Origin of the sequence: Pseudomonas sp. HB05 (assembly GCF_016756915.1) — a bacterium.
Taxonomy (GTDB): Bacteria; Pseudomonadota; Gammaproteobacteria; order Pseudomonadales; family Pseudomonadaceae; genus Aquipseudomonas; species Aquipseudomonas alvandae.
Genome location: NZ_JAESPG010000042.1, coordinates 1 through 53,658, shown reverse-complemented (window position 1 = coordinate 53,658; position 53,658 = coordinate 1). Strand labels below are relative to the sequence as shown.

At 60.6% G+C, this 53,658-nt stretch carries 50 protein-coding genes; 32 read left to right on the top strand and 18 right to left on the bottom strand.

What is annotated here, in order from left to right; genetic code table 11:
- Positions 1–39 precede the first annotated feature (39 nt).
- Positions 40–828 (bottom strand): hypothetical protein, encoded by a 789-nt coding sequence (locus JMN22_RS25115; protein ID WP_198798318.1) that lies wholly within the window; start codon positions 826–828, stop codon positions 40–42.
- A 109-nt stretch (positions 829–937) separates the two neighbouring features.
- Complete coding sequence (locus JMN22_RS25110) at positions 938–1,903, bottom strand: alpha/beta hydrolase (RefSeq protein ID WP_198798317.1); 966 nt, start codon at positions 1,901–1,903, stop codon at positions 938–940.
- Between the two features lie 128 nt (positions 1,904–2,031).
- On the opposite strand from JMN22_RS25110, the gene aroC reads away from it, so the two are divergent.
- Genes aroC through mtnC form a run of 5 tightly spaced genes read left to right on the top strand, consistent with a single transcriptional unit; the run spans position 2,032 to position 6,177 of the window.
- A complete protein-coding gene (aroC, locus tag JMN22_RS25105) occupies positions 2,032–3,123 on the top strand; it encodes a chorismate synthase (protein WP_198798316.1) in 1,092 nt (363 codons plus the stop codon).
- A gap of 34 nt (positions 3,124–3,157) precedes the next feature.
- On the top strand, positions 3,158–4,303 hold the full coding sequence (locus JMN22_RS25100) for an MFS transporter (RefSeq protein WP_198798315.1): 1,146 nt from the start codon (positions 3,158–3,160) through the stop codon (positions 4,301–4,303).
- Complete coding sequence (locus JMN22_RS25095; protein WP_030142327.1) at positions 4,300–4,920, top strand: methylthioribulose 1-phosphate dehydratase; 621 nt, start codon at positions 4,300–4,302, stop codon at positions 4,918–4,920. The genes JMN22_RS25100 and JMN22_RS25095 overlap by 4 nt, the downstream gene beginning before the upstream one ends.
- Positions 4,921–4,937: 17 nt before the next feature.
- Positions 4,938–5,483 carry a 1,2-dihydroxy-3-keto-5-methylthiopentene dioxygenase gene (locus JMN22_RS25090; RefSeq protein ID WP_198798314.1) on the top strand — a complete coding sequence of 182 codons (546 nt, stop codon included), beginning with the start codon at positions 4,938–4,940 and terminating at the stop codon, positions 5,481–5,483.
- Positions 5,484–5,487: 4 nt separating this feature from the next.
- Positions 5,488–6,177: an acireductone synthase gene (gene mtnC / locus JMN22_RS25085; protein WP_030142325.1), complete on the top strand. Its 690-nt coding sequence runs from the start codon at positions 5,488–5,490 to the stop codon at positions 6,175–6,177.
- Positions 6,178–6,242: 65 nt separating this feature from the next.
- Here mtnC and JMN22_RS25080 read toward each other — a convergent pair whose 3' ends face one another.
- Positions 6,243–6,521 (bottom strand): DUF3509 domain-containing protein, encoded by a 279-nt coding sequence (locus JMN22_RS25080; protein WP_030142324.1) that lies wholly within the window; start codon positions 6,519–6,521, stop codon positions 6,243–6,245.
- 356 nt (positions 6,522–6,877) lie between these two features.
- On the opposite strand from JMN22_RS25080, the gene JMN22_RS25075 reads away from it, so the two are divergent.
- From JMN22_RS25075 to JMN22_RS25060, 4 genes are all read left to right on the top strand, one after another.
- Complete coding sequence (locus JMN22_RS25075) at positions 6,878–8,704, top strand: long-chain-acyl-CoA synthetase (protein ID WP_030142323.1); 1,827 nt, start codon at positions 6,878–6,880, stop codon at positions 8,702–8,704.
- A gap of 92 nt (positions 8,705–8,796) precedes the next feature.
- Positions 8,797–9,315: an ankyrin repeat domain-containing protein gene (locus tag JMN22_RS25070; RefSeq protein ID WP_030142322.1), complete on the top strand. Its 519-nt coding sequence runs from the start codon at positions 8,797–8,799 to the stop codon at positions 9,313–9,315.
- A 238-nt stretch (positions 9,316–9,553) separates the two neighbouring features.
- On the top strand, positions 9,554–10,084 hold the full coding sequence (locus JMN22_RS25065) for a hypothetical protein (RefSeq protein WP_030142321.1): 531 nt from the start codon (positions 9,554–9,556) through the stop codon (positions 10,082–10,084).
- Between the two features lie 71 nt (positions 10,085–10,155).
- Positions 10,156–10,347, top strand: coding sequence for a PLDc N-terminal domain-containing protein (locus tag JMN22_RS25060; RefSeq protein WP_030142320.1), 192 nt, complete (start codon positions 10,156–10,158; stop codon positions 10,345–10,347).
- A gap of 78 nt (positions 10,348–10,425) precedes the next feature.
- Here JMN22_RS25060 and JMN22_RS25055 read toward each other — a convergent pair whose 3' ends face one another.
- From JMN22_RS25055 to gcl, 9 genes are all read right to left on the bottom strand, one after another.
- Positions 10,426–11,628 (bottom strand): MFS transporter, encoded by a 1,203-nt coding sequence (locus JMN22_RS25055; protein WP_030142319.1) that lies wholly within the window; start codon positions 11,626–11,628, stop codon positions 10,426–10,428.
- A 289-nt stretch (positions 11,629–11,917) separates the two neighbouring features.
- Positions 11,918–12,916, bottom strand: coding sequence for a sulfate ABC transporter substrate-binding protein (locus JMN22_RS25050; protein ID WP_198798313.1), 999 nt, complete (start codon positions 12,914–12,916; stop codon positions 11,918–11,920).
- 92 nt (positions 12,917–13,008) lie between these two features.
- The gene (locus tag JMN22_RS25045) at positions 13,009–13,833 is read right to left on the bottom strand and encodes an ion transporter (protein WP_198798312.1); all 825 of its coding nucleotides are present in this window, start codon (positions 13,831–13,833) and stop codon (positions 13,009–13,011) included.
- Between the two features lie 21 nt (positions 13,834–13,854).
- A complete protein-coding gene (locus tag JMN22_RS25040; RefSeq protein WP_198798311.1) occupies positions 13,855–14,757 on the bottom strand; it encodes an urea transporter in 903 nt (300 codons plus the stop codon).
- A gap of 124 nt (positions 14,758–14,881) precedes the next feature.
- Positions 14,882–16,297, bottom strand: coding sequence for a pyruvate kinase (pyk, locus tag JMN22_RS25035; RefSeq protein WP_198798310.1), 1,416 nt, complete (start codon positions 16,295–16,297; stop codon positions 14,882–14,884).
- Positions 16,287–17,567 (bottom strand): glycerate kinase type-2 family protein, encoded by a 1,281-nt coding sequence (locus tag JMN22_RS25030; protein WP_030142314.1) that lies wholly within the window; start codon positions 17,565–17,567, stop codon positions 16,287–16,289. The genes pyk and JMN22_RS25030 overlap by 11 nt, the downstream gene beginning before the upstream one ends.
- Positions 17,568–17,716: 149 nt before the next feature.
- A complete protein-coding gene (locus JMN22_RS25025; RefSeq protein ID WP_198798359.1) occupies positions 17,717–18,607 on the bottom strand; it encodes a 2-hydroxy-3-oxopropionate reductase in 891 nt (296 codons plus the stop codon).
- Positions 18,608–18,649: 42 nt separating this feature from the next.
- On the bottom strand, positions 18,650–19,432 hold the full coding sequence (gene hyi / locus JMN22_RS25020; protein WP_198798358.1) for a hydroxypyruvate isomerase: 783 nt from the start codon (positions 19,430–19,432) through the stop codon (positions 18,650–18,652).
- A 138-nt stretch (positions 19,433–19,570) separates the two neighbouring features.
- A complete protein-coding gene (gene gcl / locus JMN22_RS25015) occupies positions 19,571–21,346 on the bottom strand; it encodes a glyoxylate carboligase (RefSeq protein ID WP_198798357.1) in 1,776 nt (591 codons plus the stop codon).
- A gap of 268 nt (positions 21,347–21,614) precedes the next feature.
- Between gcl and JMN22_RS25010 the strand changes: the two genes are divergently transcribed.
- The gene (locus tag JMN22_RS25010; protein WP_198798356.1) at positions 21,615–22,055 is read left to right on the top strand and encodes a GlcG/HbpS family heme-binding protein; all 441 of its coding nucleotides are present in this window, start codon (positions 21,615–21,617) and stop codon (positions 22,053–22,055) included.
- A gap of 235 nt (positions 22,056–22,290) precedes the next feature.
- On the top strand, positions 22,291–22,749 hold the full coding sequence (locus JMN22_RS25005) for an REP-associated tyrosine transposase (RefSeq protein ID WP_030142309.1): 459 nt from the start codon (positions 22,291–22,293) through the stop codon (positions 22,747–22,749).
- A 180-nt stretch (positions 22,750–22,929) separates the two neighbouring features.
- Here JMN22_RS25005 and JMN22_RS25000 read toward each other — a convergent pair whose 3' ends face one another.
- A complete protein-coding gene (locus tag JMN22_RS25000) occupies positions 22,930–23,538 on the bottom strand; it encodes a TetR/AcrR family transcriptional regulator (protein WP_198798355.1) in 609 nt (202 codons plus the stop codon).
- A gap of 131 nt (positions 23,539–23,669) precedes the next feature.
- Here JMN22_RS25000 and JMN22_RS24995 point away from each other — a divergent pair, with 131 nt between their 5' ends.
- A complete protein-coding gene (locus JMN22_RS24995) occupies positions 23,670–24,584 on the top strand; it encodes a DUF808 domain-containing protein (RefSeq protein ID WP_198798354.1) in 915 nt (304 codons plus the stop codon).
- Positions 24,585–24,723: 139 nt separating this feature from the next.
- Here the strand turns inward: JMN22_RS24995 and JMN22_RS24990 are convergent, their stop codons facing one another.
- Complete coding sequence (locus JMN22_RS24990) at positions 24,724–25,512, bottom strand: MlaA family lipoprotein (RefSeq protein WP_030142306.1); 789 nt, start codon at positions 25,510–25,512, stop codon at positions 24,724–24,726.
- Positions 25,505–26,803 (bottom strand): serine/threonine protein kinase, encoded by a 1,299-nt coding sequence (locus JMN22_RS24985; RefSeq protein ID WP_030142305.1) that lies wholly within the window; start codon positions 26,801–26,803, stop codon positions 25,505–25,507. The genes JMN22_RS24990 and JMN22_RS24985 overlap by 8 nt, the downstream gene beginning before the upstream one ends.
- 427 nt (positions 26,804–27,230) lie before the next feature.
- On the opposite strand from JMN22_RS24985, the gene JMN22_RS24980 reads away from it, so the two are divergent.
- The 3 genes from JMN22_RS24980 (at position 27,231) to JMN22_RS24970 (ending at position 30,368) form a co-directional block, all read left to right on the top strand.
- Positions 27,231–28,085, top strand: a complete 855-nt coding sequence (locus JMN22_RS24980; protein WP_030142304.1) for a glycine betaine ABC transporter substrate-binding protein — start codon at positions 27,231–27,233, stop codon at positions 28,083–28,085.
- Between the two features lie 316 nt (positions 28,086–28,401).
- Positions 28,402–28,713 carry a DUF485 domain-containing protein gene (locus JMN22_RS24975; RefSeq protein WP_030138324.1) on the top strand — a complete coding sequence of 104 codons (312 nt, stop codon included), beginning with the start codon at positions 28,402–28,404 and terminating at the stop codon, positions 28,711–28,713.
- Positions 28,710–30,368 carry a cation acetate symporter gene (locus tag JMN22_RS24970; RefSeq protein ID WP_030138325.1) on the top strand — a complete coding sequence of 553 codons (1,659 nt, stop codon included), beginning with the start codon at positions 28,710–28,712 and terminating at the stop codon, positions 30,366–30,368. Before JMN22_RS24975 ends, JMN22_RS24970 begins: the two co-directional genes overlap by 4 nt.
- Before the next feature lie 302 nt (positions 30,369–30,670).
- Here the strand turns inward: JMN22_RS24970 and gltA are convergent, their stop codons facing one another.
- Positions 30,671–31,960 carry a citrate synthase gene (gene gltA / locus JMN22_RS24965; protein ID WP_003172803.1) on the bottom strand — a complete coding sequence of 430 codons (1,290 nt, stop codon included), beginning with the start codon at positions 31,958–31,960 and terminating at the stop codon, positions 30,671–30,673.
- A 365-nt stretch (positions 31,961–32,325) separates the two neighbouring features.
- On the opposite strand from gltA, the gene sdhC reads away from it, so the two are divergent.
- The 11 genes from sdhC (at position 32,326) to JMN22_RS24910 (ending at position 46,575) form a co-directional block, all read left to right on the top strand.
- Positions 32,326–32,700 (top strand): succinate dehydrogenase, cytochrome b556 subunit, encoded by a 375-nt coding sequence (gene sdhC / locus JMN22_RS24960; protein ID WP_003179220.1) that lies wholly within the window; start codon positions 32,326–32,328, stop codon positions 32,698–32,700.
- Positions 32,694–33,062, top strand: coding sequence for a succinate dehydrogenase, hydrophobic membrane anchor protein (gene sdhD / locus JMN22_RS24955; RefSeq protein ID WP_030138327.1), 369 nt, complete (start codon positions 32,694–32,696; stop codon positions 33,060–33,062). The genes sdhC and sdhD overlap by 7 nt, the downstream gene beginning before the upstream one ends.
- 3 nt (positions 33,063–33,065) lie before the next feature.
- Positions 33,066–34,838 carry a succinate dehydrogenase flavoprotein subunit gene (sdhA, locus tag JMN22_RS24950; RefSeq protein WP_030138328.1) on the top strand — a complete coding sequence of 591 codons (1,773 nt, stop codon included), beginning with the start codon at positions 33,066–33,068 and terminating at the stop codon, positions 34,836–34,838.
- An 11-nt stretch (positions 34,839–34,849) separates the two neighbouring features.
- Positions 34,850–35,554 (top strand): succinate dehydrogenase iron-sulfur subunit, encoded by a 705-nt coding sequence (locus JMN22_RS24945; protein WP_039594133.1) that lies wholly within the window; start codon positions 34,850–34,852, stop codon positions 35,552–35,554.
- Positions 35,555–35,816: 262 nt separating this feature from the next.
- Positions 35,817–38,648 (top strand): 2-oxoglutarate dehydrogenase E1 component, encoded by a 2,832-nt coding sequence (locus JMN22_RS24940; RefSeq protein ID WP_198798353.1) that lies wholly within the window; start codon positions 35,817–35,819, stop codon positions 38,646–38,648.
- Positions 38,649–38,692: 44 nt separating this feature from the next.
- Positions 38,693–39,916 carry a 2-oxoglutarate dehydrogenase complex dihydrolipoyllysine-residue succinyltransferase gene (gene odhB, locus JMN22_RS24935; RefSeq protein ID WP_030138331.1) on the top strand — a complete coding sequence of 408 codons (1,224 nt, stop codon included), beginning with the start codon at positions 38,693–38,695 and terminating at the stop codon, positions 39,914–39,916.
- A gap of 111 nt (positions 39,917–40,027) precedes the next feature.
- Positions 40,028–41,464 carry a dihydrolipoyl dehydrogenase gene (lpdA, locus tag JMN22_RS24930; protein ID WP_030138332.1) on the top strand — a complete coding sequence of 479 codons (1,437 nt, stop codon included), beginning with the start codon at positions 40,028–40,030 and terminating at the stop codon, positions 41,462–41,464.
- 196 nt (positions 41,465–41,660) lie between these two features.
- Complete coding sequence (gene sucC / locus JMN22_RS24925; RefSeq protein WP_003179235.1) at positions 41,661–42,827, top strand: ADP-forming succinate--CoA ligase subunit beta; 1,167 nt, start codon at positions 41,661–41,663, stop codon at positions 42,825–42,827.
- Complete coding sequence (sucD, locus tag JMN22_RS24920) at positions 42,827–43,711, top strand: succinate--CoA ligase subunit alpha (RefSeq protein ID WP_003179236.1); 885 nt, start codon at positions 42,827–42,829, stop codon at positions 43,709–43,711. Before sucC ends, sucD begins: the two co-directional genes overlap by 1 nt.
- 536 nt (positions 43,712–44,247) lie before the next feature.
- Positions 44,248–45,561 carry a branched-chain amino acid transport system II carrier protein gene (brnQ, locus tag JMN22_RS24915; protein WP_030138333.1) on the top strand — a complete coding sequence of 438 codons (1,314 nt, stop codon included), beginning with the start codon at positions 44,248–44,250 and terminating at the stop codon, positions 45,559–45,561.
- A gap of 276 nt (positions 45,562–45,837) precedes the next feature.
- On the top strand, positions 45,838–46,575 hold the full coding sequence (locus tag JMN22_RS24910; protein ID WP_030138334.1) for a DUF599 domain-containing protein: 738 nt from the start codon (positions 45,838–45,840) through the stop codon (positions 46,573–46,575).
- A 77-nt stretch (positions 46,576–46,652) separates the two neighbouring features.
- Here the strand turns inward: JMN22_RS24910 and JMN22_RS24905 are convergent, their stop codons facing one another.
- Entirely contained in the window at positions 46,653–46,904 is a 252-nt protein-coding gene (locus JMN22_RS24905) for a hypothetical protein (RefSeq protein WP_030138335.1), read from the bottom strand.
- Positions 46,905–47,041: 137 nt separating this feature from the next.
- On the opposite strand from JMN22_RS24905, the gene JMN22_RS24900 reads away from it, so the two are divergent.
- The 4 genes from JMN22_RS24900 (at position 47,042) to JMN22_RS24885 (ending at position 50,767) form a co-directional block, all read left to right on the top strand.
- Positions 47,042–47,518 (top strand): PaaI family thioesterase, encoded by a 477-nt coding sequence (locus tag JMN22_RS24900; protein ID WP_198798352.1) that lies wholly within the window; start codon positions 47,042–47,044, stop codon positions 47,516–47,518.
- Positions 47,515–47,976, top strand: a complete 462-nt coding sequence (locus tag JMN22_RS24895) for a PaaI family thioesterase (protein WP_198798351.1) — start codon at positions 47,515–47,517, stop codon at positions 47,974–47,976. The genes JMN22_RS24900 and JMN22_RS24895 overlap by 4 nt, the downstream gene beginning before the upstream one ends.
- Positions 47,977–48,063: 87 nt before the next feature.
- Positions 48,064–49,968: a molecular chaperone HtpG gene (gene htpG / locus JMN22_RS24890; protein ID WP_030138338.1), complete on the top strand. Its 1,905-nt coding sequence runs from the start codon at positions 48,064–48,066 to the stop codon at positions 49,966–49,968.
- A 70-nt stretch (positions 49,969–50,038) separates the two neighbouring features.
- Positions 50,039–50,767 (top strand): dienelactone hydrolase family protein, encoded by a 729-nt coding sequence (locus JMN22_RS24885; RefSeq protein WP_198798350.1) that lies wholly within the window; start codon positions 50,039–50,041, stop codon positions 50,765–50,767.
- 126 nt (positions 50,768–50,893) lie between these two features.
- Here the strand turns inward: JMN22_RS24885 and JMN22_RS24880 are convergent, their stop codons facing one another.
- The gene (locus JMN22_RS24880) at positions 50,894–51,754 is read right to left on the bottom strand and encodes a pirin family protein (RefSeq protein WP_198798349.1); all 861 of its coding nucleotides are present in this window, start codon (positions 51,752–51,754) and stop codon (positions 50,894–50,896) included.
- A gap of 144 nt (positions 51,755–51,898) precedes the next feature.
- Between JMN22_RS24880 and JMN22_RS24875 the strand changes: the two genes are divergently transcribed.
- Positions 51,899–52,894: an amidohydrolase family protein gene (locus tag JMN22_RS24875; protein WP_198798360.1), complete on the top strand. Its 996-nt coding sequence runs from the start codon at positions 51,899–51,901 to the stop codon at positions 52,892–52,894.
- Positions 52,895–53,120: 226 nt separating this feature from the next.
- Positions 53,121–53,585, top strand: a complete 465-nt coding sequence (locus JMN22_RS24870; protein ID WP_030138342.1) for a DUF3859 domain-containing protein — start codon at positions 53,121–53,123, stop codon at positions 53,583–53,585.
- Positions 53,586–53,658: the final 73 nt, after the last annotated feature.

Here is a 53,658-nt window from a genome sequence, read left to right as displayed (position 1 = left end):
CCCCCCGCCACCGGGTGCATCAGACACTTCTGATAGCCGTCAATGCCGCGTCGCAATCCAGATCAACAGCCCTGCCTGGAACATCGCAAACGCTACCAGGCAAGTGATCGTGAAGCGCAACCCGGTGTCTTCGCGCTTGAACTTGTTGACCTTCTCTTCCTGCTGCTTGAGCTTGACCTCCTGTTCCGCCAGGTTCTGCTCGGCTTGCTGGAGCATCTGTGCGGCTTCGAGGATTTCAACGAATTGCAGTTTTTCGGTGTTCCAGTCGCCCGTTAGATCGCCGACCTGGGCTTGTTTCACGCTGCCCTTGAGGTGCTGCGCGTCGGCGTAGACCACTTCGAAACCGTGGGCCTTGAGGAAGTGATCACGGCGCAGGCGCGTGTCTTCGTTCAGTGCGTCCTTGTTGTTCAAATCGGTGCCGTCAACCCGATAGCTCGACCAACGCTTCTTGGCCCAGGTGATGCCCTGGGCGGCGAGGAAGCGGCCGATGCCCCGATTCAGGGGCTCGACTTGCAAACTGTCGGGCGAGAAGAACAGGCGTTTCTCGACGTGGTCGGCCCAGACGTCGAGGTGGTTCTGTTCCTTGCGCACCCGCTGGCCCGGCAACTTGATGCTCATGCGCAGCAAGCTGCGTTCCTTGCTATGGCGTTCGGCATAGCTGAACTCGACAAACCGCAGGGGTCGCACGCCAGTGGAGCGATCGGTCTTGAGCGGGGCCAGCCGGAGCATTTTGTGATGCTCGGCCTGCACGTCCGCCCAAGGCAGTTCCGCTGCGGCTGGGGTGGCCGTTTCGGCAGCGGTGTCGGGTGAAGTTTCAGTCTCAGTCATAACGGCAAAATCCTGTCCAGGCCGGCTTGTCGGCAGCCGTTGCGCTGTCCGACACCGGTTTATCGGCCGGATTTGCCAAGACTGGAGGGCTATAGGCCACTAAATCCGCTTAACGGGCGGCCAACGTGCCAATAAAACCCAGGATGCGAGTACTGAGTTCGGCTGCCAACGGCAGGTTGGGATCCTTATACGAAGCCAATTGCCGCTTCACATCGTTGGGCACGATGCGCATTACATGGTTCATGCCCTCGATCAGCGCCAGTTCGGCGTCAGGCTTGGCGGCTTTCAACTGTCTGGCGTCGTCGACGCTGACCTGGATATCGTGGCTGCCCTGGATGATCAAGGCCGGCATCTTCAATGCCGCGAACGCCTGGGCCGGGTCCTGGCGGAACAGCGAAATCAGATACGGCTGCACGCTTGGCCGGAAGATGACCTGCAGTTGCGGCGGAACGTTGGGGGCGGGGCGACCGGCCTTGAGGCTGTCGAGCAACTCGTTGCTGCGCAGCATCAGCGGCGGTGGCAAGCGGTTACCGAGCTGTTGACGCAGTACCTGGTCAATCGGACGCGCGCTGCCGGCCAACGAGATGACCGCCGCCGCGTTGGCCTGGGGCGCGGCGAGGCTGGCGATCAGGGCTCCTTCGCTGTGGCCCAGCAGAATCAATGGGCCCAGTCGCGGATCGGCGGCCAGCTTGTGGCTCCAGGCCACGGCATCCGCTACGTAGGCTTCGACGCTCAGGTTGCGCTCGTCCGGTGTCGCCGCAAGGCTGGCGGCCACGCCGCGCTTGTCGTAGCGCACGCTGGCGATGTTGTGCTTGGCCAGCACCCAGGCCAGGCGCTTGAGGCTGTCGTTGCGCCCGCCCTCGGGGTTGTTTCCGTCACGATCCGTAGGACCCGAGCCAGAAATGATCAGGACTACGGGCACCGGCGTGTCGGACTTTGGCAGCAGCAGGGAGCCGAAAAGCTCACCGTTGCCGGTGTCGAGGCTGAGGGGACGTTGCAGCACGGTGGCCTGGGCGAAGCCCGAAAGCAGGCCGGTCAACAGGGTAAGGCTCAAGGCAAGCGCTCTTAACATCATGACGCCATTAGTTACGAAGGTGCCGGTTGGACTGGCGGGCACCGATAAGGTTCGAGGATGAACTACTTGGGGAGCCTGCGTATACTGGCGCCCATCTCGACTCTCAGCGATTTCACGGAGCGCCCTGCATGTCCGGCAATACCTACGGCAAGCTGTTCACCGTCACCACCGCGGGCGAAAGCCATGGCCCGGCGTTGGTCGCCATTGTCGACGGCTGCCCGCCGGGCCTGGAGATTTCCCTGGAAGATCTGCAGCGTGACCTGGACCGCCGCAAGCCCGGCACCAGCCGCCACACCACCCAGCGCCAGGAAGCCGATGAAGTCGAAATCCTTTCCGGCGTGTTCGAAGGGCGCACCACCGGCTGCGCGATCGGGCTGCTGATCCGCAATACCGACCAGAAGTCCAAGGACTACTCGGCCATCAAGGACCTGTTCCGCCCGGCCCACGCCGACTACACCTACCACCACAAATACGGCGAGCGCGACTATCGCGGCGGCGGGCGCAGTTCGGCCCGGGAAACCGCGATGCGCGTGGCGGCCGGGGCGATTGCCAAGAAATACCTGGCCAGCCAGGGCATCGTCATCCGTGGCTACATGAGCCAGTTGGGCCCGATCGAAATCCCGTTCAAGACCTGGGATTCGGTGGAGCAGAACGCCTTCTTCAGCCCCGACCCGGACAAAGTGCCGGAGCTGGAGGCCTACATGGACCAGTTGCGCCGGGACCAGGATTCGGTCGGCGCGAAGATCACCGTGGTCGCCGAAGGCGTGATGCCTGGCCTGGGCGAGCCGATCTTCGACCGCCTCGACGCCGAACTGGCCCACGCACTGATGAGCATCAACGCGGTGAAGGGCGTGGAGATCGGCGCCGGTTTCGCCTGTGTGGCCCAGCGCGGCACCGAGCACCGTGATGAACTGACGCCGCAAGGCTTCCTGAGCAACAACGCCGGCGGCATCCTTGGCGGTATTTCCTCGGGCCAACCAATTGTCGCCCACCTGGCGTTGAAGCCGACGTCGAGCATCACCACGCCGGGACGCTCCATCGACATTAACGGCAACCCGGTTGACGTCATCACCAAGGGCCGTCATGACCCTTGCGTGGGCATCCGCGCCACGCCGATCGCCGAAGCGATGATGGCAATCGTGCTGATGGATCATCTGTTGCGCCATCGCGGCCAGAACGCCGACGTCAAAGTCGGCACGCCGGTGCTGGGTCAGCTTTGATGGCTGGCCTGCCGACCGCCGTGGCCTGACGACCATGGCGGCGTTGCCGTACTGGCGGCTTTCCAGTTTCTACCTGTTCTATTTCGCGTTGCTCGGTTCGACTGCGCCGTTCCTGGCGCTGTACTTCGATCACCTGGGATTCAACGCGGCGCGCATCGGCGAGCTGGTGGCGATCCCCATGCTGATGCGCTGCGTGGCGCCGAACCTCTGGGGCTGGCTGGGGGACTACACCGGTCGACGCCTGGCGATCGTGCGGTTCGGCGCGATCTGTACGTTGCTGAGCTTTTCGCTGATCTTCATCGATAAAAGCTACGCCTGGCTGGCGATGGTCATGGCGCTGCATGCGTTCTTCTGGCACGCGGTACTGCCGCAGTTCGAAGTCATCACCCTGGCGCACCTGAGTGGACAAGCATCGCGCTACAGCCAGATCCGCCTGTGGGGCTCCATCGGCTTCATCATCACCGTGGTCGTGCTTGGCCGCTTGTTCGAATGGCTGAGCCTGGACATCTATCCCGTGGCCCTGGCCTTGATCATGGGCGGCATCGTACTGAGCAGCTTCTGGGTGCCCAACGCCCAACCGGTGCAGGGGCCGCGGGTGGCCGGGGAGGGTTTCCTGCGGCAATTGCGCAATCCGGGGGTGCTGGCGTTTTATGCCTGTGTCGGCCTGATGCAAATGAGTCACGGGCCGTATTACACCTTTCTGACGTTGCACTTGGAACGCCTGGGCTACAGCCGTGGATTGATCGGCGTGCTCTGGGCGGTCGGCGTGGTCGCGGAGGTGCTGGTTTTCCTGCTGATGAGCCAGATCCTGGCGCGTTTTTCCGTGCGCCGGGTGCTCATGGCGAGTTTCCTGCTGGCGGCGCTGCGCTGGTTGCTGCTGGGGTCGCTGGCCGAGTTCCTCTGGATACTGTTGTTTGCCCAGGTGCTGCACGCGGCGACGTTCGGCAGCTTTCACGCCGCTGCCATCCATTTCGTGCAACGTAGTTTCGGCCCGCGCCAGCAAGGCCAGGGCCAAGCGCTGTACGCCGCGCTGGCCGGGACTGGCGGGGCGTTGGGCGCACTGTATTCCGGCTACAGCTGGAATGCCTTGGGCGCCGGTTGGACATTCAGCATCGCCAGCCTCGCAGCCTTCGCTGCAGCCGTTATCATTGCCACACGCATGCAAGAGGACAGGCCATGAGCCTTACCCGTGAACAGCTCGCCCAGCAGATCATCGACGCCGGGCGTTTTTTATACGGTCGCGGTTGGTCGCCGGCCACCAGCAGCAACTATTCGACCCGGTTGTCCGCTGACCAGGCCTTGCTCACCGTGTCGGGCAAGCACAAGGGACAGTTGTGCATCGACGATGTGCTCGCCACCGACCTGGATGGCAACAGCCTGGAGCCAGGCAAGAAACCCTCGGCCGAAACCCTGCTGCACACCCAGTTGTATCGCTGGCGCCCGCAGATCGGTGCGGTGTTGCACACCCATTCGGTGAACGCCACGGTGCTGTCGCGCCTGACCGGCGAAGCGTTCATTGACTTTGAAGACTATGAACTGCAAAAAGCCTTCAGCGGTGTAACCACCCATGAATCCCGCGTCCGTGTGCCGATTTTCGACAACGACCAGGACATCGCTCGCCTGGCCGCCAAGGTCCAACCCTGGCTGGAAGCGCATCCCGATTGTGCCGGTTACCTGATCCGCGGCCACGGCCTGTACACCTGGGGGCCGGGCATGAACGATGCGTTGCGCCAGATCGAAGCGTTTGAATTCCTGTTCGAGTGCGAGCTCAAGACCCGCGCACTTCTGAACCGATAATTGCTGGAGCCATTGCCATGAGCAGCCTGTCCGTCTACCACGTTTCGAGTCCCGAAATTCCGAACAAGGTCCTGACCCACTTCGAGGACATCGCCTCGACCCTGGCCGAAAAAGGCGTGCGGTTCGACCGTTGGGAAGCCGCGACGAAAATCCAGCCCGGCGCCAGCCAGGATGAAGTGATCGCCGCCTACAAGACCCAGATCGACCAGCTGATGACCGAGCGCGGCTACGTCACGGTCGATGTCATCAGCCTCAACAGCGACCATCCGCAGAAAGCCGAACTTCGCGCCAAGTTCCTTGATGAACATCGGCACGGCGAGGACGAAGTGCGATTTTTCGTCGCCGGTCGTGGGCTGTTTATCTTGCACATCGACGATTACGTCTACGCGGTCCTGTGCGAAAAGAACGACCTTATTTCCGTGCCCGCCGGTACGCCGCACTGGTTCGACATGGGCGAACACCCACATTTCGTTGCCATTCGCCTGTTCAACAACCCGGAAGGCTGGGTCGCCAAGTTCACCGGCGACGACATCGCCAGCCGCTTCCCGCGCCTGGAGGACTGACTTCGTGACAATCAAAGCCATCCTCACCGACATCGAAGGCACCACCAGCGCGGTGAGTTTTGTCTTCGACGTGTTGTTTCCCTATGCCGCCGAGCACCTGCCGGATTTCGTCCGGCAGAACGCCGGTCGCGCCGACGTGGCGGAACAATTGGCCGCTGTGCGTCGCGACAGCCATGAGCCGGACGCCGATGTGGAGCGGGTCATCACAATCCTGCTGGGCTGGATCGCCGAGGACCGCAAGGCCACGCCGCTCAAGGCGTTGCAGGGCATGGTCTGGGAGCAGGGCTACCAAGCCGGGCAGTTGAAAGGTCATGTTTACCCGGATGCGGTGCAGGCACTGAAAGATTGGCACCAGCAAGGCTATCGGTTGTTTGTGTATTCCTCGGGCTCGATCCAGGCGCAAAAACTGATTTTTGGCTGTTCCGAGGCGGGCGACCTGTCGCCGTTGTTCAGCGGTTATTTCGACACCACGTCCGGGCCCAAGCGGGAGGCGCAGTCCTACCAGCGCATCAGCGAGGCGATGGGCATCGCGCCAGGGGAGATTCTTTTCCTGTCGGACATCGTCCAGGAACTGGACGCGGCCCGTGACGCCGGGATGGCCACCTGTGGCCTGGCGCGTGAAGGTGGCGAACTGGCCGGTCACGAAACCCTGGCAAGCTTTGCGGACATCGAGCCGTCCCGGTTCGGCGCCTGAACGGCAGGCAAAAAAAATCAGGCCATGGAACCGTAAGGCTCCAGGCCTGATCCCAACACAGCGTGTCAGGCGCTGTGGTAGGTCGGTAGCGCGAAGCGGTGCTGGCTTTGCAGCATCGCCACGGGCGGCAACTCGCTGGCTTGCTCAGCCAGATCGCGGCGAATCGCACTGATGGCCCAAGACAACTGGTCCCCGGCGTGCAATTGCGCGTAGGAAATCGTGCGCTTGAACAGTTTGCCGTCGCTGTTGCGCAAGGTCAGCAGGATGCCGCCATCCGGGCGTGCCTGGGTGGTGACTTCGTAGTTGGAAAACAGCGATGCAAACTTCTCTTGAATCATATTCATCGTTCATTGCTCCATGGTGTGGCAAACCGTGGAGGGGTAGTTGCAGTGTCTGTGCCAGCATTCGATTAATTTAAAAACCATTAAAAAACAACGAGATACGGATTTCGCGTATTTTTGCTTTCGTGCAACTTGCATGAACGGCCATCGTGCATCCTGCATTTTGCGTGGTCGGGCGTTTATTTATGGAACCAAACCGTGTCCTCGCGCTCACGCCTCGCCTGTGCCGGGCCGTGGATACAAAACATTGCAAAAACCGCATGTACAGCCGTCAAACGGCTGGGTACTTTCGAGCCGAAATCCGCACACGCCCATGACAAGAACCACGGCCCACGAGGTCGAGCGGGGAAGGATCACCCATGAGTCGTACACCCAGCGACGCCATTACCTGGGGCATGATGCTGCGCAAGCTGCCCACCATCGCCAGGGCGGTTCCCCGCATTGTCAAAGGCATGAAACTCGCCAACGTCCAGGACCCGACGCAGCCCTGCGGCCTGGGCTGGTGCTTCGAGCAGGCCACGCAACGCAATCCCCAAGGCCCGGCGCTGCTGTGCGGCGACGCGGTGCTGAGTTATACACAGGTCAACGAGCAGGCCAATCGCATCGCCCATTACCTGTCGGCGCAAGGCGTGGGCAAGGGCGATTGTGTAGCGATCTTTATCGAGAACCGTCCACAGTTGCTGATCACCGTGCTGGCCGTGGCGAAGGTTGGTGCGGTCAGCGCGATGATCAATACCGCGCAGACGGGCGATGCCCTGGTGCACAGCCTTGCGTTGGTCACGCCGGTGGCCGTGGTGGTCGGGGACGAACGGGTTGCGGCGTTCGACGACGTGCGTGGCCGGGTCGGGCTATCGCACGGGCGAACCTGGTGGGTGGCGGATCAGGAAAACGTCCCTGCGCCGTCCGGATTCGTCGACTTGATGCGTGCAAGCGAGCAATACCCGGGCGAGAACCCGGCCAGCAGCCAGCACGTATTCTTCGATGATCCCTGTTTCTATCTGTACACCTCCGGCACCACCGGGCTGCCCAAGGCCGGGGTCTTTCGCCATGGCCGCTGGATGCGCACCGCCACCAGTTTCGGCCTGATTGCCTTGGACATGCAGCCCGAGGACATCGTCTATTGCACGCTGCCGCTGTATCACGCCACCGGCCTGTGCGTGTGCTGGGGCGCGGCGATATGCGGTGCTTCGGGTTTCGCCATGCGCCGCAAATTCAGCGCCAGTCAGTTCTGGAGCGACGTGCGACGGTATCAGGCAACCACGCTGGGTTACGTCGGTGAGTTGTGCCGTTATCTCGTTGATCAGCCCGCCAGCACCACGGACCGGGAGCACAGCGTGACGAAAATGATTGGCAACGGCCTGCGCCCCGGCGCGTGGGCTGCGTTCAAGACACGTTTCGGCGTTGACCATATCTGTGAACTCTACGCAGCCAGCGACGGCAATATCGGTTTCACCAACATCCTCAACTTTGACAACACGGTCGGGTTTTCCCTGATGGCCTGGGCGCTGGTGCGCTACGACCACGACAGCGGCGCGCCATTGCGCAACCTGCAGGGACGCATGCAGAAAGTCCCCAGGGGTGAGCCGGGCCTGCTCTTGGCTCGCATTGATGACAAGGCACCGCTGGACGGCTACACCGATCCGACCAAGACCGAGAAAATCATCTACCGGGACGTCTTTATCCCGGGCGATCGCTACTTCAATACCGGTGATCTGCTGCGCAACATCGGTTTTGGCCATGGGCAGTTCGTCGATCGCCTTGGCGACACCTACCGTTGGAAAGGCGAGAACGTTTCCACCACCGAAGTCGAGAACGTGCTGCTGCAACATCCGCAGATTGCCGAGGCGGTGGCCTATGGCGTTGAGATCAACGGCACCAATGGCCGTGCCGGCATGGCCGCGATTACGCCGGCCGAATCCCTGGCGACCCTGGACTTCAGCGAGCTGCTGCGGTTTCTGCAATGCAAGTTGCCTGCTTACGCGGTGCCACTGTTCTTGCGCATCAAGGTGAAGATGGACACCACCGGCACCTTCAAATACCAGAAGACCCGTCTCAAGGCCGAGGCCTTTGACCCCTGCCTCACGGGTGATGAGCCGATCTACGCCTGGCTGCCTGACAGCTCGACCTATGTGCGTGTGGACCGGCAATTGTCGACAGGGATCCAGGGCGGCCAGTACCGCTATTGATTCTGGCTATGACCGCTGCAGATAAAAAAGGGATGACAGGCCCCGGGTCCCTCGGGAAACTAGCGGCTTTGCAACGAACCGATGGAGTTTCCATGTCCGATACAAGCCGCCAGATGACCCCTGAAGAGGCTGCGGAGTTTGCCGAGCAGGTCTTCAACGTTGCCCGCCAGGGCGACGCCGCGATGATGGCCGCGCTGCTGAGCAAGGGCTTGCCGCCGAACCTGCGCAATCACAAGGGCGATACCTTGCTGATGTTGGCCGCATACCACGGGCATGTTGAAACGGTGAAAGTCCTGCTGGAACACAAGGCCGATCCGGAGATCCGCAACGACAACGGCCAGAGCCCGATTGCCGGGGCGGCGTTCAAGGGTGACCTGGCGGTGGTTTCAGCCTTGGTGGACGGTGGCGCGCAAGTGGAAGGTTCCTCGTTCGATGGCCGCACGGCGTTGATGATGGCGGCGATGTTCAACCGGGCGGAAATCGTCGATTACCTGATCAGCAAAGGCGCCGACCCCAAGGCCAAGGATGCCAACGGCGTCTCGGCACTGGATGCGGCCAGGACCATGGGCGCGGTGGACACCACGGCGCAGTTGGAAAAATTGTTGAGCTGACAATGAAGCTTTTTGTGGCGAGGGAGCTCTTGTGGCGAGGGGATTTATCCCCGCTGGGGCGCGAAGCGGCCCTAAATCTGGCAACTCGGTATGTCAGATTAATCGGGGGCCGCTTCGCAGCCCAGCGGGGATAAATCCCCTCGCCACAGCAAGCTCCCTCGCCACGGGACCCTGACTTGGCCTGGGGGATGCGCTATCCTTCGCGGCCGCAAAAATACATCGCCACAGGAATAGCCCCATGAAAGCCGCACTCGTCGAACTCATCAGCAAAATCAGCTCCGGCTGCCTGGGCGAGGCGGACATCGAGAAGATCGCCGATGAAGCGGCCCAGGCCTACGCCGACCCGGTGGCTTTCCTGGCGGCCAACCCGGACATCAACTACGACGACACTTTCCCGATCCCGCTGGGCGAATGGGTGGTGGTCGGCAGCCTGCCGGACACCGTGTTGTTCCAGGCCGATACCTACGTCGAATTGTTCGAACAGATCGTCGCCTCGTTCGGCCCCGGCGTTGCGTTCAACCTCAAGCCCAAGCAACTGGCAAAGACTGAAGCCCTGACCGCGCTCAACCGCATCCAGATCCAGATGAGCAGCCTGAACAAGGAAAACGGCGGCTATGTGCTGATGAACATCAGCCAGTTGCTCGACGATGAATTACAGATGGTGCTGGTGTACGGCAATGACCTGCCACGCGTGCTGGAGTTGTGTGCCGAAGTCGGCATCGCTGCGGCGCCGGCCCTCGAAGCCCTCAAGGTTGCGGTCCACGTCTGAAGCAATAAAACGGAACCCTTGCCCAGGCCCCGCTATCCTAAGTGGGCATGTCACCATTTGGGAGCGACACCATGGGTTCCACCTTCAACGGCCTGATTGGCCTGATTATCCTGGCGCTCGATATCTGGGCGATCATCAACGTACTCAAGAGTGGCGCGGAAACCGGGATGAAAATCCTCTGGGTGTTGCTGATCCTGCTGTTGCCGGTGTTGGGCCTGATCATCTGGGCGATTGCCGGGCCGCGTGGCAACGTGCGGGTCTGACCGCTCGCCAATAACTCCCTGATAAAAAGAATGCCCGACAGGCCGTGACCTGTCGGGCATTTTTTTTGCGCGACGGTTTCAGGCGGCCGCCAGCGAAGCCTTCTGCGAAGCGCTCAGGAAGCGCAGCAATGCCAGCAGCGGGAAGGCGCTGCCAACGATCACCACCCACAGCCAGCCGCCGTGTTCATAGACCGCACTGGCGATCGATGAGCCAAATGCACCGCCGATGAAAATGCTAGTCATGTATAGGGCATTCAGTCGGCTGCGGCTTTTCGCGTCGAGGGCGTAGATGGTGCGCTGGCCCAAGACCATGTTCATCTGTACACAGAAATCCAGGACCACGCCGGTCACTGCCAGGCCAATCACGCTGTAGATCGGGTGGATGAACGCCGGCAGGAAACTCAGGCTGGCGAACAACATGGCCAGCAGCGAAGCGATCCGGGTGTGACCGGCGTCCGCCAGGCGGCCGGCAATGGGCGCGGCGATGGCGCCGATTGCTCCGACCAGGGCGAACAGCGCGATCTCCGTCTGGGACAGGCCATGGTTACGCGCCAGTTCCAGCGGTACGGCGGTCCAGAACAGACTGAATGTGGCGAACATGCAGGCTTGGTAGAAGGCCCGTTGCCGTAGCTGCGGCTGCTGGCGCAACAAGGTGCCGAGCGAACCCAGCAGTTGGCCGTAGGACGCGCTGTGGTCGGGCTGGCGCTTGGGCACGGTCAACGCCAGGACGACGCTGATGGCCGCCATCAGCGCGGCGGCGATGATAAACATGGCCCGCCAGCCGAAATGATCGGCCACCACGCTGGACACCGGCCGCGCCAACAGAATCCCCAGCAACAGGCCGCCCATGATCCCACCGACGACCCGTCCCCGGGATTCCTCCGGCGCCAGGTGCGCGGCCAGCGGAATCAGGACTTGTACCGAGACGGAACTGAAACCCACCAGCAGCGAGACCAGCAGGAACACATTCGGCTGATCGGTGAAAGCCGCCCCCAGCAGGCTGGCAATCGCGACCACGGTGGTGAGGATCATCAAGCGCCGGTTTTCCAACAGGTCGCCCAGCGGCACGAGGAAAAACAGGCCCAGGGCATAGCCGATCTGCGTCAGCGAGACGATCAGGCTGGCCATGGTGCTGCTCAGGCCGACGTCGGGTGCGATCAGTTCGATAATGGGTTGGGCGTAGTAGATGTTGGCAACGATGGCGCCGCAACAGAAAGCGAACAACAGGACCATGCCGCGGGTCAGTGCGCTGCCGGGCGAGGTGGGTGGATGAGCACTCATGGCAATCTCGTCGATCAATTGAAAGGATGGCGTGAGGCTAAAGACTTGCAGGGCTCTGGAACAGGGCTTTGTGGCTGATATCAGTCATGCCTGTTGTTAATGATGGATCTCAATATGTAGGAAAGCTGTGTGGCGAGGGGATTCATCCCCGCTGGGCTGCGCAGCGGCCCCAAGAGAGCGGCTCAATGCAATCAGTCTGATACACCGGAGCTTGCGCTTTCAGGGCTGCTGCGCAGCCCAACGGGGATGAATCCCCTCGCCACAGGACCGCGCGCAGCTCGTTGTTCCTTTATTGCCCGCTATAGATCTGGTCGAAAACCCCACCGTCATTGAAGTGCGTCTTCTGCACGGTGCGCCAGTCGCCGAAGGTCTTCTCCACCGACAGGAAGTCAACTTTCGGGAAACGGTCGGTGTACTTGGCCAGCACCGCCGGGTCCCGTGGACGAAGGTAGTTGGCGGCGGCGATTTCCTGGCCTTCAGGCGACCACAGGTATTTGAGGTACGCCTCGGCGGCTTCGCGGGAGCCTTTCTTCTCGACCACTTTATCCACAACGCTCACCGGTGGCTCGGCTTCGGCGGACACGCTTGGGTAGACCACTTCGAACTGGTCGCGGCCAAACTCGCGGGCGATCATTTCCGCTTCGTTTTCAAAGGTCACCAGCACGTCGCCGATCTGGTTGGTCATGAAGGTCGTCGTCGCTGCGCGGCCACCGGTGTCCAGCACGGGGGCTTGCTTGAACAGCTTGCCGACGAAATCCTTGGCCTTGTTCTCGTCGCCACCGTTCTTGAGCACATAGCCCCACGCCGACAGGTAGGTGTAGCGGCCGTTGCCGGAGGTTTTCGGGTTGGGCACGATTACCTGCACGCCATCCTTGAGCAGGTCGGGCCAATCCTTCAGCGCTTTCGGATTGCCCTTGCGCACGATGAACACCGTGGCCGAGGTGAACGGCGCGCTGTTGTTCGGCAGGCGGGTGACCCAGTTGTCCGGAACCAGCTTGCCGTTGTCCGCCAAGGCGTTGATGTCGGTGGCCATGTTCATGGTAATGACATCTGCCGGCAGGCCGTCGATGACCGAACGCGCCTGCTTGCTGGAACCGCCGAACGACATTTGCACGGTGATGTTCTCGTTGTGTCCGGCTTGCCAGTGTTTCTGGAACGCGGCGTTGTAATCCTTGTAGAAGTCGCGCATCACGTCATAGGAAACGTTCAGCAGGGTCGGGGCGGCGTGGGCCAGGCTGCCGAAGGTCAGGCCAGCGGCAAGAAGAGAGGCGCCAAAGAATTTCTTCACAGCGAATTCCTTTTTATTGGAAAGGGGGCGGGCGATAAGCCAGCACACTAGCGATAAGCTTATAAGCCTTCAAGCACTAAAAAGTGCTTTGCTTATTCCATTTTCTTGAACAGCGCGTTGCCACAACGGGAGCAGAAAGCCGCACCGTGCTCATGGTTGTTTTTGCTGCACACCGGGCAGTCATGCTGGAGTTGATCGCCGCGCATGGCCGTGGCGAGTTCAGCGGTGAAGATACCCGTCGGTACGGCGATGATCGAATAGCCGGTGATCATCACCAGGGAAGAAATGACCTGGCCCAGCGGCGTCTTCGGCACGATGTCGCCGAAGCCCACGGTAGTGAGTGTCACGATAGCCCAATAGATCCCCTTGGGGATGCTGGTAAAGCCATGCTCGGGCCCTTCGATGACATACATCAGCGTGCCAAACACCGTCACCAGGGTCGATACGCTGACCAGGAACACAATGATCTTCTGCTTGCTGCCCCGTAGCGCGGCCAATAGGTAATTGGCCTGCTTGAGGTACGGGCTGAGCTTCAGCACCCGGAAGATCCGCAACATACGGATGATCCGCACGATCAGCAGGTATTGGGCATCGCTGTAGTACAGCGCGAGGATGCCCGGCACGATCGCCAGCAGGTCTACCAATCCGTAGAAGCTGAACGCGTAGCGCAGCGGCTTCGGCGAGCAGTACAGGCGCAGGCCGTATTCGACCAGAAAGATGAAGGTGAAGCCCCACTCGATGTAAGCCAGCAGGGCCGCGTAGTTCTTGTGAACGCTGTCGATGCTGTCGAGCATCACGATCACCAGGCTGGCCAGGATGATCAGCAACAGGGTGCTGTCGAAGCGTCGGCCCGCCACGGTATCGGTCTGGAAAATAATGACGTAGAGGCGTTCCCGCCAGTTGTTGCTGCTGTCCATGACTTTCGCCTGAATCAATAATCAGCGAAGCCTAGGGCGATTGCCCTGCGCAGTGCAAGGCGCGGTATCGAGGATTACCTGATGCCAGAGCCGCCCAGTCGCCTGAACCAGCCAGCAGGCGAGGATGAACGGTGCCGTCAGCGGCGCCACGCCCAGCGCTGCGAAACCTGGTGTGAGAAAGACTGCCAGAGCAATGCCCGTCAGTGGCGGCCATGGTTTGCGGGTGTGTTGGCCGAGGGCCAGGGCCACCAACGCCGGGTTGTAGCCGCCCAGTCCCGACAGGGCCAGGTTGCCGTCGTGATGCAGCCAGGCGAATGCAACGCCGACGATGGACCCGAACAGCGCCCAGCCAGCGGCGCGACGATTGGCGACCAGCAGGCCGATTGCAATCAGCGCGCCGGCCAGTGGGTGGTCGAGAAACACCACTTGGCCCAGGCCGTTCAAAGGGGCGAGCAGCAGATTGGGCAAACTGATCTCCACCGACGCGGGCGGTGGGGAGAGCGGGGCGAAACCCAGCAGCAACCAACCCAGCCCCACGAATGGCGCGGTGTAGGCGGGCAGGCAGCGAGGGCCAGGGGTTCGCTTGAGCCATTGCTGGGTCAGCATCGCACTGATGCCGCCGCCGGCAATGATCAGCGGTGGCAACAAGGGCGACCAGGGCAGCTTCAGGCTCAACATCAATCCCAGCAGGATCCCGTTATAGCTGAAGAGGCCGGCTTGCCGATGCTCCTTGGCATAACCGCGTCGCTGCGCCGTCAGCAATCCCGCCACGCCGCCCAGCAGCGCACCGCCGAGCAAGGCTGGCGCGGTGAGCAGGATTGCCAACAGGCACAGCAAGCCGCACAGCGGATGGCGCTGGAGGAAAATCTGGCTGAAACCGTTGAGCAGGGCGGTGGCCCAGTCGGGGCAGTGGGTGTTGGACATGATAGGTGAGTGTCAGAGGGACCGGGTCGACTTCATCGCGAGCAAGCTCGCTCCCACACTGGGTTTGCGGCGTTCACAAAACCCTGTGGGAGCGAGCTTGCTCGCGATGAGGTCAGTACAGGCGCTAGATCAACGTCTCGATACGCAGCGAATTGGTCGACCCCGGCTGCCCGAACGGCACGCCCGCGGTGATCAGCAAAGTGTCGCCACGCTGGGCCATGCCTTGGGCCTGGGCGATTTCCAGCGCCGTGGAGCACACCTCATCGACCTGCTTCAAACGGTCATTGACCACCGAATGCACGCCCCAGGCTACGGTCAGTCGGCGGGCGGCCTGCAGATTTGGCGTCAGGTTGAGGATCGGTACCGTCGGCCGTTCCCGCGCCGCCCGCAGGCTGGAACTGCCCGACTCGCTGTAGTTCACCAACACCGCCACCGGCAGGACGTTGCTGATCCGGCGGATCGCGCAACTGATGGCGTCCGACACCGTGGCCTCGGCTTTCGGCCGGCTGACGTCCAACTGCGCCTGGTAGTCCGGGCCGTTTTCTACCTGGCGGATGATCTTGCTCATCATCTGCACGGCTTCGAGGGGGTAGTCGCCGGAAGCGGTTTCCGCCGACAGCATCACCGCATCGGCACCTTCGGCCACGGCGTTGGCGACGTCGGTGACTTCGGCGCGGGTTGGCGCCGGGGAGAAGCGCATCGATTCGAGCATCTGCGTGGCCACCACCACCGGTCTGCCGAGGGCACGGCAGGTGCCGATGATGGTCTTCTGGATCTGCGGCACGCTCTCGGCCGGGACCTCGACGCCAAGATCCCCGCGGGCAACCATGATCGCGTCGCTCAGTTCAGCGATCTCGCGCAGTTGGGTGACGGCCGATGGTTTTTCGATCTTGGCCATCAGGAACGCCTTGTCGCCGATCAGCGCGCGGGCTTCGCGGATGTCCTCGGGACGCTGCACGAACGACAGCGCCACCCAGTCCACGCCAAGCTCCAGGCCGAAGCTCAAGTCGCGACGATCCTTGGCGGTGAGTGGGCTCAGGTCGAGCACGGCCTGGGGCACGTTCACGCCCTTGCGGTCCGACAGCTCGCCGCCGTTGAGCACCTCGGTGTCGATGGCGTCGCTGTGCCTGGCGGTCACGCGCAAGCGCAGCTTGCCGTCGTCCAGCAGCAAATCCATGCCCGGCTCCAGCGCCGCGATGATCTCCGGGTGGGGTAGGTTGACCCGGCGCTGGTCGCCGGGTGTCGGGTCCAGGTCCAACCGCAGGGCCTGGCCGCGCTGCAGCAGGACCTTGCCGTCGGCGAATTTGCCCACCCGCAGTTTCGGTCCCTGCAAGTCCATCAGGATGCCCAAGGGGTAATTGAGCTGCTGCTCGACTTCGCGGATCCACTGGTAGCGCTGGGCGTGGTCGGCATGGTCGCCGTGGCTGAAGTTCAGGCGAAAGATGTTCACACCGGCCTGCACCAGTTCGCGGATGTCATCGATGCCACGGGTGGCGGGGCCGAGGGTCGCGAGGATCTTGACCTTTTTATCAGGCGTCATTTTTCGGGTTCTCGAGGATCAGGATGGCGCGAAAGTCGTTGACGTTGGTGCGGGTCGGCTCGGTGACGATCAACGCATCCAGCGCGGCGAAGTAGCCGTAGCCATTGTTGTTATCCAACTCGTCGCTGGCGCACAGGCCCAGCTCGGCGGCGCGGCGATAGCTGTCCGGGGTCATGATTGCTCCGGCGTTGTCCTCGGAACCGTCGATGCCATCGGTGTCGCCGGCCAGCGCGTGGATGCCGGGATGGCCCTTGAGGCTGTCGGTCAGGCTCAGCAGGAATTCGGCGTTGCGTCCGCCACGGCCATTGCCGCGCACGGTGACAGTGGTTTCGCCGCCAGACAGGATCACGCACGGCGCCGCCAAGGGTTGGCCATGCAGGGCGATTTGCCGGGCGATGCCGGCGTGGACCTTCGCCACTTCCCGGGATTCGCCTTCCAGGTCACCGAGGATCAACGGGCTGAAACCGGCCTGGCGTGCTTTCACGGCTGCGGCTTCCAGGGATTGCTGGGGGCGGGCGATCAGTTGGAAATGACTGCGGGCCAGGCTCGGGTCGCCGGGCTTGATGGTTTCCGATTCCGGGCTTTGCAGCCAGGTGCGCACCGTGGCCGGGATCTCAATGTCATAGCGCTTGAGAATCGCCAGGGCCTCGGCTGAGGTGCTGGGGTCGGCCACGGTGGGGCCGGACGCGATGACTGTGGCCAGGTCGCCGGGCACGTCGGAAATCGCATAGGTGTAGACCGTCGCCGGCCAGCAGGCTTTGCCCAGGCGTCCGCCCTTGATCGCCGAGAGATGCTTGCGCACGCAATTCATCTCGCCGATGGTCGCGCCGGATTTGAGCAAGGCTTTGTTGATCGATTGTTTGTCGGCCAGGGTAATGCCGGCCGCCGGCAAGGCCAGCAACGCCGAGCCCCCGCCGGACAGCAGGAAAATCACCCGGTCGTCTTCATTCAGGTTGCTGACGAGTTGGAGCACCCGTCCAGCCACTTCCAGGCCGGCGGCGTCCGGCACCGGGTGAGCGGCTTCCACTACTTCGATTTTCTGGCAGGGCGCGCCATGGCCGTAGCGGGTCACCACCAGGCCGCTGACCTCGCCCTGCCAGCAACGCTCGACCACTTGCGCCATCGCGGCCGCCGCCTTGCCGGCACCGATGACGATTACCCGGCCGCTGCGGTCGCTGGGCAGGTATTGTTCGAGGACGTGCTGCGGATGCGCCGCGTCGATGGCTGTGGCAAACAGCTCGCGCAGCAGTTGTTGCGGATCGACCGACATGGCGGGCTCCCAGGATTCTTGTTATTTGAAGGGCAACGCAGACCCCTGTGGGAGCGGGCTTGCTCGCGAAGGCGGTGTGTCAGTCAACACTTCATTGACAGGAAGATCGCCTTCGCGAGCAAGCCCGCTCCCACAAGGGGTGTGGTGTGTCAGTTATCGCGGATCGAGAAATTCGCCATGTGCTCCAACCCCTTGATCAACGCCGAGTGATCCCAGTTGCTGCCACCGATGGCCGCGCACGTGCTGAACACTTGCTGGGCGTTGGCGGTGTTGGGCAGGTTGATGTTCAGTTCCTTGGCGCCTTGCAGGGCCAGGTTCAGGTCCTTCTGGTGCAGGCTGATGCGGAAGCCCGGGTCGAAGGTGCCCTTGATCATGCGTTCGCCGTGGACTTCGAGAATCTTCGACGAAGCGAAACCACCCATCAGTGCTTCACGAACCTTCGCCGGGTCAGCGCCATTTTTTGCGGCGAACAGCAGCGCTTCGGCCACCGCCTGGATGTTCAGGGCAACGATGATTTGATTCGCGACTTTCGCGGTCTGGCCATCGCCGTTGCCGCCGACCAGGGTGATGTTCTTGCCCATGGCCTGGAACAGCGGCAAGGCGCGCTCGAAGGCGGCACTGTCGCCACCGACCATGATGCTCAGCGTCGCGGCCTTGGCACCGACTTCACCGCCGGACACCGGGGCGTCGAGGTACTGGGCGCCTTTTTCGTTGATTTTCGCCGCGAAGGTTTTGGTGGCGGTCGGCGAGATCGAACTCATGTCGATCACCACTTTGCCCTTGCCCACGCCAGCTGCGACACCGTCGGCGCGGAACAGCACGTCTTCGACCTGCGGAGTGTCCGGGACCATGACGATGATGAACTCGGCTTCCTGGGCCACTTCCTTCGGATTGGCCAATGCCACCGCGCCACCGGCCAGCAGGTCGGCCGGGGCCGGGTCGTGGTGCTGGGACAGGAACAGGCTGTGACCGGCTTTTTGCAGGTTCAGTGCCATTGGGTGGCCCATGATGCCGGTGCCGATGAATCCGATTTTAGCCATGAAAAAATCCTCTCTTATTAAAGTGCCCGCGGACGCTTGTGGTCAGATCGCGTTATGGGTTTTCAGCCAGCCCAGTCCCGCTTCAGTGGTGGTCAGCGGCTTGTATTCGCAGCCGATCCAGCCCTGGTAGCCGATGCGGTCCAGGTGTTCGAACAGGAAGCGGTAGTTGATCTCGCCCGTGCCCGGCTCGTTGCGGCCCGGGTTGTCCGCCAGTTGCACATGGTTTATCTCGCCCAGGTGCGCCGACAGGGTCCGGGCCAGGTCGCCTTCCATGATTTGCATGTGATAGATGTCGTATTGCAGGAACAGGTTGGCGCTGCCCACCTGCTCGCGGATCGACAGGGCCTGGGCCGTGTTGTTCAGGTAGAAACCAGGAATGTCGCGGGTATTGATGGCTTCCATCACCAGCTTGATGCCTTCGCCTTGCAGCTTTTCGGCGGCGTACTTCAGGTTGGCGACGAACGTTTTTTCCGCCAGAGCCTCGTCGCACTTCTGCGGACGAATCCCGGCCAGGCAATTGACCTGGGTATTGCCCAGCACTTTTGCGTAGGCAATCGCCAAGTCGACCCCGGCGCGGAATTCTTCGACCCGATCCGGCAGGCAGGCGATGCCGCGCTCACCCTTGGCCCAGTCGCCGGCCGGCAGGTTGAACAGCACCTGGGTCAGGCCATTGGCGTCGAGCAGGGCCTTGAGTTCGGCGGAGCTGTAGTCGTAGGGGAACAGGTATTCGACGCCACTGAAACCGGCCTTGGCGGCCGCTTCGAAACGGGCGAGGAAATCCTGCTCAGTGAACAGCATGGACAGGTTGGCGGCGAAACGCGGCATGGTGGTCTCCTGTAAATAGTTGGCAGGTCTCCCTTGTGGGAGCGAGCTTGCTCGCGATAGCGGTGTGCCTGCTTGCATTCCTATTGAATGTAGCGCCGTCATCGCGAGCAAGCTCGCTCCCACAGGGACGCCGGTCGGTCAGTCGAGTAACGAAATGGCGGTCGGTGCATCGTTGCCCACCAGCGCCAGGTCTTCAAACTCATTGACGGCGTTGATCTCGGTGCCCATGGAAATATTGGTCACCCGTTCGAGGATGATCTCGACGATCACCGGCACCTTGAACTCTTCGATCATCTCCTGGGCCTTGCGCAGCGCCGGTTGGATGCCGGACGGTTCGAACACCCGCAACGCCTTGCAGCCCAGGCCTTCGGCCACGGCGATGTGGTCCACGCCGTAACCGTTGAGCTCCGGTGCGTTGAGGTTGTCGAACGACAACTGCACGCAGTAATCCATGTCGAAGCCGCGCTGGGCCTGGCGGATCAAGCCCAGGTAGGAGTTGTTCACCACGACATGGATGTACGGCAGCTTGAACTGCGCGCCCACCGCCAATTCCTCGATCATGAACTGGAAATCATAGTCGCCCGACAACGCGACGACCTTGCGGTTCGGATCGGCCTTGACCACCCCGAGCGCGGCCGGAATGGTCCATCCCAGGGGACCGGCCTGGCCGCAATTGATCCAGTGGCGTGGCTTGTAGACGTGGAGGAACTGCGCGCCGGCGATCTGCGACAGGCCGATCGTGCTGACGTAGCAGGTGTCCTTGCCGAACACCTGGTTCATTTCCTCATAAACGCGCTGCGGCTTGATCGGCACGTTGTCGAAGTGGGTCTTGCGCTGCAGGCTGGCCTTGCGTTGCTGGCAATCCTGGAGCCAGGCGCTGCAGTCCTTCAGCTTACCGGCGGCTTGCCATTCGCGGGCCACTTCGATGAACACGGTCAAGGCCGAAGCCGCGTCGGAAACGATGCCCAGGTCTGGAGTGAACACGCGGCCGATTTGCGTCGGCTCGATGTCCACGTGAATGAACGTGCGGCCTTCGGTGTAGACGTCCACCGAACCGGTGTGACGGTTGGCCCAACGGTTGCCAACGCCCAGCACCACGTCGGATTTAAGCAGCGTTGCGTTGCCATAGCGGTGGGAGGTTTGCAGACCGACCATGCCGACCATCAACGGGTGATCGTCGGGGATCGTGCCCCAGCCCATCAAGGTCGGGATGACCGGGATACCGGTCAGCTCGGCGAACTCCACCAGCAGTTCGCTGGCATCGGCATTGATGATGCCGCCGCCGGCCACCAGCAACGGGCGTTCAGCCTGGTTGAGCATCGCCAGGGCTTTCTCGATCTGCACACGGTTGGCCGCGGGTTTGGCCAGGGGCAGCGGCTGGTACGCATCGATGTCGAATTCAATCTCGGCCATCTGAACATCGAACGGCAGGTCGATCAGCACCGGGCCGGGGCGGCCGGAGCGCATTTCGTAGAAAGCTTTCTGGAAGGCATACGGCACCTGGCCCGGTTCCAGGACGGTGGTCGCCCACTTGGTCACTGGCTTGACGATGCTGGTGATGTCCACGGCCTGGAAATCTTCCTTGTGCATACGGGCGCGGGGCGCTTGCCCGGTGATGCACAGGATCGGGATCGAATCGGCAGAAGCGCTGTAGAGCCCGGTCACCATATCGGTACCGGCCGGCCCCGAAGTACCGATGCACACACCGATATTGCCGGCCTTGGTGCGGGTGTAGCCCTCGGCCATGTGCGAGGCGCCTTCAACGTGCCGAGCGAGGACATGATCGATGCCGCCAACTTTTTGCAGGGCGGAGTACAGCGGGTTGATCGCAGCACCCGGGATGCCGAAGGCAGTGTCCACGCCTTCACGGCGCATCACCAGGACGGCGGCTTCGATTGCTCTCATTTTGCTCATTATTTTGTGCCTCTTACGTTTTGTAATTGTATACAAGTGGCTTTGCGGCAGAGTGTATTCATGGCGAATGGCGCAGGTCAATCCCTTTCCTCAAGCACGCGTTTAATTCGTTGGGAACCTGATTCTACTGCGGCCTTTTGTCGCTGAAGGTGATTTGCGTAAATTATTGTATACAAAAATATATATTGTTGTGTTCTATTTGTGGCGTTCGGTTTTTCTGAAAGTGAAGCCGCCAAGGCTTTCCCATAACAAAAGAAGGACAGCATCCATGAGCGTTCTAACCTTGAAAATTGCCATCAATCTGGCGGGGCAGGCCCTCGCCGCAGGTCGCGAAATCAGCGCGGCACCCTTGACCGTCGCGGTCCTGGACAGCGGCGGGCACCTGGTGGCCTTGCAGCGTGAAGACGGCGCCAGCTTGCTGCGCCCACAAATCGCCATCGGCAAGGCATGGGGCGCCATCGCCCTGGGCAAGGGCTCCCGCCTGCTCGCCCAGGACGCCCAACAGCGCCCGGCGTTCTTTGCGGCTTTGAATGGTCTGGGGCAAGGCAACATCGTGCCGGCGCCGGGCGGAGTATTGATCCGGGATCAGGAGGGCAGGGTCCTGGGGGCGATCGGGGTGAGTGGGGATGTTTCGGATGTGGATGAGCAGGTGGCGGTGAGGGCGGTGGAGGCGGTGCAGTTGAGGGCGGATGCTGGGGTTGCTGTTTGATTTTGCGGTGAATTGACGGGCGTCTTCGCGAGCAAGTCGGAGCGCACCGCACCGCCGCTCCCACAGGTTTTCGGTGCTCGACACAGCATGTATGAACACAGCAAGTCCCTTGTGGGAGCGGGCTTGCTCGCGAAGGCGATCAACCATACACATCCGGCAAAAAGACTAATTCCGATGTGGCATTCACCGAAGCTAGCCTTTCCAGACTTCATCAAAAAGGGGGGGGGGCGACGGAATGCCTGCACGCTCAGCTTCACACCGCCTGCGTATCGGTCGCTATGCAGAGCAGAACCGCATCTATTTATTGACCGCCAATACTCTGGAGCGCGAACCAGTCTTCAAAGACTATCGCCTGGGAAGGGTCGTCATTCATCAGTTCAGGGCGGTCCATGAGCAGGGGATTGCGGACTCCCTGGCTTTTGTCGTCATGCCTGATCATGTCCATTGGTTGATTCGACTGCATCGAGGGTCGTTGGGGCAGTTGATGTGCCAGGTGAAGTCCATCAGTGCCAAGGGGGTCAACGAGGCGGCTGATAGGGCTGGTAGCCTATGGCAGCAGGGATATCACGATCGAGCGCTACGGCGGGAAGAGGACTTGGTAAAGCTGGCTCGCTATGTTGTGGCAAATCCACTGCGGGCAGGCCTGGTAGAGCGACTTGGCGACTATCCGCTGTGGGATGCCATTTGGCTTTGACTTGAAATCGAGTCGCCGCCTTCGCGAGCAAGCCCGCTCCCACAAAGGGATCGTGGCGAACATTGGATCAGTGAACACTGGGGACCCTGTGGGAGCGGGCTTGCTCGCGAAGACGGCGGCATGTTCAGCATATGCACAAACTGACCCACCGCTTTCGATAAAGGCGATGGGGTTCCAAACCTAGCGATCCACCTCACACCCCTTCAAAACCAACCGAATAATCGTCTGCGCCGCCGCTTCGTAATCCGCCTCATCCAGCTTGGCCTTGCCGGTCACGGCGCTGATCTGCCAGTCGAAGTCGGCATAGGTCTGGGTGGCGGCCCAGATGCTGAACATCAGGTGGTTGGGGTCGATGGGGGCGATCTGGCCGCGGTCGATCCAGGTCTGGATGCAGTCGATGTTGTGCCGGGCCTGGGCGTTGAGCTGTTCGACGAGGTCGGCGCTCAGGTGCGGGGCGCCGTGCATGATTTCGCTGGCGAAGACTTTCGAGGCGAAGGGCAGGTCGCGGGAAATGCGGATCTTGGAACGGATGTAGTGGCTCAGCACTTCGCCCGGCTCGCCGTCGGCGTTGAAAGGGGTGGAGGCCTGGAGAATCGGTTCGATGATGCTTTCCAGCACCTCGCGATAGAGGTTTTCCTTCGACTTGAAGTAGTAGTAGACGTTGGGTTTGGGCAAGCCCGCCTTGGCCGCGATGTCGCTGGTTTTGGTCGCGGCGAAGCCCTTGTCGGCAAATTCTTCGCTGGCGGCACGCAGGATCAGTTCTTTGTTGCGCTCGCGGATAGTGCTCATAAACCCTGGGGTTCCTTGCCGATTCTGGCGGTGGCGCATGGTAGCACCGGCCTCGCGCGGCGCTCAAGAATGCCCCAAGGACGCGTCGCTCGCGCTATGCTGCGCAGCATTATTGTTCAAGGAGTCCCTCCATGGCTGGAAGCAGTTTGCTGGTTCTGATCGACGACATTGCCACGGTACTCGACGATGTGGCGTTGATGACCAAGATGGCCGCCAAGAAAACCGCCGGTGTGCTCGGTGATGACCTGGCGCTCAATGCCCAGCAAGTCTCGGGCGTGCGTGCCGAGCGGGAATTGCCAGTGGTCTGGGCAGTCGCCAAGGGCTCGTTCATCAACAAGCTGATCCTGGTGCCATCGGCGCTTGCCATCAGCGCGTTCGTCCCTTGGCTGGTGACGCCGTTGTTGATGGTCGGCGGCGCCTACCTGTGTTTCGAAGGGTTCGAAAAACTTGCCCACAAATTCCTTCACAGCAAGGCTGAAGACCAGGCCGAACACGCGCAACTGGTCGAGGCGGTAGCGGATCCGGCGGTCGATCTGGTGGCCTTCGAGAAGGACAAGATCAAGGGCGCGGTGCGCACCGACTTTATCCTCTCGGCGGAAATCATCGCCATCACCCTCGGCACTGTCGCCGATGCGCCGCTGACTCAGCAGGTGATCGTGCTGTCGGGCATCGCCATTGTCATGACCGTCGGTGTGTACGGCTTGGTGGCGGGGATCGTCAAGCTTGATGACCTGGGCTTGTGGCTGACCCAGAAGCCAGGGCAGGCCGCCAAAAGCATGGGTGGAGCCATCCTGCGCGCGGCGCCCTACATGATGAAAAGCCTGTCGGTGATCGGTACGGCGGCCATGTTCCTGGTCGGCGGCGGCATCCTCACTCATGGCGTTCCGGTGGTTCACCATTGGATTGAAGGTGTCGCGGCGAGTGCCGGCGGTGCAGGGTTCATCGTGCCGATGCTGCTCAATGCGGTGGCGGGGATTGTCGCGGGGGCGGTGGTGTTGGCGAGTGTGCTCGTCGTGAGCAAAATCTGGAAAGCGCTGAAAGGCTGAGTCTGCCAACGCATTACAACTGTGGGAGCGAGCTTGCTCGCAATGACGGTCTGACATCCAACATTAATGTTGCCTGACAGACTGCTATCGCGAGCAAGCTCGCTCCCACAATGGTTTCTTGGGGGGGGGGGGGCGAACGTTACTCGGCGATCTGCAACTTGCGCGACTCGGTGTACACGTAGCGCACCTTTTCATACTCGAACGGCGAGTTCAGCTGGCCGTAGCGGAAGCTGGTCTGGTAGCGCTTGTCCACGCCGCGCAGGAGCAGCAGTTCCGGGTGGTTGGCGCTGACTTCGGAGACGTTCAGGAAGTTGATCGCCGATTCAGCGGTGTAGTCCACCAATAGCCCCGAGGTGTCGCGCAGGTTCGACGGGCCGAAGATCGGCAGTACGAAATACGCGCCGGCCGGTACGCCATAGAAGCCCAGGGTCTGGCCGAAGTCTTCGCTCTGGCGCGGCAGGCCCATGGCGGTGGCCGGGTCCCACAAGCCGGCGACGCCGACGGTGGTGTTGAGCAGCAGCCGAGCGGTGGTTTCCATCGAACGCTTGCCCTTGAATTGCAGCAGGCTGTTCATCAGGTTCGGCACGTCGCCCAGGTTGTTGAAAAAGTTGCTCACACCGGTGCGCACGAAGCCCGGGGTGACATAGCGGTAGCCATCGACCACGGGCAGGAATACCCATTGGTCGAAGCGGTAGTTGAAGTGATAGACGCGGCGGTTCCAGGATTCCAGCGGGTCGTAGACGTTCAGCGCGTTGAGCGTCGAACGTTCGAATTCGCGTTGGTCCAGGCCCGGGTTGAACTTGAGTTTGGTCAGCGGCTCCTTGAAGCCGTCCGAGTCCACCACTACGGGCGCGTCGGCCTTGCTGTTGTCGGCGTGGACCATGCCCGCGCTCATTAACGCGGCGATCAGCAGGAGATATTTAGCCACGGAAGAACTCCAGCATGGCGTCGCTGTTGACGCGGTAGTTAAGGTTGCCGCAATGGCCGCCCAATGGATAAACCGTCAGGCGATCACCAAAGGTCTTGCGCAGGAAGCCCAGGTCACCCGGGCCCAGGATCACATCGTCGGCGTTGTGCATGACTGCAATCTTGGAGCTGCCCTGCAGATAATCCTTCAGCGCGTACAGGCTGACCTGGTCGACCAATTGCAGCAGGCTGCCGCCGTCGGTGCGCGCGCGCCACATCGGGATTACTTGTTCGGTGAGGTAGCAGTCGAAATCGCATTGCAGCGCACGCTTGAGGAACGGTGTCAGGCTGGTGCTTTCGGTGATCGGGAACTTGGGTGGGATGATCAGGCCGCGACGGTTGATCAGGTCCGACGTGAAGGCGATGTCGGCCGCCGAGAAGCGGAACGAGGTGCCGATCAGCATCGCCATCTGCTCGTTGCTCAAGTGTTGCTTGGACTGCTGGAAGTCATAGAGCAGGGCATCGTTGAGGTCGATGTAGCCTTTTTGCTGGAAGTAGCGGGTCAGCTTGTTCAGCACCAGCTCATAAAAGGTGGTGGTGCTGTTGATGCCCTTGACCTCGGTCTGGACCAGTTTGTCCAGGTTGGTGATCGAGGTGTAGAGATTCACCGGCGGGTTCAGCAGCAGGACTTTCTTGAAGTTGAAGCTGCGGCGGGTTTCGTCCAAGTGCGCGACGAAGGCAGCGTCCAGTGCGCCGAGGCTGTAGCCGGTCAGGTAGTACTCGGTGACGGGCACTTTCGGATTCTGCGCGCGTACGGCCTGCATCACCCGGTACATGTCTTCGGCGTCTTCCTTGGTGATGCCTGGGGTGGCGAAGCGCGAGGCGGCGCTCATGAAGTCGAAGCTGGTGGGCGAAGACAGCTGCACCACGTGATATCCGGCCTTGTAGTAGAGGCGCTTGAGGTACTCGTTGAGGGTGCTGTCGTAGCGCGCACCGGTGCCCGCGATCAGGAAGATCAGCGGTGCGGGTTTGTCTTGGGTGGCCATGCGGTAAGTGAGGCTTTTCACCGGCCAGAAATTGTCTGGCAGGATGAATTCGCGTTCCGGGCGCAGGGTCAGGCTGTGGTCCGATTGATTGATGTCCTCGATCAGCGGCAGCTCCGGACGCAGGTCCGGCGGCGTGGTGGCGATGGTCGCCTCGAATGGGTTGGTCAAGGGGTAGCCATAGCTGGCGGCGTCAATATCTGCCGCCAGCGCGGACGCACTCAAGATAAGGCCGCCGAGTAGGGCAGCGAAGCGCAAGGAACGGAGCATGACTGGATCCCTTAGAGGAAGGTGCCGAATGAGGTTCGCAGCCTATGACCACCGCAGCGAAGCCAAGTGCCATGACGGCTGCAAAACAAGCGCGAATGGGGCGCAATAGTAGCGGGACAATACACGTTGGGGCGTGGTGGCGGCTAGTGACCTGGCGGCTTGGCTGGGTCGTGCATGCAAGATTTGATCGAAATCTACGGACTCGGGCGCCGGGAATGGCTTGCTGGCTTTCTGATGTCGTTTCTCGTTGCTTCGGCGTCGCAGACAGAGCAGGTTCCAGATCGGCGCAGGTTGATGATCAGTCGGTCAGTACTCCACTGGCGTTCCGACCGGTTTGCAGGCGAGCGTGATGGGGGCGCTGTGCACCATAACAATACGTTGAAGCCGCTCGGCATCCGTCGGGCGCAGCACTTTCGGGGAAGTAACGATGAAGATGCGACGAATCTTGGGCGCAGGTGCCGCACTGGTACTGGCGATCAGCTCCACCCTGGCAAGCGCCGAGACCAAAACCTTGAGCATTGGCTACGTTGACGGCTGGTCCGACAGCGTCGCGACTACCCACGTGGCTGCCGAGGTGATCAAGCAGAAACTCGGCTATGACGTGAAGCTGCAAGCCGTCGCGACCGGAATCATGTGGCAGGGCGTTGCCACCGGCAAGCTCGATGCGATGCTATCGGCCTGGTTGCCGGTGACCCATGGCGATTACTGGACCAAGAACAAGGACCAGGTCGTCGACTATGGCCCTAACTTCAAGGATGCGAAAATCGGCTTGATCGTGCCGGAGTACGTCAAGGCCAAGTCGCTCGAAGACCTGAAGACCGATGACTCCTTCAAGAAACGCATCGTCGGCATCGACGCCGGTTCAGGCGTGATGCTCAAGACCGAACAGGCGATCAAGGATTACGACCTGACCGGTTATCAACTCAAGGCCAGTTCCGGCGCCGGCATGATCGCCGAGCTGACCCGTGCCGAGAAAAAACAGGAATCCATCGCCGTCACCGGTTGGGTGCCGCACTGGATGTTCGCCAAATGGAAACTGCGCTTCCTGGAAGACCCGAAAGGTGTCTATGGCGCGGCTGAGACTGTGAACAGCATCGGCAGCAAGGGCCTGGAAGCCAAGGCGCCGGAAGTGGTCGAGTTCCTGAAGAAGTTCCAGTGGGCGTCGAAAGACGAGATCGGCGAAGTCATGCTGGCGATCCAGGAAGGTGCCAAGCCGGAAGCGGCTGCCAAGGATTGGGTTGCCAAGCACCCGGACCGCGTGAAGGAGTGGACCGGCAAGTAATCGACCTGGTCTGGCTGTTTCGAAAGCCGCATGACGTTGTGTCATGCGGTTTTTTTGTGCCTGCAATTCTGCGCGCAACGCAAACCCCTGTGGGAGCGCGCTTGCTCGCGATAGCGGTGTGTCAGCGTGCATCTACACTGACTGTGCTACCGCCATCGCGAGCAAGCTCGCTCCCACAGGGGAGGGGCTTGGGTTTTTTTGCGGGAAACTGGCAAAGCCGTCATGTCGTTCTAATACTAAGGTCGTCTGGAACCTGGCCTCGAGCCGCATAGAGTAGAGCTGTTCCAAATAAATCTGTGCTGCGAGGATAAAAACAATGAACGACAGCATTTACCTCTCGATTCAAAACAGCCCGCGCTTCAAGGAGCTGGTGAAGAAACGAGAAAAATTCGCCTGGATTCTCTCGGCGATCATGCTTGGGCTGTATTCCGGCTTCATCCTTCTGATCGCCTACGGGCCGCATATTCTCGGGGCCAAAATGTCCCCCGGATCCACCATCACTTGGGGTATCCCTATCGGGGTCGGCCTGATTCTCTCGGCCTTCGTCCTGACGGGCATTTACGTGCGACGTGCCAACGGCGAGTTCGACGACCTGAACAATGCGATTCTCAAGGAGGCTCAGCAATGATCCGGCGTCTACTGGCTCTTCTGAGCATTGCAGCATTTGCACCGGGCGCCTGGGCGGCTGAAGCGCTGACCGGTGCCGTGCAGAAACAACCCCTCAACGTTGCCGCTATCCTGATGTTCGTGGCCTTCGTTGGCGCGACCCTGTACATCACGTACTGGGCGTCGAAGAAAAACAACTCGGCGTCCGACTACTATGCGGCCGGCGGCAAGATCACTGGCTTCCAGAACGGCCTGGCAATTGCCGGTGACTACATGTCGGCGGCGTCTTTCCTGGGGATTTCCGCGCTGGTGTTCACTTCGGGCTATGACGGCCTGATCTACTCCATCGGCTTCCTGGTAGGCTGGCCGATCATCTTGTTCCTGATCGCCGAACGCCTGCGCAACCTGGGTAAATACACCTTTGCCGACGTGGCGTCCTATCGCCTCGGGCAAACCCAGATCCGCAGTCTGTCCGCCTCCGGCTCATTGGTGGTGGTGGCGTTCTACCTGATCGCGCAAATGGTCGGCGCCGGCAAGCTGATCCAACTGCTGTTCGGCCTGGACTACCACGTTGCGGTCATCCTGGTCGGCATCCTGATGTGCCTCTATGTGCTGTTCGGCGGCATGCTGGCCACCACTTGGGTGCAGATCATCAAGGCTGTGTTGTTGCTGTCGGGTGCGTCGTTCATGGCCCTGATGGTGATGAAGCACGTCAACTTCGACTTCAACATGCTGTTCGCCGAAGCGGTCAAGGTCCACCCTAAAGGTGAGGCGATCATGAGCCCTGGCGGCCTGGTGAAGGATCCGATCTCGGCCTTCTCCCTGGGCTTGGCCCTGATGTTCGGTACCGCTGGCCTGCCACACATCCTGATGCGCTTCTTCACCGTGAGCGACGCCAAGGAAGCTCGCAAGAGCGTGCTGTATGCCACTGGCTTCATCGGCTATTTCTACATCCTGACCTTCATCATCGGCTTTGGCGCGATCCTGCTGGTCAGCACCAACCCCGCCTTCAAGGACGCGGCAGGTGCCTTGCTGGGCGGCAACAACATGGCGGCGGTGCACCTGGCCAACGCGGTGGGCGGCAGCATCTTCCTGGGCTTCATCTCGGCGGTGGCGTTCGCGACCATCCTGGCGGTGGTAGCGGGCCTGACCCTGGCCGGTGCCTCAGCGGTGTCCCATGACCTGTATGCCAGCGTGATCAAGAAAGGCAAGGCCAACGAGAAGGATGAGATCCGCGTCTCGAAGATCACCACCATTGCCCTGGCAGTGCTGGCGATCGGCCTGGGCATCCTGTTCGAGAAGCAGAACATCGCGTTCATGGTGGGCCTGGCGTTCTCCATCGCGGCGAGCTGCAACTTCCCGGTGCTGCTGCTTTCGATGTACTGGAAGAAGCTGACCACCCGTGGCGCCATGATCGGCGGCTGGCTGGGCCTGGTCAGTGCCGTGGGCCTGATGATCCTCGGCCCGACCATTTGGGTACAGATCTTGGGTCACGAGAAGGCTATCTTCCCGTATGAATACCCGGCGCTGTTCTCGATGATCATCGCGTTTACCGGCATCTGGTTCTTCTCCGTCACTGACAAGTCGGCTGAAGGTGCCAACGAGCGGGCGCTGTTCTTCCCGCAGTTCGTGCGTTCGCAGACTGGCCTTGGGGCGAGTGGGGCGGTTAACCACTAATGCAGCGATAAGTGCTTGAAGAAATACCCCGGTCGAGAGGCCGGGGTATTTTTTTGTGCCGGGTTCGTGGGTGGCAGGCCTGCCGCCATCGCGAGCAAGCTCGCTCCCACAGGGGATCTCCAGTGAGCACAAGTTTGGGTTTCACAACAGGCCAACTGTGGGAGCGAGCTTGCTCGCGATGGCGTCGGTTCTGCCAATGCAGTTTCTGGATCGGATAAAAGAGGCATAAACAAAACAGCCCCCGCTTATATAAGAAGCGGGGGCTGTTTCGGTGCAGTCAGGAACCTAGCGCAAGGCAAGCCTTACTTGCGGTCTTCCAGCTTGGTGATGTCGCGCGACTCGTAGCCGGTGTACAGCTGGCGTGGACGGCCGATCTTGTATGGGCTGGAGAGCATTTCCTTCCAGTGGGAGATCCAGCCGACGGTCCGCGCCAGGGCGAAGATCACGGTGAACATGCTGGTTGGAATACCGATCGCCTTGAGGATGATCCCCGAGTAGAAGTCGACGTTCGGGTACAGCGAGCGCTCGATGAAGTACGGATCGGTCAGGGCGATCTCTTCCAGGCGCATGGCCAGTTCGAGTTGCGGATCGTTCTTGATTCCCAGTTCCTTGAGCACTTCGTCGCAGGTCTGCTTCATGACGGTGGCGCGCGGGTCGCGGTTCTTGTAGACCCGGTGACCGAAGCCCATCAGCTTGAACGGATCGTTCTTGTCCTTGGCCTTGGCGATGAACTTGTCGATGTTCGAGACATCGCCGATTTCATCGAGCATGGTCAGCACCGCTTCGTTCGCACCGCCGTGGGCAGGGCCCCAGAGTGCGGCGATACCGGCGGCGATACAGGCGAACGGGTTGGCACCCGACGAACCGGCCAGGCGCACGGTGGAGGTAGAGGCATTCTGCTCGTGGTCGGCATGGAGGATGAAGATCCGGTCCATGGCCTTGGCGAGCACCGGGCTGATCGGTTTGATCTCGCACGGGGTGTTGAACATCATATGCAGGAAGTTCTCTGCATAGGTCAGGTCGTTGCGCGGGTACATCATGGGCTGGCCCATGGAGTACTTGTAGACCATGGCTGCCAGGGTCGGCATCTTCGCCACCAGGCGGATCGCGGAGATTTCGCGATGCTGGGGATTATTGATGTCCAGGGAGTCGTGGTAGAAGGCCGAGAGAGCGCCGACAACGCCGCACATGACGGCCATCGGGTGGGCATCGCGACGGAAGCCGTTGAAGAAGGTCTTCAACTGTTCGTGAACCATGGTGTGGTTCTTCACGGTGCTGACGAACTGGGCCTTCTGCTCTGCGGTCGGCAGTTCGCCGTTGAGCAGCAGGTAGCAGGTTTCCAGGTAGTCCGATTTTTCAGCCAGTTGCTCGATCGGGTAGCCGCGGTGCAGCAGGATGCCGTTGTCGCCGTCGATATAGGTGATTTTCGATTCGCACGAGGCGGTCGACATGAAACCCGGGTCAAAGGTGAAACGGCCCGTGGCCGTCAGGCCCCGTACGTCGATTACATCGGGACCAACGGTGCCGGTTAAAATGGGCAGCTCGACGGGGGCTGCGCCCTCGATGATCAACTGCGCTTTTTTGTCAGCCATGTGGCCTCCTATTAATGCTTGGAATCATCAGACAGACCCCCCACGCAGGGCCCGCACCACTATAGTGAGATAAATCCGAATGTCAATTTGCCTAAAGTCTTGCTCCAGAAGGCTTTAACCGGACTTTTTCCGCGAAATTGCCTGCCGTTTACGCCTTTTGCGCCATATGTGCAATGCGCTATTAGGGGAAGGTGAACGCGTTGTCATTAGTAGCCTAACTGTCTATACTCGGCCACCGACCGCCAGGGGCTTTTGGGCCTGCTTTCTTGGGGGTCGTCACTCCCTGGGTGGTGAGTACCTGACCAGTGCGCGCCCCAACAACTTTGCCCTGATTGTTAGGGGCTCTTCAGTGTGAAAAAAAAGCCGTGAAAAGCCAACGACCTGTAAACCTAGACCTAAGGACCATCAAACTCCCAGTCACTGCTTACACGTCCATTCTTCACCGTATTTCCGGTGTCATCCTCTTCGTCAGCCTGGCCATCATGCTTTATGCATTGGACAAGTCGCTCGATTCGGAAGAAGGCTTCGGTCAGGTGAAAGCGTGTCTGACCAGTCCGCTAGCCAAGCTAGTGATTTGGGGCATCCTGTCCGCCTTGCTGTATCACTTGGTTGCCGGTGTGCGCCACTTGATCATGGACATGGGCATCGGTGAGACGCTGGAAGGCGGCAAGCTGGGCTCGAAAATCATTATCGCCGTGTCTGCGGTGCTGATCGTTCTGGCAGGAGTCTGGATATGGTAACCAACGTCACGAACCTTTCGCGTTCGGGCCTCTACGACTGGATGGCCCAGCGTGTGTCTGCGGTCGTTCTCGCGGCTTACTTCATTTTCCTGATCGGATATGTCGTGGCAAACCCTGGCATTGGCTACGCCCAATGGCATGAACTGTTCGCAAACAACTGGATGCGTATCTTCAGTCTGCTGGCACTTGTCGCACTGGGCGCTCACGCCTGGGTCGGCATGTGGACCATCGCGACCGACTACCTGACGCAAATGGCGTTCGGCAAGTCGGCGACTGCCGTACGTTTCCTTTTCCAGGCGGTATGCGGCGTTGCGATGTTCGCTTACTTCGTCTGGGGTGTGCAGATTCTCTGGGGTATCTGATCCATGGCTAACATTCCAACGATTTCTTTCGACGCCATCATTATTGGTGGTGGCGGTGCCGGCATGCGCGCTGCGCTGCAACTGGCACAGGGCGGTCACAAGACTGCCGTGATCACCAAGGTTTTCCCGACGCGTTCGCACACGGTTTCCGCCCAGGGTGGCATCACCTGCGCCATCGCTTCGGCCGACCCGAACGATGACTGGCGCTGGCACATGTACGATACCGTCAAGGGTTCCGACTACATCGGTGACCAGGACGCTATCGAATACATGTGTCAGGAAGGCCCGGCCGCGGTGTTCGAGTTGGACCACATGGGCATGCCATTCTCCCGTACCGAGCAAGGTCGCATCTACCAGCGTCCGTTCGGTGGCCAGTCCAAGGACTACGGCAAGGGCGGCCAGGCTGCGCGTACTTGCGCGGCGTCCGACCGTACCGGTCACGCCCTGCTGCACACCCTTTATCAGGGCAACCTGAAAGCCGGTACCACGTTCCTGAACGAGTACTACGCCGTTGACCTGGTGAAGAACCAGGACGGCGCGTTCGTCGGTGTGATCGCGATCTGCATCGAAACTGGCGAAACCACCTACATCCGCGCCAAGGCCACCGTACTGGCGACCGGCGGTGCGGGCCGTATCTACGCATCCACCACCAATGCCCTGATCAACACCGGTGACGGCGTTGGCATGGCCCTGCGTGCTGGCGTGCCGGTACAAGACATCGAAATGTGGCAGTTCCACCCGACCGGCATCGCCGGCGCCGGTGTACTGGTCACCGAAGGTTGCCGTGGTGAAGGCGGTTACCTGATCAACAAGCACGGCGAGCGTTTCATGGAACGTTATGCGCCGAACGCCAAGGACCTTGCTGGTCGTGACGTCGTGGCTCGTTCGATGGTTAAAGAGATCATCGCCGGCAACGGCTGTGGCCCGAATGGCGACCACGTGATGCTCAAGCTCGATCACCTTGGCGAGGAAGTGCTGCACAGCCGCCTGCCAGGTATCTGCGAACTGTCCAAGACCTTCGCTCACGTCGATCCTGTTGTCGCGCCGGTTCCAGTGGTTCCAACCTGCCACTATATGATGGGCGGCGTTGCCACCAACATTCATGGCCAGGCAATGACCCAGAACGCCGAAGGCGTGGACGAAATCATCCCTGGCCTGTTCGCGGTGGGTGAAGTGGCTTGCGTATCGGTCCACGGTGCCAACCGCCTGGGCGGCAACTCGCTGCTCGACCTGGTGGTCTTCGGTCGCGCCGCCGGCCTGCACCTGGAGAAAGCGCTGTCCGACGGTATCGAATACGACGATGCCACCGACGCCAACATCGAAACCGCCCTGGCGCGCCTGTCTGCTCTGAACGAGCGTACCGAAGGCGAAGACGTGGCAACCCTGCGTCGCGAGTTGCAAAACTGCATGCAGAACTACTTCGGTGTGTTCCGTACCGGCGAATACATGCAGAAGGGTATTGCCCAGCTCGCACAATTGCGTGAACGAATCGCCAACGTGAAGATCAACGATAAGTCGCAGGCGTTCAACACTGCCCGTATCGAAGCGCTGGAATTGCAGAACCTGCTGGAAGTGGCCGAAGCCACCGCCATCGCCGCAGAAGTGCGCAAAGAGTCCCGTGGTGCCCACGCCCGCGAAGACTTCGAAGACCGTGACGACGAAAACTGGCTGTGCCACACCTTGTACTTCCCGGGTGAAAAACGCGTCGCCAAGCGTGCCGTGAACTTCTCGCCGAAGACTGTTCCGACTTTCGAACCAAAAGTCCGGACTTATTAAGGGTGACCGCTATGTTGCAAGTCAGTGTTTATCGCTACAACCCTGATCAGGACGCCGCGCCGTTCATGCAGGACTTCCAGGTCGATACCGGTGGTAAAGACCTGATGGTGCTGGACGTGCTGGCCTTGATCAAAGAGCAGGACGAAGGTTTCTCCTATCGTCGCTCGTGCCGCGAGGGCGTTTGCGGCTCCGACGGCATGAACATCAACGGCAAGAACGGCCTGGCCTGCATCACGCCGCTGTCGGCCGTGGTCAAGGGCAACAAGCTGATCGTTCGCCCGCTGCCAGGTTTGCCGGTCATCCGTGACCTGGTCGTCGATATGAGCATCTTCTACAAGCAATACGAGAAGGTGAAGCCATTCCTGCAGAACGACACGCCGGCTCCGGCCATCGAGCGTCTGCAGTCCCCTGAAGAGCGTGAAAAGCTCGACGGTCTGTACGAGTGCATCCTGTGCGCCTGCTGCTCGACCTCGTGCCCATCGTTCTGGTGGAACCCGGACAAGTTCCTGGGCCCGGCCGCCCTGCTGCAAGCGTACCGCTTCCTGGCAGACAGCCGTGATACCAAGACGTCCGAGCGTCTGGCCGCACTGGATGACCCGTTCAGCGTATTCCGCTGCCGCGGGATCATGAACTGCGTCAACGTCTGCCCGAAAGGCCTGAACCCGACTAAGGCCATCGGTCACGTACGTAACATGCTGCTGCAAAACGGCGTGTGATTCAGCTGCTGTACCCGTAGAACCGCTGTACCCGTAGAGGCGAGGGCGTGGGCTTCAACCCACGTCCTGGCTATAACCAGAACAGCCGCTTACAAAGCGGCGGTTCTTATTTTGAAGAAATGAGACAAGCAGGGGCATCCGGGCTGGTACCCGGACTATCAGCGTGATCCTAAGTGGCTTGTTTTAGTCGCTGCACTCGGACTTCTGCAAGTTTGCTCGGTGTTTTCGCCGGTGGTGTTCCCCTAATCGAGGGTGACCAAGCATGCAAGAAAGCGTGATGCAGCGCATGTGGAACAGTGCCCACCTCTCCGGTGGTAACGCTGCCTATGTGGAAGAGCTCTACGAGCTCTACCTGCACGACCCTAACGCTGTGCCAGAAGAATGGCGCACCTACTTTCAGAAGTTGCCGGCTGACGGTAACTCTGCCACCGATGTTTCGCACTCGACGATTCGCGATCATTTCGTGCTGCTGGCAAAGAACCAGCGCCGCGCTCAACCGGTGTCTGCCGGCAGCGTGAGCTCCGAGCATGAGAAGAAGCAAGTTGAAGTGCTGCGACTGATCCAGGCCTACCGGATGCGTGGCCACCAGGCAGCCCAGCTTGACCCGCTGGGGCTGTGGCAGCGTCCTGCACCTGCAGACCTGTCGATCACTCATTACGGCTTGACCAATGCCGACCTTGATACGACCTTCCGTGCCGGCGACCTGTTCATCGGCAAAGAGGAAGCGAGCCTACGCGAAATTCACGAAGCGTTGCAGCAGACATATTGCCGCACCATCGGCGCTGAATTCACGCACATCACCGATTCCGAGCAGCGCCAGTGGTTCCAGCAGCGTCTGGAAAGCGTTCGTGGCCGTCCGACGTACTCCGCCGACATCAAGAGCCACTTGCTCGAGCGCGTCACTGCCGGTGAAGGCCTGGAGAAATACCTGGGTACCAAATACCCGGGCACCAAGCGTTTCGGCCTGGAAGGCGGCGAAAGCCTGATTCCGATGCTCGACGAGCTGATCCAGCGTTCCGGTTCCTACGGCACCAAGGAAGTCGTCATCGGCATGGCCCACCGTGGTCGCCTGAACGTACTGGTCAACACCTTCGGCAAGAACCCGCGCGAGCTGTTCGACGAGTTCGAAGGCAAGAAGAAGGTCGAGCTGGGCTCCGGTGACGTGAAGTACCACCAGGGCTTCTCATCCAACGTGATGACCACCGGTGGCGAAGTCCACCTGGCCATGGCGTTCAACCCGTCCCACCTGGAAATCGTTTCCCCGGTGGTCGAGGGTTCCGTCCGTGCCCGCCAGGATCGTCGCAACGATCCGACCGGCGAGAAGGTGCTGCCGATCTCCATTCACGGTGACGCGGCATTCGCCGGTCAAGGCGTGGTCATGGAAACCTTCCAGATGTCGCAGACCCGCGGTTTCAAGACCGGCGGTACCGTGCACATCGTGATCAACAACCAGGTCGGCTTCACCATCAGCAACCCGCTGGACTCGCGTTCCACCGAGTACGCAACCGACGTCGCGAAAATGATCCAGGCGCCGATTCTCCATGTGAATGGCGATGACCCGGAAGCCGTGCTGTTCGTGACCCAGTTGGCCATCGACTACCGCATGCAGTACAAGCGCGACGTGGTCATCGACCTGGTCTGCTACCGTCGTCGCGGCCACAACGAGGCCGACGAGCCAAGTGGCACCCAGCCGCTGATGTACCAGCAGATCGCCAAGCAGCGCACCACCCGTGAGCTGTATGCCGATCGCCTGACCCAGAGCGGTGTTCTGGATGCCGCGCGCGTCCAGGAAAAAGTCGATGAATATCGCAACGCCCTGGACAACGGCCTGCACGTTGTAAAAAGCCTGGTCAAAGAGCCGAACAAAGAGTTGTTCGTGGACTGGCGTCCATACCTGGGCCACGCCTGGACTGCTCGTCACGACACGCGCTTCGACCTCAAGACCTTGCAGGAACTGTCCGCCAAGCTGCTGGAAATCCCGGAAGGCTTCGTGGTCCAGCGCCAGGTCGCGAAAATCTACGAAGACCGTCAGAAGATGCAAGCCGGCGGCCTGCCGATCAACTGGGGTTACGCCGAAACCATGGCGTACGCGACCCTGGCGTTCGAAGGTCACCCGATCCGCATCACCGGCCAGGACGTAGGCCGCGGCACTTTCTCGCACCGCCACGCGGCGCTGCACAACCAGAAAGACGCCAGCACCTACATCCCGCTGCAACACCTGTACAAAGGCCAGCCACGTTTCGACCTGTACGATTCGCTGCTGTCCGAGGAAGCCGTCCTGGCGTTCGAATATGGTTATTCCACCACCGAGCCGAATGCGCTGGTGATCTGGGAAGCCCAGTTCGGCGACTTCGCCAACGGTGCCCAGGTGGTTGTCGACCAGTTCATCACCAGCGGCGAGCACAAGTGGGGCCGTCTCTGCGGTCTGACCATGCTGTTGCCACACGGTTATGAAGGGCAGGGTCCGGAGCACTCGTCGGCACGTCTGGAACGCTACCTGCAGCTGTGCGCCGAGCACAACGTCCAGGTTTGCGTACCGACCACCCCGGCGCAGATCTACCACCTGCTGCGTCGCCAGGTCATCCGTCCGCTGCGCAAGCCGCTGATCGTGCTGACACCGAAGTCGCTGCTGCGTCACAAACTGGCAATCTCCACGCTCGAAGACCTGGCCGAAGGCTCGTTCCAGACCGTCATTTCGGAAATCGACACCCTGGAAGCGGCGAAAGTGACTCGCCTGATCCTGTGCAGCGGCAAGGTCTACTACGACTTGCTGGAAAAACGTCGTGCCGAAGGCCGCGAAGACATCGCCATCGTGCGTATCGAGCAGCTTTATCCGTTCCCGGAAGAGGACCTGATGGAGGCCATCGCGCCTTACACCAACCTCACCCACGTGGTGTGGTGTCAGGAAGAACCGATGAACCAAGGCGCGTGGTACAGCAGCCAGCATCACCTGCGTCGCAGCATCGGCAACCATAACAAGGCCCTGGGCCTGGAATATGCCGGCCGTGATGCTTCCGCTGCACCTGCGTGTGGTTATGCGTCGATGCACGCCGAGCAGCAGGAAAAACTGCTGCAAGATGCTTTCACCGTTTAACGCCTTCGCGCTGACTGAAACCGAATTTTAAGGACCCACAGATAATGGCTATCGAAATCAAAGCCCCGTCATTCCCGGAATCGGTTGCCGATGGCACCGTTGCCACCTGGCACAAGAAACCAGGCGAGGCCGTCAAGCGTGACGACCTGATCGTCGACATCGAGACCGACAAGGTCGTGCTGGAAGTATTGGCCGAAGCTGACGGCGTACTGGGCGCAATCGTTGCCGAAGAAGGCGCTACCGTTCTGTCGAACCAGGTCCTGGGCTCGATCGAAGAGGGCGGCGCTGCTGCTGCCGCTCCAGCCGCCGCTGCTGCACCGGCTGCCGCTCAGGCCGCTGCGCCTGCTGCTTCGGGCGAAGACGATCCAGTCGCCGCTCCAGCTGCTCGCAAGCTGGCTGAAGAGAATGGCATCAACATCGCTTCCGTTGCCGGCACCGGCAAGGGTGGTCGTGTGACCAAGGAAGACGTGGTTGCAGCCGTTGCCGCCAAGAAAGCCGCTCCAGCCGCCGCACCGGCCAAGCCAGCCGCGCCTGCCGCTTCCGCGCCAGTGTTCGCTGCCGGTGACCGCGTCGAGAAACGCGTTCCGATGACCCGCCTGCGTGCCAAGGTTGCCGAGCGTCTGGTTGAAGCCCAGTCGAACATGGCGATGCTGACCACGTTCAACGAAGTCGACATGACCGAAGTCATGGCCCTGCGTTCGAAGTACAAGGACCTGTTCGAGAAGTCCCACAACGGCGTACGCCTGGGCTTCATGTCGTTCTTCGTCAAGGCTGCCACCGAAGCGCTGAAACGCTTCCCGGCCGTCAACGCGTCGATCGACGGTTCCGACATCGTCTACCACGGCTACGCCGACATCGGTGTCGCGGTCTCCAGCGACCGTGGCCTGGTGGTTCCGGTCCTGCGCAACGCCGAGCTGATGAGCCTGGCCGAAATCGAAGGCGGCATCGCCACCTTCGGCAAGAAGGCCCGTGACGGCAAGCTGTCCATCGAAGAGATGACCGGCGGTACGTTCACCATCACCAACGGTGGTACATTCGGTTCGATGATGTCGACCCCGATCGTCAACCCGCCACAAGCGGCTATCCTGGGCATGCACAATATCCTGCAGCGTCCGATGGCGATCAACGGTCAGGTCGTGATTCGTCCGATGATGTACCTGGCACTGTCCTACGATCACCGCCTGATCGACGGCAAAGAAGCCGTGACGTTCCTGGTCACCATCAAGAACCTGCTGGAAGATCCGGCTCGTCTGCTGCTGGATATCTGATTTCGCCGCGAGGGCCGGTCTTTTCGACCGGCCCTTTGCTGAAACAACCGGTTTCGTCCCACGGCGGTCCCCACAAGTGACCGTCCGGTTTGATTCGAGAAGGAATGACTCATGACTCAGAAATTCGACGTGGTAGTGATTGGTGCGGGCCCTGGCGGCTACGTAGCGGCCATCAAGGCTGCGCAACTGGGCCTTTCCACTGCCTGCATCGAGAAATACACCGACAAGGAAGGCAAACAGGCCTTGGGCGGTACTTGCCTGAACGTCGGTTGCATTCCATCCAAGGCGCTGCTGGACAGCTCCTGGAAGTACAAGGAAGCCAAGGAAAGCTTCAACGTTCACGGTATCTCTACCGGTGAAGTGAAGATGGACGTAGCCGCGATGGTTGGCCGCAAGGCTGGCATCGTCAAGAACCTGACCAGCGGTGTTGCCACCCTGTTCAAGGCCAACGGCGTCACCTCCATCGAAGGCCACGGCAAGCTGCTGCTGGGCAAGAAAGTCGAAGTGACCAAGCCTGACGGCTCGGTCGAAGTGATCGAAGCCGAGAACGTTATCCTGGCACCAGGCTCGCGTCCGATCGACATCCCGCCTGCTCCAGTCGACCAGAACGTCATCGTCGACTCCACTGGCGCCCTGGAATTCCAGTCCGTGCCAAAACGCCTGGGCGTGATCGGCGCTGGCGTGATCGGTCTCGAGCTGGGTTCGGTATGGTCGCGCCTGGGTTCGCAAGTGACCGTGCTCGAAGCCCTCGACACATTCCTGATGGCCGCTGACACCGCGGTTTCCAAGGAAGCGCTGAAGACCCTGACCAAGCAAGGCCTGGACATCAAGCTGGGTGCCCGTGTGACCGGCTCCAAGGTCAACGGCGAAGAAGTCGTGGTGAACTACACCGACGCCAACGGCGAACAGACCATCACCTTCGACAAGTTGATCGTTGCGGTCGGCCGTCGTCCAGTGACCACTGACCTGCTGTCCGCCGATTGCGGCGTGGAAATCGACGAGCGTGGTTTCATCGCGGTCGATGACCATTGCGCAACCGCCGTACCGGGCGTGTTCGCCATCGGTGACGTGGTTCGCGGCATGATGCTGGCCCACAAGGCTTCCGAAGAAGGCATCATGGTTGTCGAGCGCATCAAGGGCCACAAGGCCCAGATGAACTATGACCTGATCCCATCGGTTATCTATACCCACCCGGAAATCGCATGGGTTGGTAAAACCGAGCAGGCCTTGAAAGCCGAAGGCGTTGAAGTTAACGTCGGCACCTTCCCGTTCGCCGCCTCCGGCCGTGCCATGGCAGCCAACGACACCGGTGGTTTCGTGAAAGTCATCGCCGATGCCAAGACGGATCGCGTATTGGGCGTTCACGTTATCGGCCCAAGCGCTGCCGAGCTGGTACAGCAAGGCGCGATCGGTATGGAATTCGGCACCAGCGCTGAAGACCTGGGCATGATGGTCTTCTCCCATCCGACCCTGTCCGAAGCCTTGCACGAAGCGGCCCTGGCCGTGAATGGCGGCGCCATCCACGTGGCCAACCGCAAGAAGCGTTAACAGATAATAAGAAACCACGGCGGTATGGCCCGTCGTGAGCCTTGCGAGCAAGACTCACCGCGGAATATCCGCTGGACGCAGCCTTGCGTAGTGGTACCGGTACACCGGAACGCTACGCAAGCAGCAGTCACAGGTGGTGCGGCACCACAACGGTGCAGCACCGAATGCGCAGTACCTAACGAAGACGGTAATAAGCATGAATCTTCACGAGTATCAGGGTAAGCAGCTGTTCGCTGAGTACGGCCTGCCAGTATCCACCGGCTACGCTGTAGACACCCCGGAAGCGGCAGCAGAAGCTTGCGACAAAATCGGCGGCAGCGAATGGGTTGTCAAAGCCCAGGTTCACGCCGGTGGTCGCGGTAAAGCGGGCGGCGTCAAGCTGGTTCGCAGCAAAGAAGACGCCAAAGCCTTCGCACAGCAGTGGCTGGGCAAGCGTCTGGTGACTTACCAGACCGACGCCAACGGTCAGCCAGTCACCAAGATCCTGGTTGAATCGTGCACTGATATCGCTAAAGAGCTGTACCTGGGCGCTGTCGTTGACCGTTCGAGCCGCCGCATCGTGTTCATGGCTTCCACCGAAGGTGGCGTGGACATCGAGAAAATCGCTCACGACACCCCTGAGAAAATCCTCAAGGCCACCATCGATCCACTGGTTGGCGCACAGCCATTCCAGGGCCGCGAGCTGGCATTCCAGCTGGGCCTGGAAGGCAAGCAGGTCACTCAATTCGCCAAGATCTTCGTAGGTCTGGCCAAGCTGTTCCAGGACCACGACCTGGCACTGCTGGAAGTGAACCCGCTGGTAATCAAGGCCGACGGCGACCTGCACTGCCTCGATGCCAAGATCAACATCGACGCCAACGCCATGTACCGTCAGCCTAAGCTGAAGACTTTCCACGATCCGTCGCAAGACGATCCGCGCGAAGCGCACGCTGCCAAGTTCGAACTGAACTACGTAGCCTTGGAAGGCAACATCGGTTGCATGGTCAACGGCGCTGGCCTGGCCATGGGTACCATGGACATCGTCAACCTGCACGGCGGCAAGCCAGCCAACTTCCTCGACGTGGGCGGCGGTGCTACCAAGGAACGCGTTACCGAAGCGTTCAAGATCATCCTGTCCGACACCAACGTCGCTGCAGTACTGGTCAACATCTTCGGCGGCATCGTTCGCTGCGACATGATTGCCGAAGGCATCATCGGCGCCGTGAAAGAAGTCGGCGTGAAAATCCCGGTTGTTGTTCGCCTCGAAGGCAACAACGCTGAGCTGGGCGCTAAAGTACTGGCAGAAAGCGGTTTGAACATCATCGCTGCTACCAGCCTGACCGACGCTGCTCAACAAGTCGTTAAAGCTGCGGAGGGCAAATAATGAGCGTCCTGATCAACAAAGACACCAAGGTTATCTGCCAGGGTATTACCGGTTCGCAAGGTAGTTTCCACACCCAGCAAGCCATCGAATACGGCACCAAGATGGTTGGCGGCGTAACGCCAGGCAAAGGCGGCACCGAGCACCTGGGCCTGCCTGTCTTCAACACCGTGAAAGACGCTGTAGCTGCCACTGGCGCCACCGCCAGCGTGATCTACGTTCCAGCTCCGTTCTGCAAGGACTCCATCCTTGAAGCAGCGTTCGGCGGCATCAAGCTGATCGTTTGCATCACCGAAGGCATCCCGACCATCGACATGCTGGAAGCCAAGGTCAAGTGCGACGAGCTGGGTATCACCCTGATCGGCCCTAACTGCCCAGGCGTGATCACTCCAGGCGAATGCAAGATCGGCATCATGCCAGGTCACATTCACTTGCCAGGCAAGGTCGGTATCGTTTCCCGTTCCGGCACCCTGACCTACGAAGCTGTCAAGCAGACCACTGACGCCGGTTTCGGTCAGTCGACTTGCGTCGGCATCGGCGGTGACCCGATCCCGGGCTCGAACTTCATCGACATCCTGAAGCTGTTCCAGGAAGACCCGAAGACCGAAGCGATCGTCATGATCGGTGAGATCGGCGGTTCCGCTGAAGAAGAAGCCGCTGCCTACATCAAGGCAAACGTGACCAAGCCGGTTGTTTCCTACATTGCAGGTGTGACTGCTCCTCCGGGCAAGCGCATGGGCCATGCTGGCGCAATCATCTCCGGCGGCAAAGGCACTGCAGACGAGAAATTCGCTGCACTGCAAGACGCAGGCGTGAAAACCGTGCGTTCGCTGGCAGACATCGGTAAGGCCCTGGCCGAGCTGACTGGCTGGGAAATGAAGAAGTAAGCTTCGGCTGACTTTTTTGTTCCAGCAACAAAGGCCACCTTCGGGTGGCCTTTGTCGTTCCTGGCCCCTATGCCTGTGCAGCTGCTCTACCTGGATAATGTAGGACGGCTCTTGTGGCGAGGGAGCTTGCTCCCGCTCGGCTGCGCAGCAGTCGTAAACCAGGCAGCGCCGTTTTACCTGAATAGATCCGGTTGCCTGTATTGGGGCCGCTGCGCAGCCCAGCGGGAGCAAGCTCCCTCGCCACAAGGGCATGAGTGCATTTTCATTGTGGGAGCGAGCTTGCTCGCGATGACGGAATGACAGTCGCCAACCATTTACATGCAAAAACGCGACACAGATACGTCGTGTATCGGATAGTTCGCCCTGTAACAGTGCGTTTTGCGCGCAAATTCGTTAGTCTGGCGGCCAATTTTGCGACCGCGGCCCACAAGGCAGCGACGCGCTAAACGGGCCGGCCCCATACGGATCGGCAGCATTTCCCTCACCCATAAGGGAAATCCCTCTCTAAATTCCGATTCAGTAGTGTGGTTTCCTTAATGAAAGTGTTGAAAGGCCAGGACATCCTGGCGCTTGGTTTCATGACATTTGCCCTGTTCGTCGGGGCCGGCAACATCATCTTCCCGCCTATCGTCGGTTTGCAGTCCGGGCCTCATGTCTGGATGGCGGCGCTGGGCTTCTTGATCACAGCGGTAGGGTTGCCGGTGATCACGGTCGTCGCACTGGCCAAGGTCGGTGGTGCGATGGACGCTTTGAGCAGCCCGATCGGCAAGATTGCCGGTGGCTTGCTGGCCGCCGTGTGCTACCTGGCGGTCGGCCCGCTGTTCGCCACGCCTCGAACCGCCACCGTATCGTTCGAAGTCGGCCTGGCGCCATTGACCGGCGAAAGCCCGCTGGCGCTGTTCCTCTACAGCGCGGTGTACTTCCTCCTGGTGTTCTTCATCTCGCTCTACCCGGGCCGCTTGCTGGATACCGTCGGACGTTTTCTCGCGCCGCTGAAAATCATCGCCCTGGCCGTGCTCGGTATTGCCGCTTTTGCCTTGCCAGCCGGCGATATCGGCGTGGCGACTCCCGAATACGTGGCGGCACCGTTCTCCCAAGGCTTCATCAATGGCTACCTGACCATGGATACCCTCGGCGCCCTGGTGTTCGGCATCGTCATCGTCAACGCCATCCGCTCCCGTGGCGTCGAGTCGCCGGCCTTGATCACCCGTTACGCGATCATCGCCGGGCTGATCGCCGGGGTAGGGCTGGCCCTGGTCTACGTCAGCCTGTTCCGCCTGGGCTCCGGCAGTCATGAAGTGGCTGTGGGCGCGACCAACGGCGCCGCCGTGCTGCATGCCTACGTGCAGCACACGTTCGGCAGCCTGGGCAGCGGTTTCCTTGCGGTACTGATCTCCCTCGCATGCCTGGTAACGGCGGTCGGCCTGACCTGCGCCTGCGCGGAATACTTCAGCCGCGTCCTGCCGCTGTCCTACAAGACCCTGGTGGTGATCCTGGCGGCGTTCTCGCTGTTGGTATCCAACCTGGGCCTGACCAAGCTGATCGCGTTCTCGATTCCGGTCCTCACCGCGATCTACCCGCCATGTATCGCCCTGGTGGCCCTGAGCTTCTGCAAGGATTTCTGGCACGAGCAAGGGCGCATCGTCGGCCCGGTGATGCTGGTGTCGTTCCTGTTTGGCCTGATCGACGCGCTCAAGGGCGCGGGCCTGGCGGACTGGATGCCAGCGCAACTCGCTCACCTGCCGCTCAGCGAGCAAGGCCTGGCGTGGCTGGTGCCTTCGGTCATGACCCTGGCGGTCGCGGTGGTGTGTGACCGCCTGCTGGGCAAGCGCAGCGAGGCCTTGGCATAAGCCGCTCGCCGTCAGTTCGCCGACAAAACGAAATGCCCCGTGTCGATCGATACGGGGCATTTTTTTTGAGTGCGGTGTCTTTTTTCGTGGGCTAACGTCGAAGCAGTGTCCTGAAAGCCTGCATGGAACCCTGTGGGAGCAAGCTTGCTCGCGATAGCGGTCTATCAGCCACCTCATCTCTGACTGATCCGACGCCATCGCGAGCAAGCTCGCTCCCACAGGTCCGCAAGGCAGTCTGGCTTTAGACGTCATGTTTTTAGACACACAGGAAATCGAATGTCATTCATCCAAGCCAACCTGATCCATCTCCTGGCCGCGATCTGGTTCATCATCTGCTGGGCCGGCTACACCCGTTACGCCTCATGGAAAGCCCGCGACACGGCCTGCCTGGCCAGTGTCATGCACCTGTACCGCGAAGACTGGATGCGCCGCATGCTGCTGCGCGACAACCGCATCGCCGATGCCAGCGTGATCGGCAACCTGGAGCGCAACGCATCGTTTTTTGCCTCCAGTACGTTGATTATCCTGGCGGGCATCCTGACGGTACTCGGGGCGTCCGACCGGGCGGTGTCGTTGCTGGCGGACCTGCCACTGGTGCAGCAGGCCTCCCAAGGCATGGCGGAACTGAAGCTTCTTTGCCTAGCGCTGGTGTTCGTCTACGCGTTCTTCACGTTCAGTTGGTGCATGCGCCAATACAACTTCGCGGCGGTCCTGGTGGGGTCGGCGCCGATGATCGGTGAGCGGCATGTGTCCGAGCAGGAGCGCAAGGCTTTTGCTTCAAGAGCCGCGCGGGTTATTTCAATGGCGGCCAACCAGTTCAACTTCGGCCTGCGTTCGTATTATTTCGGCATGACCATGTTGGCCTGGTTCGTCAGCCCCTGGTTATTCATGTTGATGAGTGCCGGCGTGGTCTTCGTGTTGTATCAGCGCGAGTTTCATTCGGATGTACTGGATGTGATGGTCTATACGCCTACCGAAGCGCCAGCGCCCGAGGCGGGCAAGGAAGCGGCCTGACGGCGCAGCAACTTTCCTGGATGCCAGATACAAGAAAACCCGCACCAGGCGGGTTTTCTTTTGCTGCCAAAACCGTATCAGTTGGTTTTAGGCGCGGTGGCAGGCGCTTGTTCCTGCTGGGCGGCGCTGTTCGATTCAGACTGAGCTTTGGCAGCTTCGGCGTTTTCTTTCGCCGCGTCGTTCACTTTATCCTGTGCTTTGTTCATGTCTTGCTGAGCTTGTTCAGCGTGTTGGTTGGCATCTTGAGCTTTGTCCTCGGATTTTTTATCGCAGGCGGCGAGACCGAGGGAGGCGGCCAACATCAAGGCAATAGCAAAAGTCTTACGCATGGGGTGTTTCTCCTTATGGATATAACTACTGGCCGTTTGAGCCGCGCCCCCGGGGTTAAGTTCCTCCTGATCCCATAGATATATAACTTGCCGGCGGATGGAACTTTATCGCGTACCTTGAGGGGAGTATTGGACCGATGGCTGAAGATTCCGTTTTTGACCGCGCGACACGCTTTTTATCTGCGCTCAGGCACTGTCAGGTGTTGGGCTTGAAACTCCACAGCGCCAGTCGCGATGGATTAACCGTCGTGTTGCCTTACAGCCCGCAGATCGTTGGCAATCCCTTGACGGGCATTGTCCATGGCGGGGCGTTGACCACCTTGATGGACACCGCCTGCGGCATGTCGACGTTGTGCGTGTTACCGCAGTTTGAAGTCTGTCCGACCCTGGACCTGCGTATCGACTACATGCACGCCGCCATGCCCGACAAAGCTATCTATGGCTTTGCCCAGTGCTATCGGATCACGCCGGACGTGATCTTCAGCCGTGGGTTTGCCTACCAGGACGATCCGGAGCGACCCATTGCCCATGTGGTCGGCACCTTCATGCGCCTGGGTGACAGCGCCCGGGGAATGAAAAAGGGCGGCCTGGCGGCTGCGGCGCAAAAACCATGACCGACATCACTGAGGCGCAACTGCGCCAGGCGTGTGAGCAGGGCGACGTCGGGCGGCTACTGGCCTTGATTCCCTATGCGCAACTCATCGGCGTCGAATGCACGCGCCAGGGCGATGAATGGCTGTTTTGCTTGCCAGCCAATAAGGACAACATTGGTAACCCTTTACTGCCTGCTATCCATGGTGGGGTCATCGCCGGATTCATGGAGCTATCGGCCGCCGTTCATCTGCTGATCGCCACACATGCGGCCAGTGTACCCAAGATCATCGATTTTTCCCTGGATTACCTGCGAGCCGGGCAGTTTCGCGATACTTATGCGAGGTGCCAGGTCTGGCGCCAGGGGCGGCGTGTGGCCAACGTCGCGATCACTGCCTGGCAGGAAGCTGAAGCCGAACCCATCGCCACTGCCCGGGCCCATTTCAAGATCCCGGCGCCCTCCAAGCCGGCCGGCTCTTGAAATCACCCGAGTTGCCCCCACCTTGAGGACATCCCGCCGCCAATCTCTGCGAGGCGGACACCACCATCCACTTGGAGTTTGATGACCATGAGCGTGGAAACTCAAAAGGAAACCCTGGGCTTCCAGACCGAGGTGAAGCAACTGCTGCACCTGATGATTCACTCGCTGTATTCGAATAAGGAAATTTTCCTCCGCGAGCTGATTTCGAACGCCTCCGACGCTGTCGACAAATTACGTTTCGAAGCGCTGTCCAAGCCAGAACTGCTGGAAGGCGGCGCCGAGCTGAAAATCCGTGTGAGCTTCGACAAGGACGCGAAAACCGTCACCCTCGAAGACAACGGTATCGGCATGAGCCGCGACGAGGTGATCACGCACCTGGGCACCATCGCCAAGTCCGGCACCGCCGATTTCATGAAGAACCTGTCCGGCGACCAGAAGAAGGATTCGCACCTGATCGGCCAGTTCGGCGTCGGTTTCTATTCCGCGTTCATCGTCGCTGACCACGTCGAAGTGTTCAGCCGCCGTGCCGGCCTCGCTGCGAGCGAAGGCGTGCACTGGTCGTCCAAGGGCGAGGGCGAGTTTGAAGTCGCGACCCTCGACAAGGCTGATCGCGGCACCCGCATCGTCCTGCACCTCAAGTCTGGCGAAGAAGAGTTCGCCGATGGCTGGCGCCTGCGCAACATCATCAAGAAGTACTCAGACCACATCGCGCTGCCAATCGAGCTGCCGAAGGAAGTCACCGCGGCCGAAGGCGAAGAAAAGCCTGAAGTGGAATGGGAAACCGTCAACCGCGCCAGTGCCCTCTGGACCCGTCCTCGCACCGAGATCAAGGACGAGGAATACCAGGAGTTCTACAAGCACATCGGTCATGACTACGAGAATCCGCTGAGCTGGAGCCATAACAAGGTCGAAGGCAAGCTGGAATACAGCTCGCTGCTGTACGTGCCGGCCCGTGCGCCGTTCGATCTGTACCAGCGCGAAGCGCCACGCGGCCTGAAGCTGTACGTGCAGCGTGTGTTCGTGATGGACCAGGCCGAATCGTTCCTGCCGCTGTACCTGCGCTTCATCAAGGGTGTGGTGGACTCCAACGACCTGTCGCTGAACGTTTCGCGGGAAATCCTGCAGAAAGATCCGATCATCGATTCCATGAAGTCGGCACTGACCAAGCGCGTGCTGGACATGTTGGAAAAATTGGCGAAGAACGAGCCTGAGCAGTACAAGGGCTTCTGGAAGAACTTCGGCCAGGTGATGAAGGAAGGTCCGGCCGAAGACTTCGCCAACAAGGAGAAGATCGCTGGCCTGCTGCGCTTTGCCTCGACCCAGGGCGACGACGGCGAGCAGATCGTTGGCCTGGCCGATTACCTGGCCCGCGCCAAGGAAGGCCAGGACAAGATCTATTACCTGACCGGCGAGACTTATGCACAGGTCAAGAACAGCCCGCACCTGGAAGTCTTCCGCAAGAAAGGCATCGAAGTGCTGCTGCTCACCGATCGCATCGACGAGTGGCTGATGAGCTACCTCAACGAATTCGACGGCAAGAGCTTTGTCGACGTGGCTCGTGGCGACCTGGACCTTGGCAACCTGGATTCGGAAGAAGACAAGAAGGCCGCCGAGGAAGTGGCCAAGAGCAAGGAAGGCCTGGTGGAGCGGATCAAGACTGCGTTGGGCGATGCCGTCAGCGAAGTACGCGTTTCCCACCGCCTGACCGATTCCCCGGCGATCCTGGCCATCGGCGAGCAGGACCTGGGTCTGCAAATGCGCCAGATCCTCGAAGCCAGCGGCCAGAAAGTCCCGGATTCCAAGCCGATCTTCGAATTCAACCCGGCTCACCCGCTGGTGGAGAAGCTCGACAACGAGCAGAGCGAAGAGCGTTTTGGCGACCTGTCGCACATCCTCTTCGACCAGGCGGCCCTGGCGGCCGGCGACAGCCTGAAAGACCCGGCGGCCTATGTCCGTCGCCTGAACAAGCTGTTGGTTGAATTGTCAGCTTAATCACGTTGTAGGAAAAACCCGCTTCGGCGGGTTTTTTCATTTCCATTGTTCCGCCAAGGGGAAGTCAACTATGAGTCAGATTACGGTTCGTTCGGTGGTGTATCAGCTCGATGGCCAAAGCTATGAAAGCCGCCTGGCCTTCGATACCCACCAGCAGGGGCCGCGCCCGGGTTTGCTGATGGCACCGAATTGGATGGGCGTAGGGGCAGGAGCCGAGGAAATCGCCCGGTCAGTGGCGGCGAACGGTTACGTGGTGCTGATTGCCGATCTGTATGGGCAAACCGTGCGCCCGTCCAATGCCGACGAGGCCGGTGCGGCGATGATGCCGCTCAAGAATGACCGGGCGTTGTTGCGCAAGCGCATGCAGGCCGCGTTCGAACAATTGCAAAGCCAGGGCGAAGCGCAGGTCGACGTTTCGAAACTGGCCACGTTTGGCTTTTGCTTTGGCGGTTGCTGTTCCCTGGAACTGGCTCGCACCGGGGCGCCGCTCAAGGCCGCGATTTCGTTCCACGGCACCCTGGATACGCCCAACCCGGCCGATGCGCAGAACATCCAGGGCGCCGTCCTGGTCATGCACGGCGCCTCCGACCCATTGGTGCCGAAAGAACAACTGCCGGCCTTCGAAGATGAGATGAACGCGGCCGGGGTGGATTGGCAACTGCTGAGCTACGGCGGCGCGGTACATTCGTTCACCGACCCGCAGGCCAATGTGCCGGGCAAGATGATGTACAACGCCAAGGTCGCCGGGCGGGCGTTCCGCTCGATGCACAACTTGCTCGATGAAGTGTTCAAGGGCTGATGGTCTGACATAGCCCCGTGGCGAGGGAGCTTGCTCCCGCTGGGCTGCGCAGCGGCCCCGCTTTTTTCTGCGGTTGCTGCGCAACCGAGCGGGAGCAAGCTCCCTCGCCACGGGATGTGTATAACTCTAGGGCAGTTCGATCCGTTCGCTTTCCCCAGGTACGCTCGGCCAGTCCCCGGCCGCCCAGCGCCGGCGGGCTTCGTCTATCCGGGCCGGGTCGCTCGAGACGAAGTTCCAGTTCATCCGCCGAGGTCCGTCCAGGGGGGCGCCGCCGAACAGCACGGCATGGCAATCGCTGTCGGCCGACAGCGTCATCTCTTCTCCGGCTGGCAATATGACCAGCGCATGAGGCTCCAGCGGCTCACCGTCCAATTGTGCTTCACCCTCCAGGACATACAGTGCGCGCTCTTCATGCTCAGTGGGGATCAACAAGGTCGTCGCGGTCTGCAGGTGCAGTTCGGCATACAACGTAGGCGACAGCACCGGCACCGGCGATTCCAGGCAAAAGCCTGACCCGGCGATCATGCGGATGCTGGCGCCCAGGTTCTCGCTGACCGGCAGGCTGTTGGCCGGATGATGGCTGTAGTGCCCAGGGCCTTCTTCGTGCGAAGTGGGCGAGGCCAGCCAGACTTGCAGCCCATGCATGACAAAACCTCGTTCCACCAATGCCTGTGGAGTGCGCTCGACATGGGCAATGGCGCTGCCGGCGGTCATCCAACTGACGTCCCCGGCGTTGACCACCTGATCGGAACCGAGGCTGTCCTTGTGCTGGATCTGGCCCTCGAACAGGTAGGTGAGGGTGGACAGGCCGATATGTGGGTGCTGGCGGATGTTCATGCCTTTACCCGCCGGGTAGGACGTTTGCAGCATATGGTCGAAAAACACGAAAGGTCCGACGCTGCGGCATTTGGCGGACGGCAACGGCCGAAGAATCGGCTGGCCTTCCACGTCTTCTGCACGGGGGCGAACGATCAGGGGAGCGGTCATGGTGTCTTCCAGGTTGAACGACGAATCGGCAAAGCATAACCCGAGGTTGCAACGGACGGCAGCGACGGCTTGAACCCAGGCGGGACGGCGGGGGTCTATGCTGCTCATGGCTTCTGGAGAGTGCCCGTGTCGTCGATCCGTCTGATGTTCGCTTGTCTGCTGGCCGTTGCGAGCAGCGCCGCCGCGGCCCGCGAATATGCCTACAGTGATGCGCACCTGCATTACGTCGATTTCTTCCAGGAAACCGCCGGCATGCCCAAGCTGCTCAAGGCGATGGCGGAAAATCGCATTGAGCACGTCATGATTTCCGGCGTGCCCGTGGCGAAGAAATGGCACGAAGACGAACCCAAGCGCCCGCGTTATTACGCCGGTGACGATGCGGACGCCTACTGGTACAGCGCCACCGATGTGATTGTCGCTGCGGCGGTCTCCAAGCTCCCCGCCGAACAACGCCAGCACTTCCATCCGTTCCTGTCAGGCTTCAACCCCAACGACAAGAACTCCGACGCCCATATCCAGCGCATGCTCGATCTCTATCCGGGGCTGTGGCAAGGCATTGGCGAAGTATTCACGCGCCACGACGACCTGACGGCGCTGACCTCGGGCGACACGCCCCGCGCCAACAACGAGGCCATGACGCGGATCTATCACCTGGCGGCAGAGAACGACCTGCCGGTGATGCTGCATTCCAACATCACTTCCAAGCGTGAGAAAAATCCGCTGTACCTGGCGGAAATCGAAGAGCCGTTGCGTAATCATCCACACACACGGTTCATCTGGGCTCATGCTGGCACGAGCATGGAGATTCACCGGCATCAGACCCAGCTGGATTTTCTGCTGCCAACCCTGACGCGGATGCTCGAGTCTTATCCCAATCTTTTCATCGACCTGTCCTGGAGCCTGCTCACGCCGTATTTGCTGGATGAGGCGGGCAAGCCCCGGGATGAATGGTTGAAGCTGGTAGAGCGCTTCCCGGAGCGCTTCATGGTGGGGTCGGACGTAGTAGGGCGATTCAACAAGTTGGGTAAGGAATTGCACAGCTTCGATCCGTTCCTCGATGCCTTGCCCGAGGATGTAGCGAGGAAGGTGGCGCGGGATAACTTTTTGGCGGTGTTGCCTCGCTCAGTGGCAATGGAATAGCCATTCTGTGTGGCGAGGGGATTTATCCCCGCTGGACTGCGCAGCAGGCCCAAAACTGACGAGCATGTTCGGTCTGACACACCGAAGTGACAGGTTTTAGGGGCCGCTTCGCGACCCAGCGGGGATAAATCCCCTCGCCACAAGAGCATCAGGGTGCATTGGCTTTGTCATCAGCCTGTCACCCCCGCGTCATACCCTCGCGCTCATCTCAATCAAGGAGCGCACCATGCACCTCACCCGTTCAAGCGCACTGCTCGCGTTGTTGTTGACCTGCGGCCTGGCCCAGGCGGAAGTCCGTGTCGAAGGCCCGGTGGAATATGGGGTCTTCGAAGGGCCGAAGGCCGAGTTGCAGTCGGGCGAGCGGGTCCTGCGTCGCAGCAATGAGCAGATCCGCCAGACCGAAAGTGTTCCGGCCAAGCTGGGCACAAAGTTCGGCATGCGCTACCAGTTGGCGGGCAAGATCGAGAATGACCAGCCGCTGACCTTGCTGTATTTCACGCCGGGCATCCGTACGCCCGATGGCGTGCGCCACGACAAGTTCGAAGTTATCCAGAAACTGGTGCCCGGCGCGCCGCAGGATGTCATGGCCTACGAATTCACCGAAAGCCACGAAGTGGTACCGGGGGAGTGGCGGTTCATGGTGTTCCAAGGCGATCGGCTGCTGACGCAGCAGCGGTTTGTCGTGCGCTAAGTTGAAATTAACTGTGGGAGCGAGCTTGCTCGCGATGGCGTCGGATCAGTCAGTATCAAGGTTGGCTGACCCG

What these genes read in the sequence shown, in the direction of transcription:
- JMN22_RS25115 (WP_198798318.1), bottom strand. Translation starts at nt 828, where the DNA reads ATGACTGAGACTGAAACTTCACCCGACACCGCTGCCGAAACGGCCACC.
- JMN22_RS25110 (WP_198798317.1), bottom strand. Translation starts at nt 1,903, where the DNA reads ATGATGTTAAGAGCGCTTGCCTTGAGCCTTACCCTGTTGACCGGCCTG.
- aroC (WP_198798316.1), top strand. Translation starts at nt 2,032, where the DNA reads ATGTCCGGCAATACCTACGGCAAGCTGTTCACCGTCACCACCGCGGGC.
- JMN22_RS25100 (WP_198798315.1), top strand. Translation starts at nt 3,158, where the DNA reads ATGGCGGCGTTGCCGTACTGGCGGCTTTCCAGTTTCTACCTGTTCTAT.
- JMN22_RS25095 (WP_030142327.1), top strand. Translation starts at nt 4,300, where the DNA reads ATGAGCCTTACCCGTGAACAGCTCGCCCAGCAGATCATCGACGCCGGG.
- JMN22_RS25090 (WP_198798314.1), top strand. Translation starts at nt 4,938, where the DNA reads ATGAGCAGCCTGTCCGTCTACCACGTTTCGAGTCCCGAAATTCCGAAC.
- JMN22_RS25080 (WP_030142324.1), bottom strand. Translation starts at nt 6,521, where the DNA reads ATGAATATGATTCAAGAGAAGTTTGCATCGCTGTTTTCCAACTACGAA.
- JMN22_RS25075 (WP_030142323.1), top strand. Translation starts at nt 6,878, where the DNA reads ATGAGTCGTACACCCAGCGACGCCATTACCTGGGGCATGATGCTGCGC.
- JMN22_RS25070 (WP_030142322.1), top strand. Translation starts at nt 8,797, where the DNA reads ATGTCCGATACAAGCCGCCAGATGACCCCTGAAGAGGCTGCGGAGTTT.
- JMN22_RS25065 (WP_030142321.1), top strand. Translation starts at nt 9,554, where the DNA reads ATGAAAGCCGCACTCGTCGAACTCATCAGCAAAATCAGCTCCGGCTGC.
- JMN22_RS25060 (WP_030142320.1), top strand. Translation starts at nt 10,156, where the DNA reads ATGGGTTCCACCTTCAACGGCCTGATTGGCCTGATTATCCTGGCGCTC.
- JMN22_RS25055 (WP_030142319.1), bottom strand. Translation starts at nt 11,628, where the DNA reads ATGAGTGCTCATCCACCCACCTCGCCCGGCAGCGCACTGACCCGCGGC.
- JMN22_RS25045 (WP_198798312.1), bottom strand. Translation starts at nt 13,833, where the DNA reads ATGGACAGCAGCAACAACTGGCGGGAACGCCTCTACGTCATTATTTTC.
- JMN22_RS25040 (WP_198798311.1), bottom strand. Translation starts at nt 14,757, where the DNA reads ATGTCCAACACCCACTGCCCCGACTGGGCCACCGCCCTGCTCAACGGT.
- pyk (WP_198798310.1), bottom strand. Translation starts at nt 16,297, where the DNA reads ATGACGCCTGATAAAAAGGTCAAGATCCTCGCGACCCTCGGCCCCGCC.
- JMN22_RS25030 (WP_030142314.1), bottom strand. Translation starts at nt 17,567, where the DNA reads ATGTCGGTCGATCCGCAACAACTGCTGCGCGAGCTGTTTGCCACAGCC.
- JMN22_RS25025 (WP_198798359.1), bottom strand. Translation starts at nt 18,607, where the DNA reads ATGGCTAAAATCGGATTCATCGGCACCGGCATCATGGGCCACCCAATG.
- hyi (WP_198798358.1), bottom strand. Translation starts at nt 19,432, where the DNA reads ATGCCGCGTTTCGCCGCCAACCTGTCCATGCTGTTCACTGAGCAGGAT.
- gcl (WP_198798357.1), bottom strand. Translation starts at nt 21,346, where the DNA reads ATGAGCAAAATGAGAGCAATCGAAGCCGCCGTCCTGGTGATGCGCCGT.
- JMN22_RS25010 (WP_198798356.1), top strand. Translation starts at nt 21,615, where the DNA reads ATGAGCGTTCTAACCTTGAAAATTGCCATCAATCTGGCGGGGCAGGCC.
- JMN22_RS25005 (WP_030142309.1), top strand. Translation starts at nt 22,291, where the DNA reads ATGCCTGCACGCTCAGCTTCACACCGCCTGCGTATCGGTCGCTATGCA.
- JMN22_RS25000 (WP_198798355.1), bottom strand. Translation starts at nt 23,538, where the DNA reads ATGAGCACTATCCGCGAGCGCAACAAAGAACTGATCCTGCGTGCCGCC.
- JMN22_RS24995 (WP_198798354.1), top strand. Translation starts at nt 23,670, where the DNA reads ATGGCTGGAAGCAGTTTGCTGGTTCTGATCGACGACATTGCCACGGTA.
- JMN22_RS24985 (WP_030142305.1), bottom strand. Translation starts at nt 26,803, where the DNA reads ATGCTCCGTTCCTTGCGCTTCGCTGCCCTACTCGGCGGCCTTATCTTG.
- JMN22_RS24980 (WP_030142304.1), top strand. Translation starts at nt 27,231, where the DNA reads ATGAAGATGCGACGAATCTTGGGCGCAGGTGCCGCACTGGTACTGGCG.
- JMN22_RS24975 (WP_030138324.1), top strand. Translation starts at nt 28,402, where the DNA reads ATGAACGACAGCATTTACCTCTCGATTCAAAACAGCCCGCGCTTCAAG.
- JMN22_RS24970 (WP_030138325.1), top strand. Translation starts at nt 28,710, where the DNA reads ATGATCCGGCGTCTACTGGCTCTTCTGAGCATTGCAGCATTTGCACCG.
- gltA (WP_003172803.1), bottom strand. Translation starts at nt 31,960, where the DNA reads ATGGCTGACAAAAAAGCGCAGTTGATCATCGAGGGCGCAGCCCCCGTC.
- sdhD (WP_030138327.1), top strand. Translation starts at nt 32,694, where the DNA reads ATGGTAACCAACGTCACGAACCTTTCGCGTTCGGGCCTCTACGACTGG.
- sdhA (WP_030138328.1), top strand. Translation starts at nt 33,066, where the DNA reads ATGGCTAACATTCCAACGATTTCTTTCGACGCCATCATTATTGGTGGT.
- JMN22_RS24945 (WP_039594133.1), top strand. Translation starts at nt 34,850, where the DNA reads ATGTTGCAAGTCAGTGTTTATCGCTACAACCCTGATCAGGACGCCGCG.
- JMN22_RS24940 (WP_198798353.1), top strand. Translation starts at nt 35,817, where the DNA reads ATGCAAGAAAGCGTGATGCAGCGCATGTGGAACAGTGCCCACCTCTCC.
- odhB (WP_030138331.1), top strand. Translation starts at nt 38,693, where the DNA reads ATGGCTATCGAAATCAAAGCCCCGTCATTCCCGGAATCGGTTGCCGAT.
- lpdA (WP_030138332.1), top strand. Translation starts at nt 40,028, where the DNA reads ATGACTCAGAAATTCGACGTGGTAGTGATTGGTGCGGGCCCTGGCGGC.
- sucC (WP_003179235.1), top strand. Translation starts at nt 41,661, where the DNA reads ATGAATCTTCACGAGTATCAGGGTAAGCAGCTGTTCGCTGAGTACGGC.
- sucD (WP_003179236.1), top strand. Translation starts at nt 42,827, where the DNA reads ATGAGCGTCCTGATCAACAAAGACACCAAGGTTATCTGCCAGGGTATT.
- brnQ (WP_030138333.1), top strand. Translation starts at nt 44,248, where the DNA reads ATGAAAGTGTTGAAAGGCCAGGACATCCTGGCGCTTGGTTTCATGACA.
- JMN22_RS24910 (WP_030138334.1), top strand. Translation starts at nt 45,838, where the DNA reads ATGTCATTCATCCAAGCCAACCTGATCCATCTCCTGGCCGCGATCTGG.
- JMN22_RS24905 (WP_030138335.1), bottom strand. Translation starts at nt 46,904, where the DNA reads ATGCGTAAGACTTTTGCTATTGCCTTGATGTTGGCCGCCTCCCTCGGT.
- JMN22_RS24900 (WP_198798352.1), top strand. Translation starts at nt 47,042, where the DNA reads ATGGCTGAAGATTCCGTTTTTGACCGCGCGACACGCTTTTTATCTGCG.
- JMN22_RS24895 (WP_198798351.1), top strand. Translation starts at nt 47,515, where the DNA reads ATGACCGACATCACTGAGGCGCAACTGCGCCAGGCGTGTGAGCAGGGC.
- htpG (WP_030138338.1), top strand. Translation starts at nt 48,064, where the DNA reads ATGAGCGTGGAAACTCAAAAGGAAACCCTGGGCTTCCAGACCGAGGTG.
- JMN22_RS24885 (WP_198798350.1), top strand. Translation starts at nt 50,039, where the DNA reads ATGAGTCAGATTACGGTTCGTTCGGTGGTGTATCAGCTCGATGGCCAA.
- JMN22_RS24880 (WP_198798349.1), bottom strand. Translation starts at nt 51,754, where the DNA reads ATGACCGCTCCCCTGATCGTTCGCCCCCGTGCAGAAGACGTGGAAGGC.
- JMN22_RS24875 (WP_198798360.1), top strand. Translation starts at nt 51,899, where the DNA reads ATGTTCGCTTGTCTGCTGGCCGTTGCGAGCAGCGCCGCCGCGGCCCGC.
- JMN22_RS24870 (WP_030138342.1), top strand. Translation starts at nt 53,121, where the DNA reads ATGCACCTCACCCGTTCAAGCGCACTGCTCGCGTTGTTGTTGACCTGC.